General features: G+C 75.2%; 45 protein-coding genes and 1 pseudogene. 23 read left to right on the plus strand and 23 right to left on the minus strand.

What is annotated here, in order from left to right; all coding sequences use genetic code 11:
* Positions 1-149: 149 nt before the first annotated feature.
* From ACWEQL_RS19085 to ACWEQL_RS19095, 3 genes are all read left to right on the plus strand, one after another.
* On the plus strand, positions 150-1133 hold the full coding sequence (locus ACWEQL_RS19085; RefSeq protein WP_452151425.1) for an aldo/keto reductase: 984 nt from the start codon (positions 150-152) through the stop codon (positions 1131-1133).
* A 71-nt stretch (positions 1134-1204) separates the two neighbouring features.
* Positions 1205-1411: a hypothetical protein gene (locus ACWEQL_RS19090; protein ID WP_452151426.1), complete on the plus strand. Its 207-nt coding sequence runs from the start codon at positions 1205-1207 to the stop codon at positions 1409-1411.
* A 73-nt stretch (positions 1412-1484) separates the two neighbouring features.
* Positions 1485-1994 (plus strand): DUF6328 family protein, encoded by a 510-nt coding sequence (locus ACWEQL_RS19095; protein ID WP_452151427.1) that lies wholly within the window; start codon positions 1485-1487, stop codon positions 1992-1994.
* Positions 1995-2058: 64 nt separating this feature from the next.
* On the opposite strand, the gene ACWEQL_RS19100 is transcribed toward ACWEQL_RS19095, so the two are convergent.
* The gene (locus tag ACWEQL_RS19100; RefSeq protein WP_452151428.1) at positions 2059-2889 is read right to left on the minus strand and encodes an MBL fold metallo-hydrolase; all 831 of its coding nucleotides are present in this window, start codon (positions 2887-2889) and stop codon (positions 2059-2061) included.
* 203 nt (positions 2890-3092) lie between these two features.
* Here ACWEQL_RS19100 and ACWEQL_RS19105 point away from each other — a divergent pair, with 203 nt between their 5' ends.
* Both ACWEQL_RS19105 and ACWEQL_RS19110 read left to right on the plus strand, forming a co-directional pair.
* Positions 3093-3890: a thymidylate synthase gene (locus ACWEQL_RS19105; RefSeq protein ID WP_452151429.1), complete on the plus strand. Its 798-nt coding sequence runs from the start codon at positions 3093-3095 to the stop codon at positions 3888-3890.
* On the plus strand, positions 3887-4399 hold the full coding sequence (locus ACWEQL_RS19110; RefSeq protein ID WP_452151430.1) for a dihydrofolate reductase: 513 nt from the start codon (positions 3887-3889) through the stop codon (positions 4397-4399). The genes ACWEQL_RS19105 and ACWEQL_RS19110 overlap by 4 nt, the downstream gene beginning before the upstream one ends.
* Positions 4400-4480: 81 nt before the next feature.
* On the opposite strand, the gene ACWEQL_RS19115 is transcribed toward ACWEQL_RS19110, so the two are convergent.
* The gene (locus ACWEQL_RS19115; RefSeq protein WP_452151431.1) at positions 4481-5374 is read right to left on the minus strand and encodes a LysR family transcriptional regulator; all 894 of its coding nucleotides are present in this window, start codon (positions 5372-5374) and stop codon (positions 4481-4483) included.
* A 71-nt stretch (positions 5375-5445) separates the two neighbouring features.
* Between ACWEQL_RS19115 and ACWEQL_RS19120 the strand changes: the two genes are divergently transcribed.
* Complete coding sequence (locus tag ACWEQL_RS19120) at positions 5446-6231, plus strand: NAD(P)-dependent oxidoreductase (RefSeq protein ID WP_452151432.1); 786 nt, start codon at positions 5446-5448, stop codon at positions 6229-6231.
* A gap of 83 nt (positions 6232-6314) precedes the next feature.
* On the opposite strand, the gene ACWEQL_RS19125 is transcribed toward ACWEQL_RS19120, so the two are convergent.
* The 4 genes from ACWEQL_RS19125 to ACWEQL_RS19140 all read right to left on the minus strand — a co-directional run bounded on the left by ACWEQL_RS19125 (position 6315) and on the right by ACWEQL_RS19140 (position 10969).
* Positions 6315-7424, minus strand: a complete 1110-nt coding sequence (locus ACWEQL_RS19125; RefSeq protein WP_452151433.1) for an AI-2E family transporter — start codon at positions 7422-7424, stop codon at positions 6315-6317.
* 271 nt (positions 7425-7695) lie between these two features.
* Complete coding sequence (locus tag ACWEQL_RS19130; protein WP_452151434.1) at positions 7696-8826, minus strand: hypothetical protein; 1131 nt, start codon at positions 8824-8826, stop codon at positions 7696-7698.
* Positions 8827-8987: 161 nt separating this feature from the next.
* Positions 8988-10262 carry an MFS transporter gene (locus ACWEQL_RS19135; protein WP_452151435.1) on the minus strand — a complete coding sequence of 425 codons (1275 nt, stop codon included), beginning with the start codon at positions 10260-10262 and terminating at the stop codon, positions 8988-8990.
* Positions 10263-10423: 161 nt separating this feature from the next.
* Positions 10424-10969, minus strand: a complete 546-nt coding sequence (locus tag ACWEQL_RS19140; protein WP_452151436.1) for a MarR family winged helix-turn-helix transcriptional regulator — start codon at positions 10967-10969, stop codon at positions 10424-10426.
* Positions 10970-11031: 62 nt separating this feature from the next.
* Here ACWEQL_RS19140 and ACWEQL_RS19145 point away from each other — a divergent pair, with 62 nt between their 5' ends.
* Positions 11032-13158: an MMPL family transporter gene (locus tag ACWEQL_RS19145; protein ID WP_452151437.1), complete on the plus strand. Its 2127-nt coding sequence runs from the start codon at positions 11032-11034 to the stop codon at positions 13156-13158.
* Between the two features lie 76 nt (positions 13159-13234).
* Here ACWEQL_RS19145 and ACWEQL_RS19150 read toward each other — a convergent pair whose 3' ends face one another.
* Positions 13235-14740 carry a glutamate synthase subunit beta gene (locus ACWEQL_RS19150; RefSeq protein ID WP_452151438.1) on the minus strand — a complete coding sequence of 502 codons (1506 nt, stop codon included), beginning with the start codon at positions 14738-14740 and terminating at the stop codon, positions 13235-13237.
* A 336-nt stretch (positions 14741-15076) separates the two neighbouring features.
* Between ACWEQL_RS19150 and ACWEQL_RS19155 the strand changes: the two genes are divergently transcribed.
* The gene (locus ACWEQL_RS19155) at positions 15077-16117 is read left to right on the plus strand and encodes a LacI family DNA-binding transcriptional regulator (RefSeq protein WP_452151439.1); all 1041 of its coding nucleotides are present in this window, start codon (positions 15077-15079) and stop codon (positions 16115-16117) included.
* Positions 16118-16159: 42 nt separating this feature from the next.
* Here the strand turns inward: ACWEQL_RS19155 and ACWEQL_RS19160 are convergent, their stop codons facing one another.
* Both ACWEQL_RS19160 and ACWEQL_RS19165 read right to left on the minus strand, forming a co-directional pair.
* Positions 16160-17299 (minus strand): serine hydrolase domain-containing protein, encoded by a 1140-nt coding sequence (locus tag ACWEQL_RS19160; RefSeq protein ID WP_452151440.1) that lies wholly within the window; start codon positions 17297-17299, stop codon positions 16160-16162.
* Positions 17300-17518: 219 nt separating this feature from the next.
* Positions 17519-18154, minus strand: a complete 636-nt coding sequence (locus tag ACWEQL_RS19165) for a TetR/AcrR family transcriptional regulator (RefSeq protein WP_452151441.1) — start codon at positions 18152-18154, stop codon at positions 17519-17521.
* A gap of 100 nt (positions 18155-18254) precedes the next feature.
* Here ACWEQL_RS19165 and ACWEQL_RS19170 point away from each other — a divergent pair, with 100 nt between their 5' ends.
* Complete coding sequence (locus ACWEQL_RS19170) at positions 18255-19754, plus strand: FAD-dependent monooxygenase (protein ID WP_452151442.1); 1500 nt, start codon at positions 18255-18257, stop codon at positions 19752-19754.
* Positions 19755-19766: 12 nt separating this feature from the next.
* Here ACWEQL_RS19170 and ACWEQL_RS19175 read toward each other — a convergent pair whose 3' ends face one another.
* Complete coding sequence (locus ACWEQL_RS19175) at positions 19767-19913, minus strand: hypothetical protein (protein ID WP_452151443.1); 147 nt, start codon at positions 19911-19913, stop codon at positions 19767-19769.
* A 342-nt stretch (positions 19914-20255) separates the two neighbouring features.
* Between ACWEQL_RS19175 and ACWEQL_RS19180 the strand changes: the two genes are divergently transcribed.
* The 5 genes from ACWEQL_RS19180 (at position 20256) to ACWEQL_RS19200 (ending at position 23838) form a co-directional block, all read left to right on the plus strand.
* Positions 20256-21098 carry a helix-turn-helix domain-containing protein gene (locus ACWEQL_RS19180; protein WP_452151444.1) on the plus strand — a complete coding sequence of 281 codons (843 nt, stop codon included), beginning with the start codon at positions 20256-20258 and terminating at the stop codon, positions 21096-21098.
* Positions 21088-21294: a DUF397 domain-containing protein gene (locus ACWEQL_RS19185; RefSeq protein ID WP_452151445.1), complete on the plus strand. Its 207-nt coding sequence runs from the start codon at positions 21088-21090 to the stop codon at positions 21292-21294. Before ACWEQL_RS19180 ends, ACWEQL_RS19185 begins: the two co-directional genes overlap by 11 nt.
* Before the next feature lie 145 nt (positions 21295-21439).
* Entirely contained in the window at positions 21440-21646 is a 207-nt protein-coding gene (locus ACWEQL_RS19190; protein ID WP_452151446.1) for a DUF397 domain-containing protein, read from the plus strand.
* A 130-nt stretch (positions 21647-21776) separates the two neighbouring features.
* Complete coding sequence (locus ACWEQL_RS19195) at positions 21777-22043, plus strand: GlsB/YeaQ/YmgE family stress response membrane protein (RefSeq protein WP_452151447.1); 267 nt, start codon at positions 21777-21779, stop codon at positions 22041-22043.
* Between the two features lie 181 nt (positions 22044-22224).
* Positions 22225-23838 (plus strand): ABC-F family ATP-binding cassette domain-containing protein, encoded by a 1614-nt coding sequence (locus ACWEQL_RS19200; RefSeq protein WP_452151448.1) that lies wholly within the window; start codon positions 22225-22227, stop codon positions 23836-23838.
* 101 nt (positions 23839-23939) lie between these two features.
* Here ACWEQL_RS19200 and ACWEQL_RS19205 read toward each other — a convergent pair whose 3' ends face one another.
* Complete coding sequence (locus ACWEQL_RS19205; RefSeq protein WP_452151449.1) at positions 23940-25076, minus strand: AI-2E family transporter; 1137 nt, start codon at positions 25074-25076, stop codon at positions 23940-23942.
* A 286-nt stretch (positions 25077-25362) separates the two neighbouring features.
* Here ACWEQL_RS19205 and ACWEQL_RS19210 point away from each other — a divergent pair, with 286 nt between their 5' ends.
* Positions 25363-25800: a universal stress protein gene (locus tag ACWEQL_RS19210; protein WP_452151450.1), complete on the plus strand. Its 438-nt coding sequence runs from the start codon at positions 25363-25365 to the stop codon at positions 25798-25800.
* 151 nt (positions 25801-25951) lie between these two features.
* Here the strand turns inward: ACWEQL_RS19210 and ACWEQL_RS19215 are convergent, their stop codons facing one another.
* Both ACWEQL_RS19215 and ACWEQL_RS19220 read right to left on the minus strand, forming a co-directional pair.
* Entirely contained in the window at positions 25952-26173 is a 222-nt protein-coding gene (locus ACWEQL_RS19215; protein ID WP_452151451.1) for a hypothetical protein, read from the minus strand.
* Positions 26170-26742 carry a carboxymuconolactone decarboxylase family protein gene (locus ACWEQL_RS19220; RefSeq protein ID WP_452151452.1) on the minus strand — a complete coding sequence of 191 codons (573 nt, stop codon included), beginning with the start codon at positions 26740-26742 and terminating at the stop codon, positions 26170-26172. Before ACWEQL_RS19220 ends, ACWEQL_RS19215 begins: the two co-directional genes overlap by 4 nt.
* Before the next feature lie 148 nt (positions 26743-26890).
* On the opposite strand from ACWEQL_RS19220, the gene ACWEQL_RS19225 reads away from it, so the two are divergent.
* Complete coding sequence (locus tag ACWEQL_RS19225) at positions 26891-27457, plus strand: TetR/AcrR family transcriptional regulator (protein WP_452151453.1); 567 nt, start codon at positions 26891-26893, stop codon at positions 27455-27457.
* Positions 27458-27603: 146 nt separating this feature from the next.
* On the opposite strand, the gene ACWEQL_RS19230 is transcribed toward ACWEQL_RS19225, so the two are convergent.
* On the minus strand, positions 27604-29061 hold the full coding sequence (locus tag ACWEQL_RS19230; protein ID WP_452151454.1) for an alpha/beta fold hydrolase: 1458 nt from the start codon (positions 29059-29061) through the stop codon (positions 27604-27606).
* A gap of 256 nt (positions 29062-29317) precedes the next feature.
* Between ACWEQL_RS19230 and ACWEQL_RS19235 the strand changes: the two genes are divergently transcribed.
* The 5 genes from ACWEQL_RS19235 (at position 29318) to ACWEQL_RS19255 (ending at position 32451) form a co-directional block, all read left to right on the plus strand.
* Positions 29318-29974, plus strand: a complete 657-nt coding sequence (locus tag ACWEQL_RS19235) for a TetR/AcrR family transcriptional regulator (protein WP_452151455.1) — start codon at positions 29318-29320, stop codon at positions 29972-29974.
* 270 nt (positions 29975-30244) lie between these two features.
* The gene (locus ACWEQL_RS19240; RefSeq protein ID WP_452151456.1) at positions 30245-30748 is read left to right on the plus strand and encodes a hypothetical protein; all 504 of its coding nucleotides are present in this window, start codon (positions 30245-30247) and stop codon (positions 30746-30748) included.
* A 10-nt stretch (positions 30749-30758) separates the two neighbouring features.
* Entirely contained in the window at positions 30759-31091 is a 333-nt protein-coding gene (locus ACWEQL_RS19245) for a hypothetical protein (RefSeq protein ID WP_452151457.1), read from the plus strand.
* Between the two features lie 40 nt (positions 31092-31131).
* On the plus strand, positions 31132-31929 hold the full coding sequence (locus ACWEQL_RS19250; protein WP_452151458.1) for a hypothetical protein: 798 nt from the start codon (positions 31132-31134) through the stop codon (positions 31927-31929).
* 72 nt (positions 31930-32001) lie between these two features.
* Positions 32002-32451 (plus strand): contact-dependent growth inhibition system immunity protein, encoded by a 450-nt coding sequence (locus ACWEQL_RS19255; protein ID WP_452151459.1) that lies wholly within the window; start codon positions 32002-32004, stop codon positions 32449-32451.
* Between the two features lie 55 nt (positions 32452-32506).
* On the opposite strand, the gene ACWEQL_RS19260 is transcribed toward ACWEQL_RS19255, so the two are convergent.
* From ACWEQL_RS19260 to ACWEQL_RS19275, 4 genes and pseudogenes are all read right to left on the minus strand, one after another.
* Positions 32507-32785, minus strand: a complete 279-nt coding sequence (locus ACWEQL_RS19260; protein WP_452151469.1) for a hypothetical protein — start codon at positions 32783-32785, stop codon at positions 32507-32509.
* Positions 32759-32881, minus strand: a pseudogene (locus tag ACWEQL_RS19265) (sigma factor-like helix-turn-helix DNA-binding protein); the annotation flags it as partial. The pseudogene ACWEQL_RS19265 and the gene ACWEQL_RS19260, both read right to left, overlap by 27 nt.
* 359 nt (positions 32882-33240) lie before the next feature.
* On the minus strand, positions 33241-34035 hold the full coding sequence (locus tag ACWEQL_RS19270; RefSeq protein ID WP_452151460.1) for a hypothetical protein: 795 nt from the start codon (positions 34033-34035) through the stop codon (positions 33241-33243).
* A gap of 274 nt (positions 34036-34309) precedes the next feature.
* Complete coding sequence (locus tag ACWEQL_RS19275; RefSeq protein WP_452151461.1) at positions 34310-35578, minus strand: pyroglutamyl peptidase; 1269 nt, start codon at positions 35576-35578, stop codon at positions 34310-34312.
* Positions 35579-35915: 337 nt separating this feature from the next.
* On the opposite strand from ACWEQL_RS19275, the gene lysA reads away from it, so the two are divergent.
* A complete protein-coding gene (gene lysA / locus ACWEQL_RS19280) occupies positions 35916-37226 on the plus strand; it encodes a diaminopimelate decarboxylase (RefSeq protein WP_452151462.1) in 1311 nt (436 codons plus the stop codon).
* Positions 37227-37453: 227 nt separating this feature from the next.
* On the opposite strand, the gene ACWEQL_RS19285 is transcribed toward lysA, so the two are convergent.
* A complete protein-coding gene (locus ACWEQL_RS19285; RefSeq protein ID WP_452151463.1) occupies positions 37454-38383 on the minus strand; it encodes a helix-turn-helix transcriptional regulator in 930 nt (309 codons plus the stop codon).
* A gap of 56 nt (positions 38384-38439) precedes the next feature.
* On the opposite strand from ACWEQL_RS19285, the gene ACWEQL_RS19290 reads away from it, so the two are divergent.
* Entirely contained in the window at positions 38440-39051 is a 612-nt protein-coding gene (locus ACWEQL_RS19290) for an NIPSNAP family protein (RefSeq protein WP_452151464.1), read from the plus strand.
* Positions 39052-39146: 95 nt separating this feature from the next.
* On the opposite strand, the gene ACWEQL_RS19295 is transcribed toward ACWEQL_RS19290, so the two are convergent.
* The 4 genes from ACWEQL_RS19295 to ACWEQL_RS19310 form a co-directional block, all read right to left on the minus strand.
* Positions 39147-40712, minus strand: a complete 1566-nt coding sequence (locus tag ACWEQL_RS19295; RefSeq protein ID WP_452151465.1) for an SDR family oxidoreductase — start codon at positions 40710-40712, stop codon at positions 39147-39149.
* Between the two features lie 4 nt (positions 40713-40716).
* The gene (locus ACWEQL_RS19300) at positions 40717-42033 is read right to left on the minus strand and encodes a cryptochrome/photolyase family protein (RefSeq protein WP_452151466.1); all 1317 of its coding nucleotides are present in this window, start codon (positions 42031-42033) and stop codon (positions 40717-40719) included.
* Positions 42030-42536, minus strand: a complete 507-nt coding sequence (locus ACWEQL_RS19305; RefSeq protein ID WP_452151467.1) for a hypothetical protein — start codon at positions 42534-42536, stop codon at positions 42030-42032. The genes ACWEQL_RS19300 and ACWEQL_RS19305 overlap by 4 nt, the downstream gene beginning before the upstream one ends.
* A 45-nt stretch (positions 42537-42581) precedes the next feature.
* Positions 42582-43304: B12-binding domain-containing protein (locus ACWEQL_RS19310; protein ID WP_452151468.1), on the minus strand; the 723-nt coding region annotated here is incomplete at its 5' end.

The raw sequence follows: 43304 nt of genomic DNA on the forward strand, positions 1-43304 counted from the left end.
TCCGATCTCGCAGGGCCGCAGGGCCGCAGGGCCGCAGGGCCGCAGGGCCGCAGGGCCGCAGGGCCAACGAGCCTGGTGGCCTCCGGGCCGACGCCGGCCCGGGGATCGTCCGAGGGGCCCGCCCGGCCGGGCTGTGAGAGGGTCGGCCCATGGAACAGCGCGTACTGGGCCGCACCGGCCGGCCCGTCTCGGTGGTGGGACTCGGCACCTGGCAGCTCGGTGCGGACTGGGGTGACGTCCGCGAGGAGGACGCCCTGGCGGTGCTGGACGCCTCGGTCGAGGCCGGCGTCACCCTCTTCGACACCGCCGACGTCTACGGCGACGGGCGCAGCGAGCAGCTGATCGGCCGGTACCTGAAGGGGCGTCCGGACGCCGAGGTGCTGGTCGCCACCAAGTTCGGCCGGCGGGTGGAGCAGCGGCCGGAGCACTACCGGCTCGACAACTTCCGGGCCTGGGCCGACCGTTCACGGGCCAACCTGGGTGTCGAGCGGCTCGCCCTGGTGCAGTTGCACTGCCCGCCGACGCCGGTGTACTCCAGCGACGAGGTCTTCGACGCGCTCGACACCCTGGTCGACGAGCAGCGCGTCGCCGCGTACGGGGTGAGCGTGGAGACCTGCGCGGAGGCGTTGACCGCGATCGCCCGGCCGGGGGTCGCCAGCGTGCAGATCATCCTCAACGCGTTCCGGCTGAAGCCGCTGGAGCGGGTGCTGCCCGCGGCGGCCGCGGCCGGGGTGGGCGTCCTGGCCCGGGTGCCGCTGGCCTCCGGGCTGCTGTCGGGCCGGTACACGGAGCGGACCACGTTCGCCGCGGACGACCACCGCAGCTACAACCGGCACGGCGAGGCCTTCGACCAGGGCGAGACCTTCTCCGGGGTCGACTTCGCGACGGGTGTGGAGGCCGCCCGGGCGTTCGCCGCGCTCAGCCCCGAGGGTGCGACGCCGGCCCAGACGGCCCTGCGCTGGATCGTCCAGCAGCCGGGCGTCACCACCGTCATCCCCGGCGCCCGCGACACCGGGCAGGCCCGGGCGAACGCGGCCGCCGCCGGCCTGCCCCCGCTGCCGGACGCCACCCTGGCGGCGATCCGGGAGCTGTACGACGAGCGGATCCGCCCGCTGGTGCACGACCGCTGGTGACCCGGGCCCCGGGCCAGCCGTTCGGACCCGCCGGGTGGTGGACCGCGGGATCCGCGCCCAGGCTGGTGGGCATGGGTAGCAAGCGGTGGGTCCCCGCGGTGGTGCACTGCCGCCCGGGTCAGGTGGCGGGCGCGGACACGGCGGCGGCGCACGTCGCGGGCGAGGTCCGGGTCACCGGCCGCTGGGTGAGGGTCCGTACCGGGCACGGTGACGCCGAGGTCTGGATCTCCTCCTCCGCGGTCCAGCGCATCGTGTGGCAGGCGCCACCCGAGGGCTGAGCCCGACTGTACGGCCCCCCGGTTGCCGGCCAGGCCGTACCGGGGGAAACCCGATCACCGGAGGAGACCCGGCATGGCCAGCAACGGTCCCGACCGTGACGAGACGCCGTCCGAGCGCGCGGACCGCCTCTGGAACGAGATGCTGCAGGAGGTGCGGGTCTGCCAGACCGGCGCGCAGATCCTCTTCGGCTTCCTGCTGTCCGTGGTGTTCACCCCGCGGTTCACCGCCCTCCCGGACTTCGACCGGCATCTGTACGTCGCGGCGGTGGTGCTCGGCGCGGTCGCCACCGGCACGCTCATCGCCCCGGTCGCCTTCCACCGCTTCCTCGCCGGCCGCGGTGTCAAGCCCGAGCTGGTCCGGGTCGCCGGCCACCTCATCAACGTCGGTCTGGTCCTGCTCGCCCTCACCATCACCACCACCCTGCTGCTCCTGCTGCGCACCGCCCTGCACGCCTCGACGGTCGCCTGGGTGCTCACCGCGGCGGTCCTGGGCTGGTTCACCCTGTGCTGGCTCGTCCTGCCGAAGATCGTGCTGCACCGCGCCACCCGCGGCCGGAACACCGGTCGGACGGCGGACACGTAGGTCCTGGTCGGTGGGGCCGGACGGCCGGGTCGGTCACCGTCGGCGGGAATGAGCCGGTAGCGGTTCAGCGGCCGGGGACGAGGGCGGTGAGCTCGGACGGGTCGTGGGCGCAGACCAGGCGGACCTCGTCGGCGTGGGTGCGCCGCAGGTCGCGCAGGAGCTCCAGGGTGTCGCGGCGGGCCCCGCGGTCGACGGCCACCAGGTGCTGGAAGGCGGTCAGACCGTACGGGCGGCGCGGCGCGCGCGGGTCGACGTCGGTGTGCGAGAAGTACGCGTCGCCGCAGTGCAGCAGCCAGCCGCCGTCCGTCCGGACGGCGACTCCGCAGTGGCCGCGGGAGTGGCCGGGCAGCGGCACCAGGAGCAGGTCGGGCACCTCTCCCGGCAGGATCGGAATGCCCCGCAGGCCGTAGAAGTCCTCGGTGGCGGCCGCCCGGGGGTGCTCCGCCCACAGCGGGTCGTGCGCCCACTGCGCGGGGCGGTAGCGGTCGCGTTCGCCGCGGGTGGCCCGGGCGCGAGCGGCACGCAGCTCCTCGTCGAGGACGTGGACGCGGGCGTGCGGGAAGTCGCCGATCCCGCCCGCGTGGTCGAGGTCGAGGTGGGTGAGCACGATGTGGCGCACGTCCCGCGGGTCGTACCCGAGGGCACGGATCTGGTGCAGGGCCGTACGGGCGGGGTCGAGCCGGGGCCGGACCACCGTGAGGAACTGCCGGCCGAGGCGGCCGGGATCCGCGACGTCGTCCGTCCCGAAGGCGGTGTCGACCAGGACCAGCCCGCTCGGGCCCTCGATCAGCAGGCAGTGCGCGGACAGCCGGCCGACCAGCGGTCCGCCGCTGCCGAGCAGCAGCCGCCCGCCGACGGGGCACATGGTCGCGCAGTCCAGGTGGTGCACTCTCACGTCGGCCTCCCACGCCTCACGGGCGCCGTCGGGCGCCCTGGCGGTCCCCTCGCCGTCACGGACGACGCCGGGGCCGCGCGGCAGCGTACCAGCGGGTAGGTGCGCGCGGAACGCCCCCTCCCCCGGCTGCGGAGCACTCCCCGCGGCCTCGGGCGCGCGGCCGCCCACCGGCCCCGACGGCGGGGCCAGTAAACTCGGCCCACGTGGCGGATACTCAGTACGAAGATCTTTTGAAGCTCGTCCTCACGACGGGGAAGACCAAGGGCGACCGGACGGGCACCGGCACCCTGAGCGTCTTCGGGCACCAGCTGCGGTACGACCTCTCGCAGGGGTTCCCCCTGGTCACCACCAAGAAGGTGCACCTCAAGTCCATCGTCCACGAGCTGCTCTGGTTCCTGCGCGGCGAGTCCAACGTCGGCTGGCTGCAGGAGCACGGCGTCACCATCTGGGACGAGTGGGCCGACGGGAAGGGCGAGCTCGGACCGGTCTACGGCGTCCAGTGGCGTTCCTGGCCCACCCCCGACGGCCGGCACGTCGACCAGATCTCCGAGGTCCTCGACACGCTGCGCCGCGACCCCGACTCCCGGCGCGCGATCGTCTCCGCCTGGAACGTCGCCGACCTGGACCGGATGGCGCTCGCGCCGTGCCACGCCCTCTTCCAGTTCCACGTCGCGGACGGCAGGCTCTCCTGCCAGCTGTACCAGCGCAGCGCGGACCTGTTCCTCGGCGTCCCGTTCAACATCGCCAGCTACGCGCTGCTCACCCACATGGTGGCGCAGCAGCTCGACCTGGAACCGGGCGACTTCATCTGGACCGGCGGCGACTGCCACATCTACGACAACCACCGCGACCAGGTGACCGAGCAGCTCTCGCGCGAGCCCTTCGCGTTCCCCCGGCTGCGGCTGCGCCGCGCGGACTCGCTGTTCGACTACGCCTACTCCGACGTGGAGGTGCTGGACTACCGGCACCACCCGGCGATCAAGGCACCGGTCGCGGTATGAGCATCGGGATGATCTGGGCGCAGGCCCACGGCGGTGTGATCGGCGCGGACAACGGCATGCCGTGGCACCTCCCCGAGGACCTGGCGCACTTCAAGGCGACCACGCTGGGGCGTCCCGTGGTCATGGGACGCCGCACCTGGGACGGGCTGCCCGTCCGGTTCCGCCCGCTGCCCGGCAGGCGCAACATCGTGGTGACCCGCGATCCGCGGTGGACGGGCGAGGGCGCGGAGCGCGCGGGATCCGTCGACGAGGCGCTGCGGATCGCCGCGGAGGGACGACCGCCGGAGCCGGATCCGGGTGATCCCGCCCTCTGGGTGGTCGGCGGCGGGGAGATCTACCGCGCCGCCCTGCCGTACGCCACGGTGCTCTCGGTCACCGAGATCGACGTGCCGGTGGACGGCGACACCCACGCCCCGGCCGTCGACGCGAGCTGGCGGGTCGTCCGGGACACCGGGTGGCTGACCTCGACGACCGGCTTGCGCTACCGCGTCCGGCGCCACGCCCGCTGAGGGAGCCCCGGGCCGCCCGGCGAACCGCGCGAGCCAGGCGGACCACGTGAGCCAGGCGGACCACGTGAGCCCGGCGACCGCTCAGGACGTGCCGTCGGCCACGGCCGCGCGCAGGAGGCCGAGGAAGACCGCCGCGGCCGGCGGCAGGGTGCGGCCGCGGCGGGTCGCCGTGCGCACCAGCCGGACCGGGGTCTCCTCGGGGTGCAGCGGGACCAGCGCGATGTCGGGCCGGGCGGCGCGGGCGGCCAGGGACGGGATGAGCGTCACGCCGAGACCGGCGGAGACCAGGCCCAGCTTGGCCGTCCACCCGGCCACCGTGTACTCGACGCGGGGACGGAACCCGCCGGCGACGCAGGCGGCCAGCAGGGTGGAGTCCGTACGGCGGCTGGCGGCGATCCAGTCCTCCCCCGCGAGTTCGGCCAGCCTCAGCGGCCGCCCCGAGGCCAGCGGGTGGTCCTTCGGGAGCGCCACCAGGACCGGGTCCTCGGCAAGCGTCGCGAGGTCGAACTCCTCGGTGTCGAAGGGCTGTTCCGGGTAGCCCACGACCAGGGCGAGGTCGATCACGCCCTCCCGCAGCCGGTCGAGCAGTTCGGCCGAGAGCCCTTCCGTGAGCGAGATCGCCACCCCCGGGTGGGCGGCGCGGAACCCGGCGAGCGCTCCGGGGACCAGCGCCGCGTTGGCGCTGTCGAAGGCGCCCACGCGCAGCCGTCCGGCGCCGAGGCCGGTCACCGCGGCCAGCTCGCGCCGGGTGCCGTCGAGCCGGTCCAGCAGCGCTTCGGCGTGCGGGAGCAGCGCCCGCCCGTGCTCAGTGAGCCGTACGCCGCGGGCCAGCCGGTCGAACAGTACGGCGCCCAACTCGGCCTCCAGGCCGGATATCTGACGTGATATCGCGGACTGGGTGTACCCCAGCCGCTCACCGGCGGCGGTGAACGAGCCCAGCTGGGCGGCGGTGCGGAAGACTTCGAGCCAGGCCATGTCCATCCCGCATGGCTACCATGCCGAACATTCGTTTGTCGCCTGGCTCGGCCCTCCCTAGCGTGGTGGCCATGGAGAAGATCGCATTCCTTGGACTGGGCCGGATGGGCCTCCCGATGGCCCGTCGACTCGCCGACGCCGGGCACCCGTTGACGGTGTGGAACCGTACGCCCCTGGCGGACGAGGGTGGCCTGATCGCGGCGGCCGACCCCGCCGAGGCGGTGCGGGGCGCCGGCATCGTGGTGACCATGCTGGCCGACCCGGCGGCGGTGGAGGCGGTGGCCGGGCGGTTCACGGCGGAGCTGGCCCCCGGCGCGCTGTGGATCGACATGTCCTCGATCGGCCCGGAGACGACGGCCGCGCTGCGGGCGGGACTGCCCGACGGCGTCGGCCTGGTGGACGCCCCGGTGCTGGGCAGCGTCGGCCCGGCCGCCGCCGGGAAGCTGACCGTCCTGGCCGGCGGCCGCGAGGAGGACCTCGACCGCGCGCAGCCCGTACTGGACGTCCTCGGGACCGTGGTGCGCTGCGGCGGGCCCGGGACGGGGGCCGCCCTCAAGCTCGTGGTGATCGGCGCGATGGTCGGCGGCGTGGCCGTGGTCGCCGAGGCGCTCGCCCTGGGCGACGCGCTGGGCCTGCCCGAGGAGCTGATGCTCGGCGCGCTCTCGGCCGGGCCGCTGGCAGGCGTGCTGGCGCGGGCGCGCAGCCGGGACTCCGACTTCCCGGTCCGGCTGGCGGCCAAGGACCTCGCGCTGGCCGGCGGCGGTCCGGTGCTCGGCGCCGTACGCGACCTGCTGCTCGCGTACCCGGACCTCGCCGAGCAGGACCTCTCGCGCGTGGTGGACGCCGTCCGGCGCTGAGACACGTGGTCGACGCCGTCCGGCGCCGAGGCGCTGCGCGGCCGGCCGGGCGGGCGGCGGTCCTCAGCCCGGCACTGGCGCCGTCAGCCCGGCGGCGGCGAGGACGGCAGGCCCTTCCTCGGGCCGCGCAGCTCCGTGTACACCGACCAGACCACCGAGACGGCCGGGACGGCGACGATCGCGCCGATCACCCCAGCCGCGATGCTGCCGGCCAGCACCGCGACCGCGACCACCACCGGATGCAGGCTCACCGCCCAGCTCATCACGAGCGGGTGCAGCAGATGGCCCTCGATCTGGCCGATCACGACGATCAGCAGCAGCACCACGATCGCGATCACCGGGCCCCGGGCGGCGAGCGCCACGAACGAGGCGGCCAGCAGCGCGATCGGCGAGCCGACCAGCGGGATGAACGACGCGCAGAACTCCAGCAGGGTCAGCGGCAGGGCGAGCGGCACGTCGAGCAGGAACAGGGCGATGCCCACCAGGACGGCATTGCTCGCGGCGACGATCACGATGCCCCGGGTGTAGCCGGCGAAGGTCCGCCAGGCGGCCCGGCCGCCCCGGTCGAGGTGGTCACCGGCGCCGGACGGCAGCTGGAGGGCGATCCACCGCCACATCCGCTCCCCCGAGTGCAGGAAGAACACCGACATGAAGAGCGCGAGGGCGGCGCCCGTCGCCACCTCGACCACCCGGTGGGCGTTGCTGACGGCCGCGCTGATCAGCGTCGACCGGTGCTCCGACACGAAGTCGGAGATCTTGCTCTGCAGGTCGTCGAAGGTCGTGGGCGACAGGTGGAAGGGCGCGCGCTCCAACCACCTCTCCAGCCGGTCCAGTCCGCTCTGGAACTCCTTGGCCAGGGTGGAGACCTCGACCGCGACGCTCTCACCGATCAGCGCGAGCAGTCCGGCCGGCACCAGGAGCGCGACGGCCAGCCCGACCAGGACGGCCGGTGGCCGGGGCAGGACGCGGGCGGCCAGGTCGACGACGGGCCGGACCACGGAGGTGATCACCAGGGCGAGGAACGCGGCCAGACCGATCAGGTGGAAGCGCCCCAGGACCATCAGCACCAGATAGCCGGCCGCCGCGACGACCAGCAGCCGCCAGGCGTGGTCGGAGAGGGAGCGCAGCACCGGTCCCGCGCCGCCGGCCGTCCCTCGCGTCGGCCGCCGGGGCGGGCGCGGCCTCACCGGCATCCCGCACCGCCCTCCGCTGCGGCGGTGGCCCACGGCCGGCCGGCCGATGGCGGGACGGGGCCACGGGGCCGGGGCCGGGGGCGGAGCCGGTCACGGAGCCGGGGCCTGCCGGGATGCGAAAGCGACATGCCCCCTGGATAACGGGTGCGGCGGGGCGGGGCCCGCTCCCGCGCCGACGCCCCCCTGCCCGGCGGCCGATCCTTCCCCCGCCCGGCTGACCTCGCTCGGCCGACCCCGCCCGACCGACCCCGGCCCGGCCCGGCCTACGGGGTCACCACAGGTGGTTCTGCTTCTTCCCCTCCCCGAGCCGGACGCCCTCGCCCGGCTGCACGCCCGAGCGGGCGGCGGCCGTGCGGCGGGCCAGGTCGAAGGCGGCCGCCGGATCGCGGTAGTCCGTCCAGGGGGCCGCCCCGCACCACGGCCCGATCAGCCGGAACTGCTCCAGCGCCGGCCGCCAGAGCCGCGCCCGCACCAGGTGGTGGGCCAGCAGGTGGCGCAGCTGCGGCAGGTGGGGGTCGTCCTCGGGCACCAGCGCCAGGGCGGACGCGACCGACACCAGGTGCCGACGGGCGACCAACGAGTCGGGCACCTGGCCGGCCGGCCTGCGCCGCTCCCGCTCGTACAGCGCGCGGAGGGTGAGCCCGGCCAGCGGGCTGCCCGCCGGTGCCCGGCGGACCGTGCGCCGGGCGAAGCGCATCATCTTCCGGTCGGTGCCGTGCCACTTGGCGCACCAGTACTGCAGCGCCTGCCAGTGCGCGTCGTAGTGGTGCGGCGCCCGGGCGACGAGTTCGGCCCAGAGCTCGCGGAACTGTCCGTTCCTGTAGCGGGCTCCGCGCGCGGCGGTGATCATGACGACCCAGGGATTGGGGTCGCGCGGGTCGAGCAGGGCTGCCCGGCGGGCCTCCTCGATCGCGGCGGGCAGCAGCCGGCGGAACTCGGCCATGGCCGCAGCGGGGACCTCGGGCGCATAGCCGTAGCCGCGGACCTTCCAGGCGCGCTGCACCATCAGGTGCGCCTGCGTCACCGCCGCGTCGCAGCTGCCAGGTTCGGCCGCCTGCCACTTCTCCAGCCAGGCGTCGTCCTCCGCCGCGATCTGCCCGAGCAGCTGGATGCGCGACCAGCGCTCGTCCCAGTCCTGGCCGGCGGAGGCGACGTACCCGGCGACCGGCCGCCAGTCGCCCCGCCAGGCGGCATCGGCCATCGCCTGGATCTCCCGCCGCCGGTACGCGGGCCTCGGGGGGCCGGCCGCCTCCGGGTCGAGCGCACTCCGCGGCACCATCCCGTAGGCGGTCGGGTCGAGGTTCTCGACCCGGGCCTTCCTCCGGTTGGCGTTGAGCTGGAACGTGACAGTGCCGACGACGAGGGCCACGACGAGCGTCACCGAGAAGACTGTTTGCTCCATGGACCCGCTTCCGGCTCGGGGGTGGGAGGACGGCCACCGGGCCGGACGCGCCGGGTGCCGTGTCGGTGTGGATCTTACGAGAGCCCGTCGTTCGTCACCGACGCGCCCCCGGCCGGGCAGCTCCGTGGACGGAGCGGCCCGGCCGGCGAGGTGACGCCCGGTCAGCGGCGGCGGGCCGTCATCGCGACCGCGGGTAGCAGGGCGAGGGACAGCAGACCGCCGGCCAGGGCGAGCACCGGGTAGCCGGCGGCCGCGACCACGGCGCCGGAGCTGAGGCCCCCGGTGGCGCCGGCGAGGGCGATGGAGACGTCGACCATGCCCTGGGTCCTGGCCCGGGTGGCGAGCGGGACGGTGTCGGTGATGATCGCGGTGCCGGAGACGAGGCCCAGGTTCCAGCCGAGGCCGAGCAGGGCCAGGGCGACGGCCAGCAGGACGACGGAGTCGTCGGGCGCGGCGGCGGCGAGGACGCCGGCGGCCAGCAGGGTGACTCCGGAGGCGGCGGCGATCCTGGAGCCGCCGTGGCGGTCGACGAGCCAGCCGGTCAGCGGGGACGGCAGGTACATGGCCCCGATGTGAATGGCGATCACCAGGCCGGAGGCGGCGGTGCCGTGGCCGTGGTCGTGCATGTGGACCGGTGTCATCGTCATGATCGCCACCATGACCAGCTGGGTGAGGACCATCACCAGCGCGCCGAGGAGCACACCGGAACGGCCGTCCCCCGCGTCGGCGTCCCCGGGGTCGGCCGCGGCCGGGTCGGTGGCGGCCGGGTCGACCTTCGCGTCGGCGAGGTCACGGGCCAGCAGCAGCGGGTCGGGCCTCAGCCGGAGCGCGAGGACGAGGGCGGCCAGGGCGTAGGCGACGCCGCCGAGGAGGAAGGGCCCGGCGAGGTTCGGGATGCCGAGGGATTCGGCGAGCCTGCCGGTGGGGGCGGCGAGGTTGGGGCCGGCGACGCCGCCGAGGGTGGTGGCGACCAGCACGGTGGAGACGGCCCGCGCGCGGCGGTGCGGCGGGGCGAGGTCGGCGCCGGCGTACCGGGCCTGGAGGTTGGTGGCGGTGCCGGCGCCGTAGACGAACAGGGCGAGGAACAGCAGGACCGGGCTGTCCAGGACGGCGGCGGTGATGACGCCCGCGGAGCCGACCGCACCCGTGAGGTAGCCGGCGGCGAGCCCGGGCCGGCGGCCGCGGGCCTGCGAGATGCGGCCCACGGCGACCGCGGCGAGGGCCGATCCGGCGGTGAACAGGGCGCTGGGCACTCCGGCGAGGCCGGTGGAGCCGAGCATGTCCTGGGCGAGGAGCGCGCCGACGGTGACACCGGCGGCGAGCCCGGCGCCGCTGAGGACCTGCGAGGCGACCAGGACGCGCAGGATGTGACGCTGCGCCTGCTCGGCCTCGTCGGATATGCCGTCGGCCGTGGTGGAGGGTGAGGTGCTCGTCATGCCTCTTCCGGGGGGGTGGCGGGAGCGGGGTGGGGGCGGGAACGACAGTAGTGTCCGCGGCCCGTGCTCCGCCCCGTTTTACGCCCGCCGGGCCCCGGGGCCCGCCCGCCAGGCCCCGGGCCCACCTTCCGGGTCCCGCGCGCGGGCCTCCCCGTACGGGCTCAGTGGCCGGGGTCCTCGGCGAGGTAGGTGCGGTAGGCGGCGGCCACCTGGTCGAGGTAGCGCCGGGCGCCGGCGCGCTCGGCGTCGGAGAGACCGTCCGCCGCCCCGAGGAGCAGGGTCAGGAGCGGTGCCAGCTCCCCCATGACGTGCCGGCGGCCGTCGTCGGTGACGTGCAGGATCTGCCGGCGGCGGTCGACCGGGTGGGGGGCGCGGGTCATGTGGCCCTCGGCGACGAGCCGGTTCACGGACTGGGTCGCGGCCGCGCTGGTGACGCCGAGGCGGCGGGAGAGTTCGACCGGGCCGATCGGCTCGCCGGCGCCCTTCGCCATGATGACGTGCTCGACCGCCTCGACGTTGGTCAGGGGCATCTCCAGCCGCTCCGCCAGGACGGCGCGCGCCAGCTGGGTGAGGGTCAGCACCTCGCGCAGGGACCGGGAGAGCTCGTCCCCGACGGGCTCGCCACCGGCGGGTACGCCGCCGGCCGGTCCGCCCCCCGGGGTGCCGGAATCCGCTCCGGCGGCCGCTCCGCGTGCCTGTTGCGCCATGCCCGTCATTCTGACACGGTAGGGATCGCTAAGCTGCTTAACGATTCCTAGAAGGCGCCCCCGTGTCCCGAACCCTGCCCGGCTCCCCCCTGCGGCCCACCGCGGGCCCGCCCCCCTCGGGCCCCGGCGTCCCCCGCCGGCCCCGCGCCACCGCCTGGCTCGTCCTGCTGCTGACCCTGATCGGACTCGGCGCGGCCTTCGCGCTCGGCCCGTCCGGCGCCGCCACCACCGAGGCCACCGGCACCGCGCTCCCCGACTCCTCCCAGTCCGCGAGGGTCAAGGAGATCGTCGCGACGTTCCCGTCCGGGGCGGCGGCGCCCGCGATCGTCGTCTACAGCACCACCGACGGCAGTCCCCTGACCCCCGAACACCAGGCCCTCGTCGCCGGACGCGCCACCTCGCTCGGCGCGCTCGGGCTCGCCCCCGACGCGGCCCGCCCGAACCTCGTCGACGGCCGGGTCGCCACGGTGGCCGTCCTGCTGCCCACCGGCGCCGGCGACGAGGAGAACACCGCCGCCGTCGACCGGATCCGCCGCACCGCCTCCGACGGTCTGCCCGCCCCGCTGCGGGCCGAGGTGACCGGCGGGCCCGCCTTCCGCGCCGACGTCGGCGCGGTCTTCGCCGGCGCCGACACCAACCTGCTGATCGGCACCGCCTCGGTCGTCGCCGTCCTGCTGCTGGTCACCTACCGCAGCCCCGTCCTCTGGCTCGTCCCGCTGCTCGTCGTCGGCGCCGGCGACCGCCTGGCCGGTGTCCTCGTGGGCGCCCTGGCCCCGTACGCGGGCGTGGAGGTCGACGCCTCCGCGGCCGGCATCCTCTCCGTCCTGGTCTTCGGCGCCGGTACCGACTACGCACTGCTGTTCGTCTCCCGCTACCGCGACGAACTCCACCTCACCGAGGACCGGTTCACGGCCATGGCCCGCGCCTGGCGCGGCACCGCGCCCGCCGTCCTGGCGAGCGGCACCACCGTGGTGCTGAGCCTGCTCACCCTGCTCACCGCCGAACTCACCGGCAACCGCGGCCTCGGGCTCGCCGGCGCCGTCGGCATCCTCACCGCGATGGTCTTCGGCCTGGTCGTCCTGCCCGCCGCCCTGGTGCTGCCCGGACGGTGGCTCTTCTGGCCACTCGTCCCGCGGGTCGGCGACGCCGTCACCACCGACCGCCGCGGCCTGTGGTCCCGCGTCGGACGCGTGGTGGCCCGGCGCCCCGCCCGGATCGCCCTGGCCGGCACCGCCGTCCTGCTGCTCCTCGCCGCCGGCGCGAGCGACCTGCGGACCGGGATCGCCCGGGCCGACGCCTTCCGCACCGCCCCCGAGGCCGTGCTCGGACAGCGCACCCTCGCCGCCGTCCAGCCCGCCGGGTCCGCCGAACCGCTCGTCCTGCTCTCCACCCCGGCCACCGCCGACCAGGTCGCCGAGGCGGCCCGCGGTGTCGACGGCGTCGCCGCCGTCACCTCCGGCGCCCGCACCGAGCGCTGGGCCCGCGCCGAGGTGGTCCTCGACGCCGCCCCCGGCAGCGAGGCGTCCGACCGCGCCGTCGAGCGGCTGCGCGAACGCGTCGCCCGGGTGCCCGCCGCGGACGCCCTGGTCGGCGGCGCCACCGCCGAGGAGTACGACACCGCCCGCGCCGACGCGCGCGACACCCGCGTCGTCGTCCCCCTCGTCCTCGCCATCGTCCTCGTCGTGCTGATCGCCCTGCTCCGCGCCCTGGTCGCGCCGCTGCTGCTGGTCGCGACGGTCATCGCCTCGTACTTCGCCGCGCTGGGCGCCGGCTGGGTGATCTTCCGGACCGTCTACGACTTCCCGGCCCTGGACACCAACGTCCCCCTGCTGTCGTTCCTGTTCCTCGTGGCCCTGGGCGTGGACTACAACATCTTCCTCATCGCCCGCACCCGCGAGGACACCCTCGCCGGGCACGACACCCGTAGCGCGGTGCTCCGCGCCCTCACCGCCACCGGCGGCGTCATCACCAGCGCCGGCATCCTGCTCGCCGCCGTCTTCGCCGTCCTCGGCGTCCTGCCGCTGATCACCCTGACGCAGATCGGCGTCATCGTCGGCCTCGGTGTCCTGCTGGACACCCTGCTGGTGCGCACGATCCTCGTCCCCGCGCTGGTCCTGCTCACCGGCCAGCGCTTCTGGTGGCCCGGCCGGCCGGAGACCGCGGGCGCGGGGCGCGCCGAGGCGGCCTGACCGGCGTCCGGCCCCGTTCCTCGTGTCCGTGCACAGCGGGCATCGTGTACGCGCACAGCGGGCGGGGCCGGGCGGATCACGCGGTGAGGGCCCGGTCGGACGGGCGGACCGGCGCGGGGAGTTCGGTGGCCCCGCGCAGGTAGCGGTCCACCGCCGCGGCGACCGAACGCCCCTCGGCGATCGCCCAGACGATCAGCGACTGCCCGCGCCCGGCGTCACCGGCGACGAAGACGCCGTCCACCGCGGTGGCGAAGGCGTCGTCCCGGGCGAAGGTGGTCTCCGGGGTGACGGCGAGGCCGAGTTGGGCCGTCAGCGGCTGCCCGGGGTCGGGGCCCGTGAAGCCGAGTGCCAGCAGCACCAGTTCCGCCGGGACGGCCCGCTCGGTGCCGGGCCGGGGGCCGCGGCCCACCGGTTCGGCGTCGGCGAAGCGGACCGCGGCGAGCCGCCCGTCCGGGCCCGGCTCGAACGCGACCGTGGTCGCGGCGAACACCCGCGGACCGGCCTCCGCCGCTCCGGACTCCTCGTGCGAGGTGGTCTCCCGGTACACCTTCGGGTGGACCGGCCAGGGCTGCTCCTGCGCCCGGCGCCCGGGCGGGCGCGGATTGATGTCGAGTTGGGTGACGGACGCCGCCCGCTGCCGCAGCGCCGTACCGAGGCAGTCCGCCGCGGTGTCCCCGCCGCCGACGACCACCACGTTCCTCCCCTCCGCGGACACCGGGAGCGCCGGGGACGCCGCGGACACCGGGGACGCCGCGGACACCGGACGTTCGCCCTCGTCCACCCGGTTCGACCAGGTCAGGTAGTCGATCGCCTGGTGGACGCCCGGGAGGCCGCGCCCCGGCACCCGCAGCTCCCGGCAGGCCGTGGCCCCGACCGCGACCACCAGCGCGTCGCAGCCGGCCCGCAGTTCGCGGGCCGGCACGTCCCGGCCCACGTGCACCCCGGTGCGGAACGCCGTGCCCTCGGCCCGCATCTGGTCGAGCCGGCGGTCCAGCCGGTGCTTCTCCAGGCGGAACGGCGGGATGCCGTAGCGCAGCAGCCCGCCGGGACGGTCCGCCCGCTCGTACACCGTGGTGCGGTGCCCGGCCCGGGTCAGCTGCTGAGCCGCGGCCAGGCCGGCCGGGCCCGAACCGACCACCGCCACCCGCAGTCCGGTGGTCCGCTCGGGCGGAAGCGGCGCGTCCCAGCCCTCGTCCCAGGCGCGGTCGGCGATCGCCAGCTCCACGTTCTTGATCGTCACGGCGGCGCCGTCGATCGCCAGGACGCACGCGCTCTCGCAGGGCGCCGGGCACAACCTCCCGGTGAACTCGGGGAAGTTGTTGGTCGCCAGCAGGCACGCGGCGGCCGCCCGCCAGCCGTCCGCGGCCACCAGCCGGTTCCAGTCCGGGATGTTGTTGCCCAGCGGACAGGCGTTGTGGCAGAAGGGCAGGCCGCAGTCCATGCACCGGCCCGCCTGGCCTCCGACCACGGGCAGCAGGGCCCCGGGCCGGTACACCTCCCGCCAGTCCCCCAGCCGCTCCCGCGCGTCCCGCCGCGCCCGCTCCGCGCGCGGGGTGGTGAAGAAGGCCATCCGGTCTGCCATCACGGCCTCCGGCGGGGCGTGCCGACACGGACCCGGCGGCACACCCGGCGCACCCGACGGCCCGGAGCACCTGGCGGACGCGACGCCGTGGAGCCACCGTACGCCTGCGAAGGACCGCGTGGAAACCCCTCCGACCAGCGGAAACCGCCGATCATCGGAGCGTGCGGCAACGGGCGTGGACACCGTGGCGCCCACCCCTACGGCCGGGTGGCCGAATCGGCCCGGCCGCGACCGGTGGGCGGCCCGTCCCGCCGCGGGGGCCGAGGACCTGCTCCTGACCCAGCGGCGGGAAAACCCCAGGTCGGGCCGTCGGTGGGGGTGTGTAGGCTCACGGGCATGGCGAGGGTGACACGGGACGATGTGGCGAGGGCGGCGGGGACGTCGACCGCGGTGGTCAGCTATGTGATCAACGACGGGCCGCGCCCGGTCGCGGCGCAGACCCGGGAGCGGGTGCTGGCCGCCGTCGCGGAGCTCGGGTACCGGCCCGACCGCGTCGCTCGGGCGATGGCCCGTCGGCGCAGCGACCTGATCGGCATGGTCGTCCCGGACGCGCGGCAGCCGTTCTTCGCCGAGCTGGCCCACCTCGTGGAGCAGGCGGCGGCCGAGCGCGGCCGGCTGCTGCTGATCGGGAACTCGGACTACGCGGACGAGCGCGAGGCGCACTACGTCCGGGCGTTCCAGGGCATGCAGGTGGACGGCCTGATCCTGGTCACCCAGGACCCCTCGGTGCCCGGGGTCGCCGGGGCCGACGTCCGCGACGGGACACCGGTCGTACTGCTGCACCACCGCGCGGAGACCGAGAGCGGGGTGGCCGTCGTCGCGGACGACGAGGGCGGCGCGCGCGAGGTGGTGCGGCACCTGCTGGAGGCGCACGGCCACACCGACGTGCACTGCTTCGGCGGGACGTTCGCGCTCAGCGCCAACGACCCGGTCACCGCCCGCACCGCCGGGTGGGCCGCCGCCCTGGCCGAGGCAGGGCTGCCGACCGGGGGACGGCTGGTCCCCGCGCCGTTCGACCGCGTCCGCGCCCACGCCGAGGCGCTCGCCCTGCTGCGCCGTCCCGACCGCCCGGCCGCCGTGTTCTGCGCGACGGACGACCAGGCGATCGGTCTGCTGCGGGCCGCCGACGACCTGGGGATCCGGGTGCCGGAGGACCTCGCGGTGGCCGGGTTCGACGACATCGCGGAGGCGGTCATCGCCGGCCCTCCGCTCACCACCGTGACCATCGCCCAGGACGCGATGGCGCGCGCCGCCGTCGACCTGGTGCTGAAGGCCCGGGAGGAGGACGGACCCGCCCCGGCGGGTGCGCGGACCTTCCCGACGCGGATGGTGGTGCGGCGCTCGTGCGGCTGCCGGCCCGGGGACGTTCCGGGCTGAGCCGGGGCGGCTACGGCGCCCGGGCGGCACTCCGGGCGTTCCCTACCGGCAGGCCGTCACCCAGTTCAGGGGCCCGCCGTAGGCGAGCGGCCCGCCGTCCCGCGCGGCGCGGGGGGTGCGGGGGGCGAACTCCTCCAGAGCCCAGCGGACCACGGCCTGGTTGAAGGCCCGGCCGTCCGGGCCGAGGTTGGCGAGCGAGACGACGGCGGTGTTCCGCTCGGGCACGATGACCAGCTCGGCGGACTGCCCGTCGGCCGCGCCGCCGTGCCCGATCGTGGCGGTCCCGCCCACCCGGCGCAGGAGCCAGCCGAGGCCGAACCCGTCGCCGGACGCCTCGCCGGGGTCGGCTGACGCGTCGCCGGACGCGCCACCGTGGAGCCCGGCGGTCCGGCGCCGCATGCCGTGCAGCGCCTCGGCGGGCAGCACACCGTCCCCGCCGCCGAGGTGGAAGCGCGCCCAGCGCAGCAGATCGCTCGCCGAGGAGACCCCGCCCCCGGCGGGGTCCTCGCCACGGGCGCCGCCCCGCAGCGCCTTCCACGGCGTGACCGCGCGCAGCCGTCCGTCCTCGTCCCGGTGGTAGCCCGTCGAGCACTCGCGGACGATCATGTCGTCCAGGTCGAAGAACGTGTCCGTCAGCCCCACCGGCTCCAGCACCAGCCGGGCGACGGCCTGCTCGTACGGCAGCCCGGTGACCTTCTCGATCACCCGGCCGGCCAGCTTGTAACCGGCCCGGCTGTACGAGGCCCGCTCACCCGGAGCGGCGACCACCGGGAGCCCCGCCATCCGGGTCACGGCCTCCGCCAGGGACTCGGCCGCCGGTCCGCCGTCCACCACGTCGTGGTCCAGCCCGGCCGTGTGGTCGAGCAGGGTGCGCACGGTGATCGCGGAGGCCGCCCGCTCGTCGGGCAGCGCGAACTCGGGAACGTACCGCCGCACCGGCGCGTCGAGGTCCACCCGGCCCCGCGCCGCCAGCCGTACGAGCGCGGTCGCCGTGATCGTGGTGACCACCGGGCCCAGCGGGAACAGCGTCCGCTCGTGCACCGGGCGCGGGTACTCGACGCCCGTCACACCGTGGGCGGCGTAGAGCTCCCGGCCGTCCACCAGCACGCCGACCACGGCACCGGGCACGGCGAACCCGGTGGCGGCGGCCTCGACGAACCCGGCCAGCTTCTCCTGCGACATCCGATCCCCTCCACCGCCCGGGCGGGCGCGCCCCCGGGCCGTCCGGCCCAAGCGCAGAAATCTAGGCGCGGGCGGCGCGGCACGGTGTGCCTCACGTGCGGAGATTCTCGACACTCCGTGCACCGTCGGCACGCCCCTCACTGTCGGCCCGGTCGGTCGGTCCGCGCCCGACCGACCGTCACCGCCGCCGCACCGCCCGGCCGGTCGCGCGGGGCGACCTCAGAACCCCTGGGCGCAGGCTCCGTCGCGCAGCAGGGCGAACGCCGTGGCGGTCTCGGCGGCGGCCTGCCGGCCGGCCTCCTCGACGTCCTGCCCGGTGGCGAGCCGGGTCCAGACGGACCGGGCGAGCACCTGGCGGACGGCCACGTACTGCGCGGCGAGGAGGCGGGCGGCGACCGCGCCGTCCGGGTCCAGCGCCTCGGCGAGCGCGCGGGTGTCGGCGTCGAGGTACTCCCTGAGCTGGGCGGAGAGGGCGGGGGTCTCGTAGACCAGCCGGAGGAAGGCGAGCACCTCGGGATCGTCGGTCAGCCCGGTGTTGGGCTCGCGGGCCGCCAGCCCGGCCAGGTGGTGGCGCTCCAGGGCGTCCAGCGGGGTGAGCCCGGCGGCCCGTTCGCGCACCACCCGGCCCGCCTCGCCGAGGTGGTCGGCGAAGCGGTGCAGGACCAACTCCTCCTTGCTGGCGAAGTACCGGAACAGGGTGGGCTTGGAGACCTCGGCGGCGGCGGCGATCTCGGCCACCGAGACCTGGTCGAATCCCCGGTCGAGGAAGAGGGCGATGGCGACGTCGGCGATGGTCTGCCGGGTGCGCCGCTTCTTCAGGGTCCGCAGACCCGGTTCTGGTTCGCTCGGACTCATACGGCGATCATAACCCGGGCAATTTTGTTACTCGGTTGCTTTTGTTACCTAGTTGCTGTTCCATGGTGTTCATCGACGACGACCGGAAGGACGGACGGACATGACGACCGTGGTGATCGTGGGGGCGGGGCCGACCGGACTGACGCTGGCGTGCGGGCTGGCCAGGCAGGGCGTGACGGTCCGTGTGATCGAGAGGGCGACCGCCTTCCACACCGGCTCACGCGGCAAGACGCTCAACCCGCGCAGCCTGGAGGTCCTCGCGGACCTGGGGGTGGGCGAGGGGTTGGCCGCCGCCGGCCGCACCCACCTGCCGTTCCACAAGTACTTCGAGGGCACCTTCGTCAACGAGACCGAGGTGTTCGCCGGCGTCCGGCCCAGTGCCACCGAGCCCTACCCGGCGAGCCTCTGGCTGCCGCAGACCCGGGTGGAGCGACTGCTGCGCGAGCGCCTCGCCGAATTCGGGCCGACCGTCGAGCTCGGCACCGAACTGGTCGACCTGCGCCAGGACGACACCGGGGTGGAGGTGCTCCTCGCGGACGGCCGGCGGATCTCCGCCGAGTACCTGGTCGCCTGCGACGGCGGGCGCTCCACCGTGCGCAAGCTGCTCGGCATCCCGTTCGTCGGCGACGGCGACCCGGAGCCGATGATGGTCTGCGGCGACGTCGAGGTCGAGGGCCTCGACCCGGCCGCCTGGCACCAGTGGTTCGGCCCGCAGGGCGCGTTCATGCTCTGCCCGTTCGAGGGCAGCCGCCGCTGGCAGCTCCAGTCCAGCCCGGAGACCGACGCCGACGGCCGGGCCCTCGCGCCCTCACTGGAGAGCTTCCAGCGGCTGGCGGAGCGGCACACCGGCCGCGACGACATCCGGCTGAGCAACGCCACCTGGCTCTCCACCTGGCGGGTCAACGTCCGGATGGCCGAGCGCTACCGCGAGGGCCGGGTGTTCCTGGCCGGCGACTGCGCGCACGTCCACCCCACGGCGGGCGGCCTCGGCATGAACACCGGCATCCAGGACGCCTGGAACCTCGCCTGGAAGCTCGGCCACGTGGTCCGCGGCCTCGCCGCGCCCGCCCTGCTGGACACCTACCAGGAGGAGCGGCTGCCGATCGCCGCCTGGACGCTCGACGTCACCAGCGCCGGCATGGCGGCCGTCACCGAGGGGATCGCCACCCCCGGCGTCGGCGTCGAGGCCGGCGGGGTGGGCGACTTCACCGGCCTCTCCCTGAACTACCGATGGAGCCGCCTCGCCGCGGACCACCCCGCCGCCGAGCACCTCACCGGCTCGCTCAGGGCCGGCGACCGGGCACCCGACGCCCCCTGCCCCGGCCCCGACGGCAAGCCCGGCCGCCTCTTCGAGCACTTCACGGGCGACCACTTCACCCTGCTCGGCCTCGGGCCGGGCACCCACGACGCCCTCGCCGAACTGCCGGCCCACGTAAGGCCGGTGGCTCTCGGCGACCCCGACGGCGAGACCCGCCGGGCCTACGGGATCACCGGCGAGGCCCTCGTCCTCGTCCGCCCCGACAACCACATCGCCCTCATCGCCCCGGCGACCGACCCCGGCGCGGTGCACACGTACCTGACGGCCCTCGCCACCGGGTGAGCCGGGGGGAGGTCAGGGGCTCTCGTGCGGCGGGCGGGCCAGCCAGCGGGCGTCGGTCTCCCACTCGCAACCGCCGCGCTCCGGCCGGAGATGAGCGACCGGCCCGCCCGCATCGAGCTGCATCACGACGCCCGGCCGGCCGTGCAGGGTGTCGAGCACGAGTTCACCGACGCCCGGCCGGTACGTCTCACCCGGCGGGTCCGACCGGCCACCGCGGGGCGGGGGTTGAAGCGTGAACCCGGGAGCCACCGGCCGCCCGGCCTCGGGCCGCCCGTCGCACCCGGGATCCGGGCAGGCACACGGAGGGAAGTCGCGATAACCGAAGGACCAGCCCTCGCGGCGGGGTTCAGGGTCGGCGGTCGGATGGATCGTCATGGGCGGGGCACCTCGGTCGCTCTTCGCTACTGGAATTTCACGGTCTGTGCCCAGGATGGCCTCGCGCCCCGTAGGATCGGCCATGGAACTGGACTTGAGAGACACCTCATCCCAAGTTGGTGAAGCATGGTCAACCGCCGTGAACTCGACCCCACGTCAAGCCACTGGGCCCCCTTCGGCATTCAGCTCCGCAGGTCGAGAGAGGCCGCCGGGCTCACGCAGGCGCAGCTGGCCAAGACGGTCGGCTACGACCCCTCGTACGTCTCGTACACCGAACTTGCGTCACGCGAGGCGCCGAGCGAGAAGTTCGCGCGCAAGGTGGACGACGCACTGGGGACCGGCGGAACCATGCTGCTGATGTGGTTCCAGCACAAGCACACGGCCCTGCTCGAAGGCTTCCCCGAGTACGTGACCCACGAGGCCAAGGCGGCCAAACTCCGCATCTTCGACCTGGCGGTGATCCCGGGGCTCCTGCAGACGGAGGCGTACGCCCATGCACTCGCCTCGGGTGCGGTGCGCCGGGGCAGCATCACCCAGGCGCAAGGGGACGAGCGACTCGAGTATCTCCAGCTACGCCAACGGCTCCTCAACCGGACTCCGACACCGCTGATCCATGCGGTCCTGGACGAGAGCTGCCTCCACCGCCCCATCGGCAGCCCCGAGGTCATGGCCGAACAACTGGAGCACCTGGAGGAGCTCGCGGAGCGCCATCGGGTCGTCCTCCAGATCTCGCCCGTCGCGCGGGGCGAGCGCGTACCGTTCACGCTGCCGATCAATCTGGTCACCCATCAGGACGGCACAATGCTCGGCTACACGGAGTCCCACCAACGCGGGCTGCTGGAACGGGAAAGGGACATCGTCATCGCTTGGGACAGGGACTACGATCGACTGCAGGTCGAGGCGCTGTCGACCGATGACTCCGTCTCCATGATCCGTAAGGCACGGAAGGAGCTGTCCGATGTCCACTGACCTGACCGGCGCCCGCTGGTACAAGTCCAGCTACAGCAACAACGGTGGCACCTGCGTCGAGCTCACCCCCGACTTCCCTGGCCTCGCCCCCGTGCGTGACAGCAAGGACCCCGGGGGCCCCGCCCTCGTGTTCCCCGCCGCCGCCTGGTCCTCCTTCCTCGACGCCGTCCGCGCCGGGGAGTTCGGCAAGGTCTGAGCCACCGACGGGCGAGTCGCCAGAGCGTCAACGGCTCGTCAAAGACCCCCGCGGAGACTGAGGGACTACGATCGACTGCAGGTCGAGGCCCTGTCGACCGATGACTCCGTCTCCATGATCTGCGAAGCCCGGGAGGAGCTGTCCCATGCCCGCCGACCTGACCGGCGCCCGCTGGTACAAGTCCAGCTACAGCAGCAACGGCGGCAGTTGCGTCGAGCTCGCCCCCGACTTCCCTGGCCTCGCCCCCGTGCGTGACAGCAAGGACCCCGGGGGCCCCGCCCTCGTGTTCCCCGCCGCCGCCTGGTCCTCCTTCCTCGACGCCGTCCGCGCAGGCGAGTTCGGCGAGGTCTGAGCCGCCGCGTCCGCAATCTCCCAGCGGTAGGGGCGCCGACGCGCAACCGCGGCAACCGGCGGGGCGTCCGGCGGCGTCTCATGCCATGACCGGAACGGAGTTTCGCGTACACAACGGAGGGTTGCCGACCATGGGCATCATCAGCTGGATCGTGCTGGGCCTCGCGGCCGGCGCCATCGCCAAGTTCCTGCTGCCGGGCAAGGACCCGGGCGGCTTCGTCGTCACCACCCTGATCGGCATCGCCGGCTCCTTCGTCGGGGGCTGGCTCTCGGCCACGTTCCTGGACCGGCCGGTGCAGAAGGAGTTCTTCGACCTGGCGACCTGGGGGTCCGCGATCGCCGGGGCCTTCGCCCTCCTGGTCGCGTACCGCGTGCTGTTCGGCCACTCGCGCCGCTGAGCCCGGGCCCGGTCCGGCCGGGAGCCCGACCCACTACCGCCCCCGGGGCCGGCGATTAATTCGCTGGCCCCGCTTCGGCGGCCCGGGTTACCGTGACCGCATGTCGACGCCCCGAATCTCCTAGCCGAGGACCCGCTTCCACGCCAGAAGTGTGTCCTTTCGCTATTCGGAGCGTTATCCCATGATCACCGTCAGCGATGTCGAGCTGCGCGCGGGCGCCCGCCTGCTGCTCTCCGGCATCTCCTTCACCGTCTCCCCCGGCGACCGCGTCGGCCTGGTCGGCCGCAACGGCGCGGGCAAGACCACCCTGCTCACCGCGCTGGCCGGCCGGTCGGCCCCGGACGCGGGGACCATCGTCCGCACCGGGCCCGTCGGCCTCCTCGCGCAGGACTCGCGGGCCGCCGACCCGGCCGTCACGGTCCTCGACCGCATCCTGTCCGCCCGCGGCCTCGACGAGGCCCTGCACCGGCTGCGCACCGCCGAGGCCGCGCTCGCCACCTCCGCCACCACCGACACCCCGGCGGCGCTGGAGCGCGCCATGGCCGCGTACGCCCGCGCCGAGGCCGCGTTCCAGGCGGGTGGCGGGTACGCGGCCGAGGCCGAGGCCGCCCGGGTGGCGGCGGGCCTGGGCCTGCCGGACCGGGTGCTGCACGCGCCCGTCGGCGAGCTGTCCGGCGGCCAGAAGCGCCGGGTCGAACTCGCGCGCATCCTGTTCGCCGGCGACGACGGCACCCTGCTGCTGGACGAGCCGACCAACCACCTCGACGCCGACTCGCTGGCCTGGCTGCGGACCTTCCTCCTCGGCCACCGGGGCGGCCTCGTGGTGATCAGCCACGACACCGGTCTGCTGGCCGACGTGGTCAACCGGGTCTTCCACCTCGACGCCACCCGCGCCACCATCGACGTCCACGGCACCGGCTGGGAGGGCTACCTCGCCCGGCGCGAGAGCGAGCGGCGCCGCGCCGAACGGGAGCGGGCCAACGCCGAACGCAAGGCGGCCGCCCTGCACGCCCAGGCCGACCGGATGAAGGCCCGCGCCTCCACCGCCGTCACCGCCCGGAGCATGGCCCGGCGCGCGGACCGGATGCTCGCCGGGCTCGAACCGGTCCGGCGCACCGAGCGGGTGGCCAGGATCCGGCTGCCCGAGCCCGCGCCGTGCGGCCGCACCCCGCTGGGCGCGATCGCCCTGACCAAGGCGTACGGCGACCACCGGGTGCTGGACGGGGTGGACCTCGCCGTCGACCGGGGCAGCCGGCTGGTCGTGCTCGGGCTGAACGGCGCGGGCAAGACCACCCTGCTGCGGATCCTCGCCGGGGCGCAGCGGCCGGACGGCGGCCGGGTCGTCCACGGCCACGGCCTGCGGCTCGGCTACTTCGCCCAGGAGCACGACACCCTCACTCCGGAGCGCACGGTCCGTCAGAACCTGGCGGACGCGGCGCCCCACCTGAGCGACGGCGAGGCCCGACAGGTGCTCGGCGCGTTCCTGTTCGGCGGGGACGACGCCGACAAGCCGGCCGGGGTGCTGTCCGGCGGCGAGAAGACCCGGCTGGCCCTGGCGGGGCTCGTCCACGGCGGCGCCAACGTGCTGCTGCTGGACGAGCCCACCAACAATCTCGACCCCGCCTCCCGGAACGAGGTGCTGGCCGCCGTCGCCCACTACCCCGGGGCGGTCGTCATGGTCACCCACGACGAGGACGCCATCGACGCGCTGCGCCCCGAGCGGGTCCTGCTGCTGCCGGACGCGGACGAGGACCTGTGGAGCGAGGAGTACCGGGGGCTGATCGCACTGGCCTGACGGACGCCCGTCCGCCGGTGACGGGGCCGCCCGCCCCGCCACCGGCGGCGTCCGCGAGGCCCCAGCACGCCCCTGACCCGGCGTCACCCGCAGGGAACCGCTCAGGCCCGGCCCGGCGGTCCGCCCGGGGCCCGGTCCGGCGCCGGCACCGCCGAACGCAGCTGCTTGACGATGCCGACCGCGGCCGCGGTGAGCGGGACGGCCAGGAGCGTGCCGAGCAGTCCGCCGAGCGAGGCCCCGGCGGCGATGGCGAGCAGGACCACCGCGGGATGGAGCGAGACCGTGCGGCTCTGGATCGTGGGTTGCAGGACGGCGCCCTCGATCGCCTGGACGGCGAGGACGATGCCCAGCGTCCACAGCGCCTTGGAGAGGCCGCCGTCGGCGAACGCGACCACCACGGCCGTCAGCCCGGACAGGAACGCGCCGGCGTAGGGCACGTACGCGCCGACGAAGACCAGGGCGCCCAGCCCGCCGGCGTGCGGTACGCCGAGCAGGGTGAGCCCCAGCGTGATGAACGCGGCGTCGATCCCGGCGATGATCGTGGTGCCGCGCATGAAGCCGGACATCGCCGCGTAGCCGGTGCGCGCGACGGCCACGACGCGTTCCTCCTGCCCGTGGGGGGCCACCCGGCGCAGTCCCGCCACCGCCTTGTCGCGGTCACGCAGCAGGAAGAACGCCAGGGCGAGGGTCAGCACCCCGCACACCAGCACCTGCGCCGCCAGTCCGAGCCCGCTGAGCACGCCCGCCACGACGCCGTCGCCGAGGCTGCTCCCGAGCTGGCCCAGCCCGTCCGCCGCGCCCCGCAGCGTCCGGGAGAACGGGTCGTCCCCGGAGGCGCGGTCGCGGGCCTCCTGCAGCGAGGCGGTCAGCCCGCTCGCCGCGTCCGCGATCAGCCGGACGACGACCCAGAGCGCGGTGCCGACGACCACGACCAGGGTGAGGCAGCCGAGTGCCGCGGCCGCCGCAGGGGGCAGCCCGCGCCCGCGCATCCGGCGGCTGAGCGGTTCCACCAGCGCGGTGATCAGCAGGGCGATCAGCAGCGGCACCACGGCCGCCCGCAGCAGTACGCACAGGGTCACCAGCACCGCCGCCACCGCGGCCGCCACCAGTACCGCCCCGCCCCACAGCGCGGCGGTGCGCGGCCCGGGGCCCTCGGCCGGCAGCGGTCCCGTCGGTGGTGAACCGGACGTCGCCGCGTCCTCGGGGCCGTCGGTGGCCGGATGCCGGTCCGCGTCCATCGGATCCCCGCCCTTCTCGCCACTCGGTACTCGGGTGTGGCCGGTGTTCTCCCCGGCCGCGTGTGGCCGATCCTTCCCCTCCCCGGCCCCCGGCGGGGCGACGCCCGTCCGGGGAAACCCCGAACCACCCGGCCGGCGCAGCCCCGTTGGCGCACCGGGCGGTTCCGTGGCAGGCGGGGGGAAGGACGGGGGCCGTGTCCCCCCGATCGGCCCTGCCCCGGGTTGTCGGAACCGCGGTCATCGCGGAGCGTGGAGGGGAAGAACGCCGGACGGAGGGTGCTCAGGAATGGACAGCAGCGAGTCGGCTCCCCGCATCGTGGTGGGACTCGACGGTTCTCCGTCGTCGTACGCCGCGCTGAGGTGGGCGATGCGCCAGGCCCAGCTGGTCGGCGGGGTGGTGGACGCCGTCACCGGGTGGGAGGCGCCGCCGATGTACGGGTGGTCGGCGCCGGGTGTGCCGCCGGACCTCGACCTGGAGGTGGCGCACAGCACGCTCGCGGACGAGTTGGACGAGGTCCTGGGCAGTGACCGGCCCGTGGAGGTGCGTCCGTACGTGATCCGCGCGAACCCCGCCGAGGCCCTGCTCGACGCCGCGCAGGGGGCCGAGCTGCTGGTCGTCGGCAACCGGGGCCGGGGCACCTTCAAGAGGGCGTTGCTCGGCTCGGTCAGTCAGCAGTGCGTGCAGCACGCGCCGTGCCCGGTGGTCATCATCCGCGCCGACTGAGGGCCGGCCGGGTCCTGGGCCCGGCGGGCCCGGGTTCCGGGCGGCCCCGGAACGGCAAGCGGCCGGCCGGTGATCCGCAGGGTGGATCACCGGCCGGCCCTTGCACGCCGGGGCCGGGGCGCCTCCGTGTCGGCCCGGTCCCGTACGTGGGTCAGCTGTCCGCCGGGGCCGGGTAGTCGAGGCGGCGCAGGGCGGGGGCGGAGACCACCTGGACGCCGTCCGTGCCCGGGACGGCGATGTGGGCGAAGCCGCCCTCGAAGGCGAAGCGGACGCCGGTGAGGCGTTCGGCCGGGCTGCCGTCGGCGGCGGTCAGGGTGTAGCCGGGGACGAGCTCGACGGTGGCGTCCTCGCGCCAGTTGAGGCGGGGGTTCACCGGGCCGCCTCCGCGTTCGCGGCGGTCACGTCCATGGTGGGGACGCGGGGGAAGTCGAGCTCCGGCTCGGCCAGGTGGTTGAAGTAGTTGGAGAGCGTGTTGAGCGCGATGTGCGCGACGATCTCGGCGAGTTCGGCGTCGGTGACACCGTCCTGGCGGGCCTCGGCGAGCAGTTCGTCGTCGACCCGGCCGCGGCGGCGGACGAGGTCGGCGGCGATCCGCAGGACGGCTCCGGCGTGCGGGTCGGCGTCCTCGGCGCGGCGGGTGGCGAGGAGTTCCTCGTCGGTCATCTTCAGCAGCCGCCCGCCGCGCATGGTGTGCGCGGAGACGCAGTAGAGGCAGTCGTTCTCCTGGGCGACGAGCAGGGCCAGTTGCTCGCGCAGCCGCTCGTCGAGGACGCCGCCGGTCAGCGAGTCGCGCAGGGCGAGGTAACCGCGCAGGGCGGCGGGCCCGTTGGCGAGCGAGGCGTAGAGGTTGGGGACCCTGCCGAGCTGTTCGCGGGTCGTCTCCAGGAGGTCCTGCTGTTCGGGCCCGGCGGTCTCCGGGGTGAGCTGCGGTATCCGCGGCACGGTGGTTCCTTCCGTCGGTGGCTGGTCGGTTCACCGGCGCCGCCGCCAGGACGGTACCGGTCGTTCTCGTTTTCAGGACGGTAATGATCGGTACCGTTTGGCGTCAAGGGGGTTCCGCGAAATCGGAACCGATCGGTACCATCACCCCATGGCAACCCAGGCACGAGCCCGGCTCCTCGGCACGGCCGAGGACCTCTTCTACGCGGAGGGCGTCCGCGCGGTCGGCGTCGACCGCATCCTGAGCGTGTCCGGTGTGGGCCGGGCGTCCTTCTACCGGCACTTCGCGAGCAAGGACGACCTGGTGGTGGCCGTCCTCCAGGGCCGGGACGCCCGCTGGCGCCAGTGGCTGCGCGAATCGGTGGACGCCCGCGACCTGCCGCCCGAGGAGCGTCCGCTCGCGGTCTTCGACGCGCTGGCGGAACGCTTCTCCCGGCAGGACTTCCGCGGCTGCGCCTTCGTCAACACCATGGTCGAGGCGGCCGACCGCGACAGCGCCGCCCACCGGGTCGCGGCGGCGCACAAGGCGAGCGTGGCCGAGTACCTGGACCACCTGCTGACCGACGCCGGCTACGAGGAACACGCCGTCCTCGCCGACCACCTCGTGCTGCTGATCGACGGCGCCATCGTCACCGCGGTCCGCGAGGGCACCACGGAGCCCGCGGCCCGGGCGCGCCGCATCGCGAGCGCGCTGCTGGCCGCGGAGCGGCGGGGCTGACGGCACCGACACACCGGGCCGAGGCGCCGGGGCACGAGACGCCGGGCCGGGGCGCCGAGGCCGGGGCGCCGGCCCTCCCCTGACCCGCCTGCCGCCGGTGGGGGGCGGCGGCAGGCGGCCAGGCCCCCGTCAGGGGTCCGGAGGGGTCAGTACGCCACGGTGAAGCGCCGACGCACGAAGCCGCCCCGCTCGACGGCGTCGACGACCGCGCTCGCGAAGTCCCCGACGCTGATCCGGCTCTCGCCCGCGGCGTCGGCCAGCGGGGTGTCCCGGGCCTCGGCGCGGTAGGTGCCGGTCCGCTCCCCCGGGACGAGGTACATCGGCGGCGGGCTGACGTACGACCAGTCGACGGTGGCGTCCGCCGCCCGCAGCACGTCCAGCGCCTCGGCCTGGTCACGGGCGGTCTCCAGGTACCGCGGCGGGAAGTCCGGCGAGTCGACGAAGCGCACGCCGGGCGCGCTCTCCAGGCTGCCGCCCCCTCCGACGAAGAGCAGGCGGTCAACGCCGGCCTTGGGCAGGGCCTCCAGCAGGGCGGCCGCCGCCCGGGGCACCAGCCGGTCGCCACCCTTGAGCGAGGCCACGACGGCGTCGTGGCCGGCAAGGGCGGCCGCGAGCGCCGCGGGGTCGGTGGCGTCGGCGTCGGCCCGCCCGAGCGCGGTGACCCGGTGACCCCGGGCCGCCGCCTCGCGGGCGACGGCGCCGCCCAGGTTGCCGCTCGCGCCGAGGACGGCGATGCGCAGCGGCGCGGCCGGCAGCTCATCGAGGAACTCCGCGATCAGCGGGGCGATCTCGGGCAGGCACTCCTCCAGGGCGAAGTGGCCGGTCTCGAACAGGTGGATCCGCGCGTCGGGCACGTCCCGGCGGAAGGCCTGGGCGCCGGCCGGGAGGAAGAACGCGTCGTTGGCGCCCCAGAGCACCAGCGTCGGCGGCCGGTGCTCGCGCAGCCACGCCTGCCACTGCGGGTACAGCGCGACGTTGCCGTGGTAGTCGAGCGCCAGCGCCGTCTGGGCCTCCCGGCGGCCGGGCAGGTCCAGGAAGTGCTGGTCGAGGGTCCAGCCGTCCGGGGCGATCAGCGCGGGCTCGGTGGTGCCGCCCTCGTACTGGCCGCGGGTGACCGGCAGGGTGAAGAGCGGCTGCACGGCCTCCTCCGCGCCCGGCACGCCGGGCCGGTTGGCGATGGCGCCGCGGGCCATGTCGGACAGGCCCTCCTCGTAGGCGTTGGAGTTCTGCACGATCAGCCCGGCGATCCACTCGGGGTGCCGGGTGGCCAGCCGGAAGCCGACCGGGCCGCCGAAGTCGAAGGCGTACAGCGTGAAGCGCGTCAGGCCGACCGCGCGGACGAACCCCTCGGTCACGTCGGCGAGGGCGTCGAAGGAGTACGGGAAGTCCTCCGGTGCCTCGGTGTACCCGAAGCCCGGGTAGTCGGGGGCGACCAGGTGGAACCGGCCGCCGAGCGCGTCGATCAGCCGCCGGTACTGGGCGGAGGAGGACGGGAAGCCGTGCAGGAGCAGCAGCGTCGGCGCGTCCTTCGGCCCGGCCTCGCGGTAGAAGACGCGTACGCCGGCCACCTCGACGAACCGGTGTTCCACGTGGGGGATGTCCATGGGTCTGCCTCTCTCGGCCGGCGCCTGTCCGCTCGACAGCTCGTCGGCCGGAACGTCCGGCCCCGGGCGGGCGTCGCGACCGACGGCGGCGGCACCCAGGCGCGAACGAGCGCGCCCACGACCGCGTACGGGCACGGCGACGCCGCCGTGCGGGCACGACGACGCTCCGGGCCCAACCCCCCGAGCTAATGCAGGTCGATCTGCATTAGTGTTGATCCTGGCAAAGACGCCCGGCTTAACGCAAGAGGATTCTCATTTGGACAGCACCGCACAGCCCCCCGCCTCCCCCGCGCCCGGCAGCCGGCGCCCCGGGGGCCGGACGGCCCGCACCCGCACCACCGTCCTGGAGGCCACCCTCGCCGAGCTCGTCGAGACCGGCTACGCCGACACCCGCATCGACCGGATCGCCGCCCGCGCCGGCGTCGCGGCCACCACCGTCTACCGGCGCTGGGGCACCCTGGAGGCGATCGTCGTCGACCTCGCCGACGAACTGGCCGTCACCATCAGCCTCGGCGAGTCCGCCGGCCTGGAGGAGGACCTGCGCACGATCGCCCGCGCCGTCGTCGCCCTCAACGAGGACCCGACCCACAAGGCCTGGCTCCAGGTCATGGTGTCCGCCGCCATCCGCTCCCCCGAGGCGCGCACGGCGCTGTCCTCCGTCCTCGCCCACCGCCGGGACATCACCTCCGTCGCCGTCCGGGCCGCGATCGCCCGCGGCGAGGTGCCGCCCGACACCGACCCGCACGAGGTCATCCGGGCCACCGTCGCCCCGCTCTACCTGCGCGTCTACATCAACGGCGAACCCGTCGGCACCGCCGACGCCGACCGCGCCGCCGCGGCCGCCGCCCTCGCCGCCCGCGCCGGGCTGTACGTCCTGCCGCCCGGCACCGCGGCCGGCCCGTCCGAGGACTGACCCGGCGACGGGCCGACGGGACCGCGGGCCGACGGCTTTCCGTCGGACGGCCGCCCGCCGTACGGGTGGTGGGCGGCCGCCGACCGGGTGGACCGCCCGCGGCCCGCGCCGGCCCGACCGGCGGCCGTTCCGCATGGCCCGTCCGGCGCACCCGGGCGCACCGGACCCTCCGGTAGCGACACGCGGGGAGCCACGGCCCCGCCCCGGCGCGATCAGGATGGGGGCGAACCCGGGGGCCCGCCCCGGCAGGATCCGCGGAAGGCGACCCCGATGCAGCGACGCGCCCCCAGCAAGCGCATTCTCGCCCTGGCCGCGGCCGGCCTGATCATCGGCGCGGCCGGCGCGCTGAGCGTGCCCGCCCTCGCCGAGGACTCCGCCGCGCCGCGGGCCGCGAGCGTCCAGGCGCTCACCCTGGACTTCGGCGCGACCCCGCCCGAGGCCGATGTCCACAGCCTCACCGGCCGGGTCAAGGACACCACCGGCGCCGTGATCGGCTCCGCCCACCACCTGTGCGTCAAGGACCAGGCCGACCCGCGGAGGAGCACCGCGTTCTGCCACGGCTCCGTCCGCATCACGGCCGGCCGGGACGGCAACAACGGCGAGATCGCCTACAGCGCCGTCCTGCCGATCACCGACGACGCACCCGTCCCCGACGGCGGGGGCTTCACCGGCACCGTCGAGGGCGGAACCCTCGCCTACGAGGGCATCACCGGCGAGGCCCGCTTCCAGCGCCGGGGGCCGGGCGTCTACGACCTCGGCCTCGGCCTCCGCTGACCTGGCAGTGGTGGCGTACCTCTTCCAGACCCGGGTGCCGGGCACGCCCTCCTGGTCGCCCGGCATCGTCATCCTCGCCCTGATCGCGGCCGTCCTCACCGGCCTCGGCCCCCTCGCCGAGTGGCTGGCCCGCCGTCAACGCCTGTTCCTCGACCGCGTGCGCGCGGCGTCCACCAGCGGCTGGGTCAACGGACTGCTGGTGTACGGCTTCGCCATCCTCAACGCCCGCACCACCCGGTGGATCTCCCTCGGCGCAGCCCTGGCCACCTGGCTGCTCACCACCCTCACCGTGTGCCGCCTCCTCACCGCCCTACGCCCCTGGTGGAGCCCCTCCCGGCCGTGAACCCGCGGCTCTGTCGGACCCTCGTGGCAGACTCCGACGCATGTCGCTCACCGACCTCACCTTCGACCAGTGGCGGGCGTTCGACCTCTCCACCGCCCACCGCACCGCACAGCGGGCGGCCGAGCCGGCAGGCGGCCGCGTGGTCTGCGTCGAGGCCGTCGAGCACCTCGGCGGCCGGATCCACCGCGCGCGGATCGAGCGGGACGGCCAGGAGTTCGCCCTGGTGCCGGGCGGCCCGGTGACGCTCGGCCTCGACCTCGACGGTTGGCAGCCGACCCCGGAACAGGCCGCCGACTACCGGGAGAGCCTGTCCCAGGGCTTCGGGTTCGGCCCCGACCTGCGCGCCCACCTCGCCGAACTGCTCAGTCCGCGCCGCCGCGTCACCGTGGCGACGGTCCTGATGGCGGTCGAGGACGAGGACCTCACCGAACCTCCCGCCGACATGCCGGCCGTCCTCACCGAACGCGGCCTCCGGATGCCCACACCCGACGAATGGGAGCACGCCTGCGGGGCCGGCGCCGACACCCTGTTCCGCTGGGGCGACGACTGCCCGCTCGACCGCATCCCCTACCTCCACCCCGACGGCCCCCAGCACCGGCCCAACGCCCTCGGCCTGCACATCGCGTACGACACCTACCGCACCGAACTGACCAGCGACCCCACCACGGTCCACGGCGGCGACGGCGGTGAATCCGCCTGCGGCGGCTACGGCACCCTCCTGGGCTGGCTCCCCCTCGCCACCGCCAACCGCAACCCCTTCCTCGCCGAATTCGTCCACGGCCCCGACGGCGAGGACCTCTACGAGGACTTCTCCACCCGCCCGGTCATCCCACTCTGAAGCCCGGCCCCCCGCCGACCACGGCCGGCCCCCTCCTCAACCCGGCATCCGAGGCCCTATCCGGATGGCCCGGTGGCGCTCGGCGTCGCGAACGCGGCGTGGGATGATCGGCCGGTGACTCGCTCCGCCGACCGTGACCGCTCGCTCGACGAGCTCGAGGGCGATCGCTGGCCCGCTCCGCTCGCTGACGCGCCCCCTCTCGTCGTCAGGGCGCATGCGCTCCGGCATCGGCCGGTCGGCGAACTGACCATCGAGGACCTGCGCCTGCTGATCGGACAGAACGTGGGCCTCGCCCATCTCCTGCCGCTGGCGGTCGAGGTGCTGCGGGACGACCCGATGGCGGAGGGCGACCTGTACGAGGGCGACCTGCTGTCCGCCGTACTGACGAGGAGCGCGGACGCCTGGCGCGATCACCCCGCGCTCCAGCGTGAACTCATGCTGATCGTCGCATCGTTGAGCGATCTGCTACCGGGGTTGGCGCAGCAGGCCGAGCGCTTTCCCGGCCTGCTGGCCACCGGATAGCCCGCAGGCACTGTGTTACCCCGTCGGCGCGGCGGAAACCTGGGAACCTCCGGGCTCACCACCTTGACGTGGGGAGCACGAGGTCGGGGTACCGGTTGTCCCGTGGGCAGACCAGGCGGGTGGAGTCGGGGTTGAGGGTGCAGACGTAGCCGGTGGGGTACGGGTCGGCCGGGCCGGTGCCGTCGTCCGTGTCTCCGGACACGGTCGTGAGGCCGACGACGGCGAAGAGGATTCCGGCGGCGACGAAGGGCAGGCTGAACACGGCCAGCAGGACGGTGCCGACCCCGGCACCCGAAACCGCCCGGGTGCGCTGGGCCATCGTCGCGGTGGGCACCAGGAACGCCCGGGCGACCTCGGGTGTCGTCAGGCCCGCGAGAAAACGCAGCGTCAGCGCGGTGCGTGCCTCAGGTGGGAGGGCCGGGTGGCAGCAAGGCGGCGATCCACGGGCAGAGGACGTGCTGAGCCCGGTCGACCGCGTACCGGCCCTGAGGATTCCTCGCGAACTCCCCGCTCCCTGTCGGGATCGTCCATGCCTTGACACACCACCTGCGGTCCCAAAGGCCATAGGTGACGGCGGAGAACGCGATTCCAGCAGCACGACCACGTGGCAGACCAGAACTCGTCAGGGCTCCGCGTTCGACGGCCCGTCGCCGCCCGGTTCGGGACGCCTCTTCCCTCCTGGCCCATCTCGTCCGTCTGCCAGCAGTGTTCTGCCCGGACACACGAGACGAGGAGCACCACGATGACCACGGCGAACACAGTCGTATGCGTCACCGCGCGGGCCGCCGGCTATGAACTCATCGCACTGAAGGGCACGAAGGTGGAGCTCAGGCTGTACGTCTGGTCCACCTGGTCGGTCTGCTGGCCGGTGCCGGTCACCTTGAACTTCCAGTCGCCCTCGGACCAGACGGCCAGCAGGACGACCGTCCGGTGGACGCCGTTCGGGAACCTGATGGCGAGCTGGACCTCTGCCATGTCCTGGTTGTAGGAGGCCACCCGGAACCCCGCGTACTGGCCCTGTGGCGCGGCGGCCGACGTGGCCGCGCCCCGTCCGTGGAGGACAGTGGCCAGGTAGAGATCGCGGTCGGGGTTCCCGACGACCAGTTGTTCGACGACGGTCTTCGTGTCGTCGGCGTTGGCCGTTCGGACCGACGCGTTCGCCAGCGCCAGTACGGCGCCGCGTGGAGTCCGGGCATAGCAGCGGGCCACCTCGCCGGTCACCACAGCGGGGCCGGACAGCTTGGAGACCGGGAGCTTGCTGGTCTTGAAGTCCACCCAGGTGACGTCCCCCGCCGGGAACGGCCCCTGGGCGGCTGCCCGGTCGCTGACGTCCGGCAGGGCGGGGCACTTGCCGTCCGTGCCTCCGGCGGGTGGTGCCGAGGCCGGTCCGGAGGCCGTCGCGGTCGGCTGCGACGCCGAGGCCCCGCCATCGGCGGACGTGCCCGGTGCAGTGCGGGCGGACCCGGCCGACCCGGCCGAGCCACCGGAGGCGCAGCCTCCGAGCAGCAGCAGCGAGGCGAGCACTGCGGACGCGGGGCCGGCAGCGTGTACGGCACGTCGGGACCTGGCCGGTGTTGCGGACATCGTTTCCATCCCCTTGGGTGGTCCACCGGCGGACCGGCCTGCCGGTGGAGGGGGCCGCTCGGTTAGTGGGTTTGGTAGGTGATCATACTGACTATCCGTCACTCGCTGTCCCGCCCGGAAGATCTGCCATCGCCTCGCGGAGCTCGGAGGTCCGGGTGTGTGGCGAGTCCGTCCGGCAGCGCGGACAAGCCCGGGTGGCCGGCCGGCCCCTTCGACGTCGAACGCCAAGCCGCCCTTGACTCCGGACCTGGCGCGCCCCCGGCGCCTTTCCCGGTCAGCCGGCCGTGTGGCGCAGGATGTCGAGGACCTCACCGGTGATCGCGGCCTCGTTCTGCTCGAAGGCCGGCCCGGTGAGCAGCTCGGGCTGCGTCGGGAGGCCGTCGAGCACGGGGGTGTGCAGGTGGCCGCCGGGCAGGTGCGGGGCGAGCTCCAGGCGCAGCCGGTTGGTGCGGTAGGCGACCTCGTTGGAGAGGTAGCCTCCGCCGCCGCCGGCGACCGCCCGCGAGCCGGGGGTCGGACCGTCCTTGCGGTCGACCGGGGTGCTCGCCCCGGCGGGGATCTCGGTGACGGTGGTGTTCAGCCGGACCGGGTAGGGCTGCTGGACGGTCGCCATCGGGCCGGTGGGCAGGCTGGTGGCGATGAACTCGGCACCCGGGCCGAGGCCGGGTGCGGTGACGGGGTGCTCGCGGGTGCCTCCGGAGAGGGCGCCGGTGTTGTCGGGGTAGGGGTCGGCGGAGCGGGCGCGACCGGCCCAGGCCTCCAGGGTGAACAGCCCGGGGTAGCCCTGGCTGATGGTGGTGATGAGGTCCGCGGCGCGCGGGCCGGGGGCGAGGTACGGGGCGTAGGCGCGTTCGACGATGCCGCGGTCGAAGTCACCGTAGCGGACCGGGAACAGCACCGAGTTGATCTCGGCGGGGGTGCCGTCGGCCAGGGTGATCCGTCGGCCGTCCAGTTGCAGGGCCGCCGAGCCTGACGGGTTGGCGCGGCGCGGCTCGGCGTCCAGGCCGAAGGGGTCGAAGCCGCTCACGAAGATCCGCCGCACGCCCGGACGGCCGCTGAACCCGCCGCCGGTCAGGCCCCGCGAGGCGTCCTCGAAGCGCTGTCGCAGGGCGGCCCGGTCGAGGGTGAAGTCCGGTTGCCAGCGGGCGAGTCGGACGGTCATGGCGACCCTGGTCCAGTACAGCGGCCGGTCGTCGGCGGCCGGGAGGTCGCCCCCGGGGCGGCGCCCCTGGGCGCGGTCCACGCCGGCCCGCCAGAGGGACTCGCCCCAGGCGTCGACCAGCCGCCCGGCCTCGGCGGCGCTGCGGGCGGTGCACAGGGCGGCGGGGAACCGGCGGACGAAGTCGCCGAAGCCGGCGCGTTCGGTCAGGGCGGCGGTCCGCGGGTCGGTGGTGCGGGTCTGTTCCCGGTCCAGCGGCGCGGACTCGACGGTCCGGCAGGAGGGTCCGGCCGCGTGGACGGCGGTGGCGTTGGGGAGGATCGAGGCGGCGAGAGCGCCGATGAGAGTCGCGGTGAGTGCGAACCGGCGCCGAGCGGTCGTCATGGCGTGGACATTACAGATATCCTCCCCGGGTCCACCAGAGCGCCTCCCCGTCGCCACCCAGGGCGACCACGAGCGACCACGGACGACCACGGGCGACACCGGACGACCACGGGCGACACCGGACGGCGCCGGATCCGGGAAGGGGCGCCGCTCCGGACAGCTCCTACGAGGACGGTCGGGAGGACCTGCTCATCGTCGCCCCGTCGCTCCGAACACGTCGTCAACTTCCGCTTGACCAACCGGAGTACGCCACGACCACTCGTTGAGACGCCGGCGATCACACCCGCCGGACCGCAGTAGACTCCAGCCCATCCAACGGGCACGAGGAGGACTGGGCGTGGACAGGTTCGGCTACCGGGACGGCGAGTTGCACTGCGAGGAGGTCGGCCTCGCCCAGATCGCCGCCGAGTACGGGACTCCGACCTACGTCTACTCGCGCGATACCCTGCGCACCCACCTGGCCGACCTGACCGAGGCCTTCGCCGAACTCGACCCGATGGTCTGCTACGCGGTCAAGACCTGCAGCAACCTGCGCCTGCTGGCCGAGCTCGGGGCCGGCGGGGCCGGCGCCGACGTGGTCAGCGGCGGCGAGCTGTTCCGCGCGCTGACCGCCGGCATCCCCGCCGAGCGGATCGTCTTCGCCGGCGTCGGCAAGTCCGAGCAGGAGCTGCGCGAGGCCGTCGAGGCGGGCATCGGCTGCGTCAACATCGAGTCCGACTCCGAACTGGAGCTGCTCGCCCGGGTCGCCGACGACCTGGGCCGCGAGGTGCGCGCCGCGATCCGCGTCAACCCGGACGTCGCCGGCCACGGCACCCCCGCCAAGACCACCACCGGCACCAAGGGCGGCAAGTTCGGCGTCGACATCGAGCGCGTCCCCGGCCTGTTCGCGCGCGCCGCCTCGCTGCGCCACGTCCGCCTGGTGGGCCTGCACGTCCACCTCGGCTCCCCGATCTACTCCCCCGACCCGTACGTGCAGGCGCTCACCCGGATCGTCGAGCTGGCGGAGAAGCTTCGCGCCGACGGCCACGAGGTCGAACTCATCAACATGGGCGGCGGGTTCGCCGCCGACTACGAGACCGGCCACGCCCCCACCTGGCCCGCCTACGCCGAGGCGATCGTGCCCGTCCTGCGCCCCTTCGTCGCCGACGGCGGCCGGGTCGTCATGGAGCCGGGCCGCTCCATCGCCGCGAACGCCGGCGTGCTGGTGACCCGCGTCCGCTACCTCAAGGACGCCGGGGAGCACCGCCTGGCCATCGTCGACGCGGGTATGAACAACCTGATCCGGGCCGCGCTCTACGACTCCTTCCACTTCATGTGGCCGGTGCGCCCCGACGGCGGCCTGGTCCCCGCCCGCCGCGAGGGGCAGGTCACCATGGACGGGCTGACCCGCTACGACGTGGCCGGGCCGATCTGCGAGTCCACCGACTACCTGGCGCGCGGGCGCGACCTGCCGTCGCTGGGCGAGGGCGACCTGCTGTGCATCTTCGGCGCGGGCGCGTACGGGATGGCGATGGCCAGCCAGTACAACTCCTCGCTGCGGCCGGCCGAGGTGCTGGTGGACGGCGGCGAGGCACGGCTGATCCGCCGCCGGGACACCTACGCGGACCTGGTGGAGGCGGAGCTGCCGTTCCTCCCGGGCCGCGGCTGAGCCCGGGCCCCGCGACACCGGGGCCTACCGGGGCAAGCTGCTGCGCGGCACCGTCCCGCGGCGCACCGACGCGCTGGTGTGGGCGCCCGCGGGCAGCGGCGAGGAGGTGCAGCGGACGCTGGGCCTGCCCGGGAGGACTACCTGGCGGCCGAGGAGGAGTGGCGGCGCCTGACGGGCTGAGCGGCTCCCGGCGGCTCCCCGCGCGCTCAGTGGCCGTGGCTCGGCGCTCAGTCGTCGTAGCGGGCGGCCAGGGCCCGGACCGTCGCGGCGAGGCGGTCGCGGAGTTCGGCGGGCTCCAGGACCTCGACATCGGTGCCCAGCCGCAGGAACTCGCCGTGGGCGTGGTCGACCGACTCGATGGGCACCCGGGCCCGCGTCCACCCCTCGCCGGCCGGCGTCACGCCGAGGCGGCGTGCGCCGTCCGGAGTGAGCCGCACCAGGGCCTCCCCGGTGTGCAGCCGGGCCCGGAAGCCCGCCAGGTAGTCCTGCCAGTGCGCGGCCAGGTCGAACCCGTCCGGGACGGTGAACTCCTCTCCCTGCGCGCCGAGTTCGACGATCTGGTCGACCCGGTAGGTGCGCACCCCGGACGGGCCGGCGGCCACCAGGTACCAGCGGCCGGCCTTCAGCACCAGCCCGTACGGCCGCACCCGCCGCTCGATCTCCTCCGGCGCCCGCCAGCGCCGGTAGCGCAGGACCACCTCGCGGCGCTCCCACACCGCGGCGGCGACCGCGGCCAGGTGGGGCACGTGATCGCCGTCGCCGTACCAGCCCGGGGCGTCGAGCAGGAAGCGCTCCTGGATCCGCCCGGCGTGCTCGCGCAGCTCCGCCGGGAGAGCAGCCCTCAGCTTGAGCTGGGCGGTCGCCAGCGCCTCGCCCAGACCGAGCTCGGCGGCCGTGCCGGGCAGCGCGGCGAGGAACGCGGCCTGCGCCTCGTCCGGGGTCAGCCCGGTGAGCCTGGTCCGGTAGCCGTCCACCAGCCGGTAGCCGCCCGCGTGCCCGGCGTCGCCGTACAGCGGGATCCCGGCGCCGGCCAGCGCCTCGACGTCCCGGTAGACCGTCCGGACGGAGACCTCCAGCTCCTCGGCCAGCTGGCGGGCCGTCATCCGCCCGCGGTTCTGGAGCAGCAGGAGCAGGGTGACCAGTCGGCTCGCGCGCATGTCGGCCAGTATCCACTGACAGGGGATGTCAGTGGAGCGCCCCTACCCTGCGGCGCATGAACGACTTCGACCCCCTGCACGACCCCGATACCCTGCCCGGCTCCGACCTCCCGCACGGCAGTTGGATCGTGGAACTGCGCCAGTACACCCTGCGGCCCGGCGCCCGGGAGACCCTGATCGAGCTGTTCGAGCGCGAGTTCGTGACCGGCCAGCAGGAGGCCGGCATCACCCTCGGCGGCCGGTTCCGCGACCTCGACCACCCGGACCGCTTCGTCTGGCTGCGCGCGTTCCCCGACATGGCGCACCGCCGGCGCGCGCTGGAGGCCTTCTACACCGGCCCCGTCTGGCGGGAGCACCGCGAGGCGGCCAACGCCACCATGATCGACAGCGACGACGTCCTGCTGCTGCGCGGGCCGAACTTCACCCCCGAGCCGGGCGGCCGCGAGGTGGTCGCGACGCTCTGCCGTCCGCGGGACGCGGCCGCCTTCGACACGTACGCCGCGCTCCACCTGGCCCCGCGCCACGCCCTGCACCGCACCGAGCACGCCGTGAACGACTTCCCCCGCCTGCCCGTCCGCTCCGGGGTCGACGTCCGCCTCTGGTTCGGCCCGGCCACGCCCCCGCCCTGGCCGGTCCGGCGACTGCGGCTGGAGCCGGTGACGTCCTGAAGCGGCGGCGTCCTGAACCGGGGCGGCCGGGCCCCGGGTACGGGCCCCCGGGTACGGGTCGGCGGGTACGGGTCGGCGGGTACGGGTCGGCGGGGTCAGGGCGTGGCCAGGGCCCGTTCGGTGATGTTGCGGGCCATCCCGCCGAAGACGGCGGTGTGGAAGGGGGCGACGGCCCACCAGTAGGCGTGGCCGGCGAGACCGTGCGGGTGGAACAGCGCCCGCTGGCGGTACAGGGTGCGGCCCTCGCCGTCCGGGGTGACGGAGAGTTCGAGCCAGGCCAGGCCCGGCAGGCGCATCTCGGCGCGCAGGCGCAGCAGCCGGCCCGGCTCGATCTCCTCGACGCGCCAGAAGTCCAGGGAGTCGCCGACCCGCAGGCGGGCCGGGTCCCGGCGGCCGCGGCGCAGCCCGACGCCGCCGACCAGGCGGTCGAGCCAGCCGCGCAGGGCCCAGGCGAGCGGGAAGGAGTACCAGCCGTTGTCACCGCCGATGCCCTCGACCACCCGCCAGACGGCGGCCGGCGACGCGGCCACCGGGCGTTCCTGGACGTCCTGGTAGAGGCTGCCGCCGGCCCAGTCGGGGTCGGTGGGCAGCGGGTCGCTCGGGGCGCCCGGCAGGGAGGCCGAGGACCAGCGGGTGGCCACGTCGGCGTCCTTGATCCGGCGCAGGGCGAGGGCGACGGCCCGGTCGAAGCCGATCAGGCCGCCCGGCGGGTCGGGCACCCAGCGGGCGATGTCGTGTTCGCCGCAGACGACCTCGTGGCGCAGCGACTCGACCAGCGGCCGGGCGATGGAGCCCGGCACCGGGGTCACCAGGCCGACCCAGAGGCTGGAGAGCCGCGGGGTCAGCACGGGGACGGGGACGATGAGCCGCCCGGGCAGCTCGGCGACCCGCGCGTACGCGTCCATCATCCGCCGGTACGTCAGGACCTCGGGGCCGCCGATGTCGAAGGTCCGGTTGACCCCGGGCGGCAGGTGGGCGGCGCCGACGAGGTAGCGCAGGACGTCCCGGACGGCGATCGGCTGGATCCGGGTGGAGACCCACTGCGGGGTGACCATGGCGGGCAGGCGTTCGGTGAGGTGGCGCAGCATCTCGAAGGAGGCGCTGCCCGAGCCGATGATCACGGCGGCGCGCAGTTCCGCGGTCGGGACGCCGCTGTCGCGCAGGATCCGGCCGACCTCCGCGCGGGAGCGCAGGTGCGGGGAGAGCGCGTGCTCGGGAACGCCGGCCGGGGTCAGGCCGCCGAGGTAGACGATCCGGGTGACGCCCGCGGCCGCGGCGGCGGCGCCGAAGGCCCGGGCGGCCCGCCGGTCGGTGTCCTCGAAGGACGTCCCGGTGCCGAGGGAGTGGACCAGGTAGTAGGCGACGTCGACGCCGTCGAAGGCCCCGGCCAGGCTGTCGGGCCGGGTCACGTCGCCGGTGGCGGTCTCCACCCTGGCCCGCCACGGCTGGTCGCGCAGCCGCCCCGGGTCACGGACCAGGCAGCGGACGGGGTGTCCCCGCGCGAGCAGTTCGGGGACGAGGCGGCCGCCGATGTAGCCGGTGGCGCCGGTCACCAGACAGCGCGGCGGGGTGGGGGGCGCCTCGATCGGGGCTTCGCCCGGGGTGTCGTTCACGGCGTCGTTCGGGGTGTCGTTCACGGCGTCGTTCGGGGTGTCGTCCATGGCGTCAGTCCAGGCCCCGGGCGGCCCGGAGGCGGGCGGTGAGGGCGTCCGGGGCGATGATCGGGTCCGGGTAGTCGGGCGCGAGCAGCCAGGGCCGGTGGACGGCCGGACCGGGCAGGTGGGCGAGCTCGGGCACCCAGCGGCGTACGTAGGCCCCGTCGGGGTCGTACCGGTCCGCCTGGCGCAGCGGGTTGAGGACCCGGTTGGGCCGGGTGTCGGTGCCGGTGCCCGCCACCCACTGCCAGTTGAGCTGGTTGTTGGCCACGTCGCCGTCGACCAGCAGGTCCAGGAAGTGCCGGGCGCCGATGCGCCAGTCCAGGTACAGCGACTTGGCGAGGAAGCTCGCCGTCAGGAGCCGGGCGCGGTTGTGCATCCAGCCCTCGTGGGCGAGCTGGCGCATACCGGCGTCGACGATCGGGTAACCCGTGCGGCCCGTACGCCAGGCCTCGGCCTCGCGCTCGTCCCGGTGCCAGTCGTCCTCGCGGGCGCGGTAGTCGCGGTGAGCGGCGTCGGGCCGGGCGGCGAGCACCTGGTGGTGGAAGTCCCGCCAGGCGAGCTGCCGGACGAAGGCCTGCGCGCCCGGGCCGTCGTGCCGCAGGGCCCGCGCGGCCAGTTCGGTCGCGGACAGGCAGCCGAAGTGCAGGTACGGGGAGAGCCGGGAGGTGCCGTCGTCCGCGAGCGCGTCGTGCAGGTCCTCGTACGCGTCGACGTCCCAGTGCAGCCGGCGCTTGCGGCCGGCCGTCTCGCCGCCGGGCGGCAGGCCGGGTGAGGTCGGGCGGGCGGTGGGCAGTTCCTCGCCGTGCAGGTCGTCCGGGGTGCGGAGCACGCGCGGCGCGCCCAGCACCGTCCGGCGGGGCGCCTGCTGCCAGGCCCGGTGGTACGGGGTGAACACCGCGTAGTGGTCACGGCCGGCCGGGGCCACGGCGCCGGGCGGGACCACGGTCAGCGAGGCGTCGTGGACGCTCAGCCGGGGCCCCAGCAGCTCGCGCAGCCGCGCCTCGCGCCGGACCGCGAACGCGCTGACGCCCGCGGCGACGTGCACGCGGCCGGCGCCGGCCTCGGCGGCCACCCGGGCCGTCTGCTCGGCGGCGTCACCGTGCCGTACGACCAGGCGGGAGCCGGTGCGGCGCAGCGAGGCGTCCAGGTCGGCGAGGCAGTCGGCGAGGAAGGCCCGGCGGTTGGGCGCGGAGAAGCCCGTGGCCTCGACGGCGGGGTCGAGGACGAACAGCGGTACGACCTGGTCCGCGGTGGCGGCGGCGTGCAGCACGGGGTTGTCGTGCAGGCGCAGGTCCTGGGTGAACAGGGCGACGGAGACGGTCATCGGGGGTGCCTCGGAGGTGGTGCGGTCGGGGTGGTGGAGTCCTGCGCCGGACGGGCCGGGCCGTCGGCGCCGCGTATCGGGGCGGTGTCCGCCTCGGCGGGTGCGGCGCCTGCGGGTCCCGGCGCGCCGCCGCTCGCGCGGCCCGGGCGCAGCAGGCCGGCGACCGACAGCGCGGCCCAGCCGACGGACACGGTGGCGGCCATCGCCCGGTGCCGCCGCTCCGGCAGCGCCCGGGTCAGGACGACGGCGTCACCGAGGTCGGAGGCGATCCGCAGCAGCGTCGCCGTGCGCAGGCTGCGGGCGTCGGGCGCCAGGACCATGGCCAGCCCGCAGGCGGCGTCGCGCAGGACGAGCGGACGCAGGCAGGTCACGACCTCCGTGGGCACCGTGCCGTCCGGGGCCGCGAGCCCGGACGGCCGGGCCAGCAGCGCCGGACGCGCGGTCACCAGGAGCCCGTACGCGAAGGTGACGGCGCCGGTGAGTCTGAGGAGCTTCTGGTCCATGGGGCTTCCTCTCGGGTACGAGGGCGGGTGCGGGGCCGGCGGGTGTCAGGAGGTGACGGCCTGTTCCATGAGGTCGAGCGCGGCGGCGAGGGTGCGGGGCACGGCGGCGCCGGCCGGGGGCCGGGTACGGCCCCAGCCCGGGCCTGCGGCGAGCACCAGCGCCCGGCCGGCGGAGCCGCGCGGCCCCCAGGTGCTGCCGCCGACCCGGTGCAGGAGGTCGTGGTCGGCGGTCCGGCGGTCCTGCGACCAGAGCAGGACGGCGCCCGGGCCGAGCCGGTGGATCGCGTCCAGCAGCGCCTGCGGCGGGACCGTCGAGCCCAGCATCCGGAACGGCAGGGCCCGTTCGGCCAGGCCCGCGGCGGCGGCGTCCAGCGGGAGGGTGTGCCGCTCGTCGGGCGTGGCGGCCAGCAGGACGGGCGGCACCGGGCGCGGCGTCCCGGGCCGGGGCGCCGCGAGGCGTACCGGCCGTACGGGCCGGACGGCGGCGTCGCGCAGCACGGCGGCGACGTGCCAGGAGAGCAGGTGCTCGACCTCGACGTACTGCTCGCCCGCAGCGGCCCACTTGCGCCCGACGGCCCGCAGCGCCGGCACCATGACCTCCGTCCAGGCGGTGACGACGCCGAGCGCGTCCACCGCCTCGCGCAGGATCGCGGCCACCTCCGGCGCGTCCAGGCGGACGGCCGCCCGGGCGAGGCCGCGGCACTCGGGGCGGACCGTGCCCACGCGCAGCGCCCGGCTTCCGCCGGGGCCGGACCGGGTCGGCGGGGG

Source organism: Kitasatospora sp. NPDC004240 (genome assembly GCF_053603215.1).

Excerpts from the sequence above, each read along its gene's own strand:
- ACWEQL_RS19095 (WP_452151427.1), top strand. The coding sequence starts at position 1,485 with ATGGCCAGCAACGGTCCCGACCGTGACGAGACGCCGTCCGAGCGCGCG.
- ACWEQL_RS19230 (WP_452151454.1), bottom strand. The coding sequence starts at position 29,061 with ATGGACATCCCCCACGTGGAACACCGGTTCGTCGAGGTGGCCGGCGTA.
- ACWEQL_RS19140 (WP_452151436.1), bottom strand. The coding sequence starts at position 10,969 with ATGGCGCAACAGGCACGCGGAGCGGCCGCCGGAGCGGATTCCGGCACC.
- ACWEQL_RS19165 (WP_452151441.1), bottom strand. The coding sequence starts at position 18,154 with ATGAGTCCGAGCGAACCAGAACCGGGTCTGCGGACCCTGAAGAAGCGG.
- ACWEQL_RS19205 (WP_452151449.1), bottom strand. The coding sequence starts at position 25,076 with ATGGACGCGGACCGGCATCCGGCCACCGACGGCCCCGAGGACGCGGCG.
- ACWEQL_RS19155 (WP_452151439.1), top strand. The coding sequence starts at position 15,077 with ATGGCGAGGGTGACACGGGACGATGTGGCGAGGGCGGCGGGGACGTCG.
- ACWEQL_RS19305 (WP_452151467.1), bottom strand. The coding sequence starts at position 42,536 with ATGGACCAGAAGCTCCTCAGACTCACCGGCGCCGTCACCTTCGCGTAC.
- ACWEQL_RS19300 (WP_452151466.1), bottom strand. The coding sequence starts at position 42,033 with ATGACCGTCTCCGTCGCCCTGTTCACCCAGGACCTGCGCCTGCACGAC.
- ACWEQL_RS19150 (WP_452151438.1), bottom strand. The coding sequence starts at position 14,740 with ATGGCAGACCGGATGGCCTTCTTCACCACCCCGCGCGCGGAGCGGGCG.
- ACWEQL_RS19160 (WP_452151440.1), bottom strand. The coding sequence starts at position 17,299 with ATGTCGCAGGAGAAGCTGGCCGGGTTCGTCGAGGCCGCCGCCACCGGG.
- ACWEQL_RS19090 (WP_452151426.1), top strand. The coding sequence starts at position 1,205 with ATGGGTAGCAAGCGGTGGGTCCCCGCGGTGGTGCACTGCCGCCCGGGT.
- ACWEQL_RS19180 (WP_452151444.1), top strand. The coding sequence starts at position 20,256 with ATGGTCAACCGCCGTGAACTCGACCCCACGTCAAGCCACTGGGCCCCC.
- ACWEQL_RS19115 (WP_452151431.1), bottom strand. The coding sequence starts at position 5,374 with ATGGCCTGGCTCGAAGTCTTCCGCACCGCCGCCCAGCTGGGCTCGTTC.
- ACWEQL_RS19130 (WP_452151434.1), bottom strand. The coding sequence starts at position 8,826 with ATGGAGCAAACAGTCTTCTCGGTGACGCTCGTCGTGGCCCTCGTCGTC.
- ACWEQL_RS19275 (WP_452151461.1), bottom strand. The coding sequence starts at position 35,578 with ATGACGACCGCTCGGCGCCGGTTCGCACTCACCGCGACTCTCATCGGC.
- ACWEQL_RS19295 (WP_452151465.1), bottom strand. The coding sequence starts at position 40,712 with ATGGACGACACCCCGAACGACGCCGTGAACGACACCCCGAACGACGCC.
- ACWEQL_RS19120 (WP_452151432.1), top strand. The coding sequence starts at position 5,446 with ATGGAGAAGATCGCATTCCTTGGACTGGGCCGGATGGGCCTCCCGATG.
- ACWEQL_RS19210 (WP_452151450.1), top strand. The coding sequence starts at position 25,363 with ATGGACAGCAGCGAGTCGGCTCCCCGCATCGTGGTGGGACTCGACGGT.
- ACWEQL_RS19290 (WP_452151464.1), top strand. The coding sequence starts at position 38,440 with ATGAACGACTTCGACCCCCTGCACGACCCCGATACCCTGCCCGGCTCC.
- ACWEQL_RS19250 (WP_452151458.1), top strand. The coding sequence starts at position 31,132 with ATGTCGCTCACCGACCTCACCTTCGACCAGTGGCGGGCGTTCGACCTC.
- ACWEQL_RS19270 (WP_452151460.1), bottom strand. The coding sequence starts at position 34,035 with ATGTCCGCAACACCGGCCAGGTCCCGACGTGCCGTACACGCTGCCGGC.
- ACWEQL_RS19185 (WP_452151445.1), top strand. The coding sequence starts at position 21,088 with ATGTCCACTGACCTGACCGGCGCCCGCTGGTACAAGTCCAGCTACAGC.
- ACWEQL_RS19225 (WP_452151453.1), top strand. The coding sequence starts at position 26,891 with ATGGCAACCCAGGCACGAGCCCGGCTCCTCGGCACGGCCGAGGACCTC.
- ACWEQL_RS19085 (WP_452151425.1), top strand. The coding sequence starts at position 150 with ATGGAACAGCGCGTACTGGGCCGCACCGGCCGGCCCGTCTCGGTGGTG.
- ACWEQL_RS19285 (WP_452151463.1), bottom strand. The coding sequence starts at position 38,383 with ATGCGCGCGAGCCGACTGGTCACCCTGCTCCTGCTGCTCCAGAACCGC.
- ACWEQL_RS19110 (WP_452151430.1), top strand. The coding sequence starts at position 3,887 with ATGAGCATCGGGATGATCTGGGCGCAGGCCCACGGCGGTGTGATCGGC.
- ACWEQL_RS19200 (WP_452151448.1), top strand. The coding sequence starts at position 22,225 with ATGATCACCGTCAGCGATGTCGAGCTGCGCGCGGGCGCCCGCCTGCTG.
- ACWEQL_RS19125 (WP_452151433.1), bottom strand. The coding sequence starts at position 7,424 with ATGCCGGTGAGGCCGCGCCCGCCCCGGCGGCCGACGCGAGGGACGGCC.
- ACWEQL_RS19135 (WP_452151435.1), bottom strand. The coding sequence starts at position 10,262 with ATGACGAGCACCTCACCCTCCACCACGGCCGACGGCATATCCGACGAG.
- ACWEQL_RS19170 (WP_452151442.1), top strand. The coding sequence starts at position 18,255 with ATGACGACCGTGGTGATCGTGGGGGCGGGGCCGACCGGACTGACGCTG.
- ACWEQL_RS19240 (WP_452151456.1), top strand. The coding sequence starts at position 30,245 with ATGCAGCGACGCGCCCCCAGCAAGCGCATTCTCGCCCTGGCCGCGGCC.
- ACWEQL_RS19190 (WP_452151446.1), top strand. The coding sequence starts at position 21,440 with ATGCCCGCCGACCTGACCGGCGCCCGCTGGTACAAGTCCAGCTACAGC.
- ACWEQL_RS19195 (WP_452151447.1), top strand. The coding sequence starts at position 21,777 with ATGGGCATCATCAGCTGGATCGTGCTGGGCCTCGCGGCCGGCGCCATC.